Source organism: Allobosea eneae, from assembly GCF_042657265.1.
GTDB classification, from domain to species: domain Bacteria; phylum Pseudomonadota; class Alphaproteobacteria; order Rhizobiales; family Beijerinckiaceae; genus Allobosea; species Allobosea eneae.
This window is the reverse complement of sequence record NZ_JBHSLW010000004.1, coordinates 1-44,079: the sequence shown is the minus strand read 5'-3', so window position 1 is coordinate 44,079 and position 44,079 is coordinate 1. Positions and strand designations below refer to the sequence as shown.

The 44,079-nt window shown below is 65.4% G+C and carries 45 protein-coding genes and 2 pseudogenes; 23 read left to right on the top strand and 24 right to left on the bottom strand.

What is annotated here, in order from left to right; translation table 11 throughout:
• Positions 1–72: 72 nt before the first annotated feature.
• The 3 genes from ACFPOB_RS01395 to ACFPOB_RS01385 form a co-directional block, all read right to left on the bottom strand.
• Complete coding sequence (locus ACFPOB_RS01395) at positions 73–228, bottom strand: hypothetical protein (protein ID WP_377795310.1); 156 nt, start codon at positions 226–228, stop codon at positions 73–75.
• Between the two features lie 188 nt (positions 229–416).
• On the bottom strand, positions 417–1,847 hold the full coding sequence (locus ACFPOB_RS01390) for an MFS transporter (RefSeq protein WP_377795308.1): 1,431 nt from the start codon (positions 1,845–1,847) through the stop codon (positions 417–419).
• An 84-nt stretch (positions 1,848–1,931) separates the two neighbouring features.
• Complete coding sequence (locus ACFPOB_RS01385) at positions 1,932–2,234, bottom strand: hypothetical protein (protein ID WP_377795306.1); 303 nt, start codon at positions 2,232–2,234, stop codon at positions 1,932–1,934.
• Between the two features lie 243 nt (positions 2,235–2,477).
• Between ACFPOB_RS01385 and flhA the strand changes: the two genes are divergently transcribed.
• Entirely contained in the window at positions 2,478–4,604 is a 2,127-nt protein-coding gene (gene flhA / locus ACFPOB_RS01380; RefSeq protein ID WP_377795304.1) for a flagellar biosynthesis protein FlhA, read from the top strand.
• A 6-nt stretch (positions 4,605–4,610) separates the two neighbouring features.
• Here flhA and ACFPOB_RS01375 read toward each other — a convergent pair whose 3' ends face one another.
• On the bottom strand, positions 4,611–5,165 hold the full coding sequence (locus ACFPOB_RS01375; protein ID WP_465248445.1) for a helix-turn-helix domain-containing protein: 555 nt from the start codon (positions 5,163–5,165) through the stop codon (positions 4,611–4,613).
• Positions 5,166–5,304: 139 nt separating this feature from the next.
• Here ACFPOB_RS01375 and ACFPOB_RS01370 point away from each other — a divergent pair, with 139 nt between their 5' ends.
• Positions 5,305–6,192, top strand: a complete 888-nt coding sequence (locus tag ACFPOB_RS01370) for a DMT family transporter (RefSeq protein WP_377795300.1) — start codon at positions 5,305–5,307, stop codon at positions 6,190–6,192.
• 3 nt (positions 6,193–6,195) lie between these two features.
• Here the strand turns inward: ACFPOB_RS01370 and ACFPOB_RS01365 are convergent, their stop codons facing one another.
• The 3 genes from ACFPOB_RS01365 to ACFPOB_RS01355 all read right to left on the bottom strand — a co-directional run bounded on the left by ACFPOB_RS01365 (position 6,196) and on the right by ACFPOB_RS01355 (position 8,527).
• Positions 6,196–7,290, bottom strand: coding sequence for a lysylphosphatidylglycerol synthase transmembrane domain-containing protein (locus ACFPOB_RS01365; RefSeq protein ID WP_377795298.1), 1,095 nt, complete (start codon positions 7,288–7,290; stop codon positions 6,196–6,198).
• A 132-nt stretch (positions 7,291–7,422) separates the two neighbouring features.
• A complete protein-coding gene (gene copM / locus ACFPOB_RS01360; RefSeq protein WP_377795296.1) occupies positions 7,423–7,806 on the bottom strand; it encodes a CopM family metallochaperone in 384 nt (127 codons plus the stop codon).
• A gap of 103 nt (positions 7,807–7,909) precedes the next feature.
• The gene (locus tag ACFPOB_RS01355) at positions 7,910–8,527 is read right to left on the bottom strand and encodes a TetR/AcrR family transcriptional regulator (protein ID WP_377795294.1); all 618 of its coding nucleotides are present in this window, start codon (positions 8,525–8,527) and stop codon (positions 7,910–7,912) included.
• A gap of 109 nt (positions 8,528–8,636) precedes the next feature.
• Here ACFPOB_RS01355 and ACFPOB_RS01350 point away from each other — a divergent pair, with 109 nt between their 5' ends.
• From ACFPOB_RS01350 to ACFPOB_RS01305, 10 genes are all read left to right on the top strand, one after another.
• Entirely contained in the window at positions 8,637–9,329 is a 693-nt protein-coding gene (locus tag ACFPOB_RS01350; RefSeq protein ID WP_377795292.1) for a PspA/IM30 family protein, read from the top strand.
• Positions 9,330–9,368: 39 nt separating this feature from the next.
• Positions 9,369–9,647, top strand: a complete 279-nt coding sequence (locus ACFPOB_RS01345; protein WP_377795290.1) for a YiaA/YiaB family inner membrane protein — start codon at positions 9,369–9,371, stop codon at positions 9,645–9,647.
• Positions 9,648–9,763: 116 nt separating this feature from the next.
• The gene (locus ACFPOB_RS01340; RefSeq protein ID WP_377795288.1) at positions 9,764–13,171 is read left to right on the top strand and encodes an acyl-[ACP]--phospholipid O-acyltransferase; all 3,408 of its coding nucleotides are present in this window, start codon (positions 9,764–9,766) and stop codon (positions 13,169–13,171) included.
• Positions 13,171–14,133: a hypothetical protein gene (locus ACFPOB_RS01335; RefSeq protein WP_377795286.1), complete on the top strand. Its 963-nt coding sequence runs from the start codon at positions 13,171–13,173 to the stop codon at positions 14,131–14,133. Before ACFPOB_RS01340 ends, ACFPOB_RS01335 begins: the two co-directional genes overlap by 1 nt.
• Entirely contained in the window at positions 14,130–15,011 is an 882-nt protein-coding gene (locus ACFPOB_RS01330; protein ID WP_377795284.1) for a ThiF family adenylyltransferase, read from the top strand. Before ACFPOB_RS01335 ends, ACFPOB_RS01330 begins: the two co-directional genes overlap by 4 nt.
• The gene (locus ACFPOB_RS01325) at positions 15,008–16,228 is read left to right on the top strand and encodes a hypothetical protein (protein WP_377795282.1); all 1,221 of its coding nucleotides are present in this window, start codon (positions 15,008–15,010) and stop codon (positions 16,226–16,228) included. The genes ACFPOB_RS01330 and ACFPOB_RS01325 overlap by 4 nt, the downstream gene beginning before the upstream one ends.
• Complete coding sequence (locus ACFPOB_RS01320) at positions 16,225–17,340, top strand: GNAT family N-acetyltransferase (protein WP_377795279.1); 1,116 nt, start codon at positions 16,225–16,227, stop codon at positions 17,338–17,340. Before ACFPOB_RS01325 ends, ACFPOB_RS01320 begins: the two co-directional genes overlap by 4 nt.
• Positions 17,341–17,345: 5 nt before the next feature.
• Positions 17,346–18,338 carry a hypothetical protein gene (locus tag ACFPOB_RS01315; protein ID WP_377795277.1) on the top strand — a complete coding sequence of 331 codons (993 nt, stop codon included), beginning with the start codon at positions 17,346–17,348 and terminating at the stop codon, positions 18,336–18,338.
• A gap of 76 nt (positions 18,339–18,414) precedes the next feature.
• A complete protein-coding gene (locus ACFPOB_RS01310) occupies positions 18,415–19,305 on the top strand; it encodes a polyphosphate kinase 2 family protein (RefSeq protein ID WP_377795275.1) in 891 nt (296 codons plus the stop codon).
• A gap of 203 nt (positions 19,306–19,508) precedes the next feature.
• Complete coding sequence (locus ACFPOB_RS01305; RefSeq protein ID WP_377795273.1) at positions 19,509–20,438, top strand: glutaminase; 930 nt, start codon at positions 19,509–19,511, stop codon at positions 20,436–20,438.
• Between the two features lie 93 nt (positions 20,439–20,531).
• Here the strand turns inward: ACFPOB_RS01305 and ACFPOB_RS01300 are convergent, their stop codons facing one another.
• The gene (locus tag ACFPOB_RS01300; protein WP_377795271.1) at positions 20,532–21,317 is read right to left on the bottom strand and encodes a DeoR/GlpR family DNA-binding transcription regulator; all 786 of its coding nucleotides are present in this window, start codon (positions 21,315–21,317) and stop codon (positions 20,532–20,534) included.
• Between the two features lie 76 nt (positions 21,318–21,393).
• Here ACFPOB_RS01300 and ACFPOB_RS01295 point away from each other — a divergent pair, with 76 nt between their 5' ends.
• The 6 genes from ACFPOB_RS01295 (at position 21,394) to ACFPOB_RS01270 (ending at position 27,435) form a co-directional block, all read left to right on the top strand.
• Entirely contained in the window at positions 21,394–22,023 is a 630-nt protein-coding gene (locus ACFPOB_RS01295) for a TIGR00725 family protein (protein ID WP_377795269.1), read from the top strand.
• 82 nt (positions 22,024–22,105) lie between these two features.
• Positions 22,106–22,894 (top strand): ABC transporter permease, encoded by a 789-nt coding sequence (locus tag ACFPOB_RS01290; protein WP_377795267.1) that lies wholly within the window; start codon positions 22,106–22,108, stop codon positions 22,892–22,894.
• Positions 22,891–23,928: an ABC transporter ATP-binding protein gene (locus ACFPOB_RS01285; protein WP_377795265.1), complete on the top strand. Its 1,038-nt coding sequence runs from the start codon at positions 22,891–22,893 to the stop codon at positions 23,926–23,928. Before ACFPOB_RS01290 ends, ACFPOB_RS01285 begins: the two co-directional genes overlap by 4 nt.
• A gap of 29 nt (positions 23,929–23,957) precedes the next feature.
• Positions 23,958–25,034, top strand: a complete 1,077-nt coding sequence (locus ACFPOB_RS01280) for an extracellular solute-binding protein (protein ID WP_377795263.1) — start codon at positions 23,958–23,960, stop codon at positions 25,032–25,034.
• A 68-nt stretch (positions 25,035–25,102) separates the two neighbouring features.
• Positions 25,103–25,933, top strand: coding sequence for an ABC transporter permease (locus ACFPOB_RS01275; RefSeq protein ID WP_377795260.1), 831 nt, complete (start codon positions 25,103–25,105; stop codon positions 25,931–25,933).
• A 674-nt stretch (positions 25,934–26,607) separates the two neighbouring features.
• Entirely contained in the window at positions 26,608–27,435 is an 828-nt protein-coding gene (locus ACFPOB_RS01270) for a Crp/Fnr family transcriptional regulator (protein ID WP_377795258.1), read from the top strand.
• 139 nt (positions 27,436–27,574) lie between these two features.
• On the opposite strand, the gene ACFPOB_RS01265 is transcribed toward ACFPOB_RS01270, so the two are convergent.
• Positions 27,575–28,537 (bottom strand): adenylate/guanylate cyclase domain-containing protein, encoded by a 963-nt coding sequence (locus tag ACFPOB_RS01265; protein WP_377795256.1) that lies wholly within the window; start codon positions 28,535–28,537, stop codon positions 27,575–27,577.
• Between the two features lie 398 nt (positions 28,538–28,935).
• The gene (locus ACFPOB_RS01260; RefSeq protein WP_377795254.1) at positions 28,936–29,289 is read right to left on the bottom strand and encodes a DUF1127 domain-containing protein; all 354 of its coding nucleotides are present in this window, start codon (positions 29,287–29,289) and stop codon (positions 28,936–28,938) included.
• 243 nt (positions 29,290–29,532) lie between these two features.
• On the opposite strand from ACFPOB_RS01260, the gene ACFPOB_RS01255 reads away from it, so the two are divergent.
• A complete protein-coding gene (locus ACFPOB_RS01255) occupies positions 29,533–30,456 on the top strand; it encodes a helix-turn-helix domain-containing protein (protein ID WP_377795252.1) in 924 nt (307 codons plus the stop codon).
• A gap of 327 nt (positions 30,457–30,783) precedes the next feature.
• Complete coding sequence (locus tag ACFPOB_RS01250; RefSeq protein ID WP_377795250.1) at positions 30,784–31,680, top strand: beta/alpha barrel domain-containing protein; 897 nt, start codon at positions 30,784–30,786, stop codon at positions 31,678–31,680.
• A 534-nt stretch (positions 31,681–32,214) separates the two neighbouring features.
• Here the strand turns inward: ACFPOB_RS01250 and ACFPOB_RS01245 are convergent.
• From ACFPOB_RS01245 to ACFPOB_RS01210, 8 genes are all read right to left on the bottom strand, one after another.
• Positions 32,215–32,748, bottom strand: a complete 534-nt coding sequence (locus ACFPOB_RS01245) for a hypothetical protein (protein ID WP_377795248.1) — start codon at positions 32,746–32,748, stop codon at positions 32,215–32,217.
• Positions 32,749–32,783: 35 nt separating this feature from the next.
• On the bottom strand, positions 32,784–33,083 hold the full coding sequence (locus tag ACFPOB_RS01240; protein ID WP_377795246.1) for a hypothetical protein: 300 nt from the start codon (positions 33,081–33,083) through the stop codon (positions 32,784–32,786).
• A 153-nt stretch (positions 33,084–33,236) separates the two neighbouring features.
• Positions 33,237–33,464: a DUF6894 family protein gene (locus tag ACFPOB_RS01235; protein WP_377795244.1), complete on the bottom strand. Its 228-nt coding sequence runs from the start codon at positions 33,462–33,464 to the stop codon at positions 33,237–33,239.
• Between the two features lie 42 nt (positions 33,465–33,506).
• Positions 33,507–34,247, bottom strand: a complete 741-nt coding sequence (locus ACFPOB_RS01230) for a Crp/Fnr family transcriptional regulator (protein WP_377795242.1) — start codon at positions 34,245–34,247, stop codon at positions 33,507–33,509.
• Positions 34,248–34,259: 12 nt separating this feature from the next.
• Positions 34,260–34,556 carry a SemiSWEET family sugar transporter gene (locus tag ACFPOB_RS01225; RefSeq protein ID WP_377795240.1) on the bottom strand — a complete coding sequence of 99 codons (297 nt, stop codon included), beginning with the start codon at positions 34,554–34,556 and terminating at the stop codon, positions 34,260–34,262.
• 289 nt (positions 34,557–34,845) lie between these two features.
• Complete coding sequence (locus tag ACFPOB_RS01220; RefSeq protein ID WP_377795238.1) at positions 34,846–35,889, bottom strand: sensor histidine kinase; 1,044 nt, start codon at positions 35,887–35,889, stop codon at positions 34,846–34,848.
• A gap of 22 nt (positions 35,890–35,911) precedes the next feature.
• Positions 35,912–36,325: a response regulator gene (locus ACFPOB_RS01215; protein WP_091843740.1), complete on the bottom strand. Its 414-nt coding sequence runs from the start codon at positions 36,323–36,325 to the stop codon at positions 35,912–35,914.
• 26 nt (positions 36,326–36,351) lie between these two features.
• A complete protein-coding gene (locus tag ACFPOB_RS01210; protein WP_377795236.1) occupies positions 36,352–37,845 on the bottom strand; it encodes a sensor histidine kinase in 1,494 nt (497 codons plus the stop codon).
• 150 nt (positions 37,846–37,995) lie between these two features.
• Between ACFPOB_RS01210 and ACFPOB_RS01205 the strand changes: the two genes are divergently transcribed.
• Together ACFPOB_RS01205 and ACFPOB_RS01200 are read left to right on the top strand one after the other, a co-directional pair.
• Entirely contained in the window at positions 37,996–38,205 is a 210-nt protein-coding gene (locus ACFPOB_RS01205) for a cold-shock protein (protein ID WP_377795234.1), read from the top strand.
• 105 nt (positions 38,206–38,310) lie between these two features.
• Positions 38,311–38,547 (top strand): hypothetical protein, encoded by a 237-nt coding sequence (locus ACFPOB_RS01200; protein WP_377795232.1) that lies wholly within the window; start codon positions 38,311–38,313, stop codon positions 38,545–38,547.
• Between the two features lie 22 nt (positions 38,548–38,569).
• Here the strand turns inward: ACFPOB_RS01200 and ACFPOB_RS01195 are convergent, their stop codons facing one another.
• From ACFPOB_RS01195 to ACFPOB_RS01175, 5 genes are all read right to left on the bottom strand, one after another.
• On the bottom strand, positions 38,570–38,854 hold the full coding sequence (locus tag ACFPOB_RS01195) for a hypothetical protein (protein ID WP_377795230.1): 285 nt from the start codon (positions 38,852–38,854) through the stop codon (positions 38,570–38,572).
• Between the two features lie 41 nt (positions 38,855–38,895).
• The gene (locus ACFPOB_RS01190) at positions 38,896–39,387 is read right to left on the bottom strand and encodes a pyridoxamine 5'-phosphate oxidase family protein (RefSeq protein WP_377795228.1); all 492 of its coding nucleotides are present in this window, start codon (positions 39,385–39,387) and stop codon (positions 38,896–38,898) included.
• Positions 39,388–40,023: 636 nt separating this feature from the next.
• Positions 40,024–40,539: a cupin gene (locus ACFPOB_RS01185; RefSeq protein ID WP_377795226.1), complete on the bottom strand. Its 516-nt coding sequence runs from the start codon at positions 40,537–40,539 to the stop codon at positions 40,024–40,026.
• A gap of 14 nt (positions 40,540–40,553) precedes the next feature.
• Positions 40,554–40,781, bottom strand: coding sequence for a hypothetical protein (locus tag ACFPOB_RS01180; protein ID WP_377795224.1), 228 nt, complete (start codon positions 40,779–40,781; stop codon positions 40,554–40,556).
• A gap of 22 nt (positions 40,782–40,803) precedes the next feature.
• Entirely contained in the window at positions 40,804–41,682 is an 879-nt protein-coding gene (locus tag ACFPOB_RS01175; protein ID WP_377795223.1) for a hypothetical protein, read from the bottom strand.
• Between the two features lie 193 nt (positions 41,683–41,875).
• Between ACFPOB_RS01175 and ACFPOB_RS01170 the strand changes: the two are divergent.
• Positions 41,876–42,144 (top strand): annotated as a pseudogene (locus ACFPOB_RS01170) (IS3 family transposase); the annotation flags it as partial.
• Positions 42,145–42,177: 33 nt separating this feature from the next.
• Here ACFPOB_RS01170 and ACFPOB_RS01165 read toward each other — a convergent pair.
• Positions 42,178–43,977: pseudogene (locus tag ACFPOB_RS01165) on the bottom strand (catalase); the annotation flags it as partial.
• Positions 43,978–44,079 lie beyond the last annotated feature (102 nt).

The following is a 44,079-nucleotide window of genomic DNA, read 5'->3' as shown; positions in this document are numbered from 1 at the left end:
GTGGCTGGGGTCCACATCGCTCGCTCCAAGATGGCCTGAACAACCCCTTGGAATCACGAGTGCCCCAGTCGCTCAACCCTTTCGGGACGGGCTCTCAGGCAGCTCTTCCGGCTTCCTGGCCGGAAGGGGGGCGAGCTTGGGCTGCGCGGCTTCCGAAGCGGCGATGCCGCCGACGCTGGCCGCGGCGAGACCGCCGAAGAGCGCCATCACGAATGAACGTCGATCCATGTTCATGCCTCCAGTTGGTTCGATCCAGGCGCCGCGTTCCCACGAGCCTCACTCTATTCCCTTTGCTGACCTATCGTCACGTTCGCATTGCGACGATGGTTGACAAAGGGCCGACGGCGCGGGAGTCCGGCCGTTAGCTTGTTGTGACGGTTTGAGGCGCAATCGCTCCATCAAGGTCCGCCTCATTCTCAAACCGCTCCCAGCGGCTTGCTGATGTCCTCCAGCGAGCGGCGTTCCGCCTTCACCGCGAAGAACCAGGCGATCAGGCCGGCTGCGATCATCAGCACGGCGCCGAACAGATAGCCGCCGAACACGCTCATGCGCGAGCCGCTGTCGATCAGGATGCCGAACAGCCAGGGGCCGGCGACGCCGCCGAGCCCGGTGCCGAGCGAATAGAACACCGCGATCGCCAGCGCCCGAATCTCGAGCGGATAGGTTTCGCTCACGGTCAGATACGCCGAACTCGCCGCCGCGGATGCGAAGAAGAAGACGATGCTCCAGCAGATGGTGAGCTGGCTGGCGCTGACCATCTCGCGCGCGAACAGGAAGCCGGTCCCGGCGAGCAGGACGCCGGACAGGATATAGGTTCCCGCGATCATCGGGCGCCGGCCGAGCGTGTCGAAGAGCCGGCCGAGCAGCAGCGGTCCGAGGAAATTGCCGGCGGCGAAGGGCAGGATGAACCAGCCGATCAGATTGGACGGGACCGCGTAGAAGTCGGTCAGTACCAGGGCGTAGGTGAAGAAGATCGCGTTGTAGAAAAAGGCTTGCGAGGACATCAGCGCCAGCGCCACCAGCGTGCGTGGCCTATGCGTGACGAAGAGCGTATGGGCGACCTCGCTCATCGGCGTCGTCGGGCGCGGACGTATGGTGAGCGTCGGCAGCTTTGCGGCCGGCTGCGGCGGCGAGAAGGATTCGATGTGGGCGACGATGCGCTCGGCCTCGGCGATGCGGCCATGGCTCATCAGCCAGCGCGGGCTCTCCGGAATCCATTGCCTTAGGAACATGATGATCAGCCCGAGCACGGCGCCGATGAAGAAGGCGAGGCGCCAACCCATGTCCGGCGACACGAAAGCCGGATCGAGCACGATGATCGCGGCGACGCCACCAATCGCGGCACCGACCCAGAAAGAGCCGTTGATGACGAGATCGGTCCAGCCGCGCACGCGCGCCGGCACGAGCTCCTGGATGGCCGAGTTGATCGCTGTGTATTCGCCGCCGATGCCCATGCCGGTCAGGAAACGGAAGAGCAGGAAGCTCCACAGGTTCCAGGAAAAGGCGGTGGCGGCGGTAGCTGAGAGATAGACCAGCACGGTGATGGTGAAGAGCTTCTTGCGGCCGAGCCGGTCGGTGAGCCAGCCGAAGAAGACGGCGCCGATGACCGCGCCGGCGAGATAGGCGGCGCCGGCCATGCCGACCTCGGTATTGGTGAACCGCAGGACCGGGCTTTCCTTGAGCGCGCCGGAGACGGCTCCGGCGAGCGTCACTTCGAGCCCGTCGAGAATCCAAGTGATGCCGAGCGCGACGACGACGAGCGTGTGGAATCGCGACCAGGGCAACCGGTCCAGCCGGGCCGGAATGTCGGTGACGATCTCGCCTGGGCGTTCGCGTCCTTCGTTCAAAAGGCTTTCCCTTCGACAGACGGTCTTGGCGCCGCTTCAAAGGCAACAGGCGGCACGCAGGCCGCCTGTCGATTGTGCTTGTTCTCAGCGGTAGATCACGCGACGGCGCACGACGACGGGCCGGCGGTAAGGCCTGGGCCGGCGTACCACGACGGTGCGGCGAACGACGACCGGGCGGCGATAGGCACGGGGCCGGCGGACGACGACACGGTCGCGGACGACGACCTGGCTGAAATCGGCATCGGCCTTGTCGAGGCCAGCCTTCAGCTCCGGGGCGAGGTCGTCCGCGCTCGGCAGCGGGGCGGCCGCAGGAGCGGCCGTCGCGGCCTGCGCGATGCCCATGCCACCGACGCTGGCGGCGGCGAGACCGCCGAAAAGGCTCAGCATGAATGAACGTCTATCCAAGATTTCCTCCAGAATGCTTCGGCCAACTGCCGATGTCGTCGACCCCTCCGCAGTTGGGTGGCCGAATGCGGCCGCAAGGCGGCCATTCGATAACAGTCCGTTCAGGGAAAGGTTCCAGACGGGATTTTTTCCGCCTTCCTAACCACTCGTTAACCATGCGCTCGGCAAGAATTGCCGGGTACGGCAGCCGTCCGGCGACGGACGACGCGTGGGAGTTTTCGGTCGATGAGCGATGTGACGGCGGGCAGCAGCGGCGGCATGACGATGCCGACGCGCGGCCAGATGAGCACGCTGCTCAACCGGCCGGACCTGTTCCTCGCCATCGGCGTGATGGGCATCCTCGTGGTGCTGATCTTCCCGCTGCCGGCCGTCCTGCTCGACATGCTGCTGGCGCTCTCGATCATCCTCTCGGTGCTCGTCCTGATGACGGCGCTCTTCATCGAGGAGCCGCTGGAGTTCTCGGCCTTCCCGACCGTGCTGCTGATCGTGACGATGCTGCGCCTCGCGCTCAACCTCGCCTCGACGCGCCTCATCCTCGCCCATGGCCATGAGGGCACCGCCGCTGCCGGCCACGTCATCGAGGCCTTCGGCAATTTCGTGATGAGTGGCAATTTCGTGATCGGGGTGATCGTCTTCACCATCCTGATCATCGTCAACTTCGTCGTCATCACCAAGGGTTCGGGCCGTATCGCCGAAGTCGCGGCGCGCTTTGCCCTCGATGCCTTGCCCGGCAAGCAGATGGCGATCGACGCCGACCTCTCGGCCGGGCTGATCGACCAGGAGGTCGCCAAGGTCAGGCGCAAGGCGCTGGAGGACGAAGCCAACTTCTTCGGCTCGATGGACGGTGCCTCCAAGTTCGTGCGCGGCGACGCGATCGCCGGCCTCCTGATCACCTTCATCAACGTGATCGGCGGCATCATCATCGGCGTGGCGCAGCAAGGCATGAGCTTCGGCGCCGCGGCGCACAGCTACACCCTGCTCACCGTCGGCGACGGTCTCGTCAGCCAGATCCCGGCGCTGATCGTCTCGACCGCGGCCGGCCTGCTCGTCTCGAAATCGGGCGTGCGCGGCGCCGCCGACAAGGCGCTCGGCAAGCAGCTCTCGGGCTATCCCAAGGCGCTCGGCATGTCGGCGGCGGTGATGCTGCTGATCGCGATCCTGCCTGGCATCCCGATGCTGCCCTTCCTCGTCCTTGCCGCCGGCTCGGGCTGGCTGGCGCGGCATTTCGGCAAGCTCGCCAAGGCCCGCGAGGCGGAGGCGGCGGTGCAGGGCGCGCCGGGCGCTTCGCCGACGGCGGCCGACGGCACGGCGAAGGAAGAGACGCTGAACGACCTGCTCAAGCTCGACGAGCTCAAGATCGAGATCGGCTACGGCCTGCTGCCGCTCGTCAACGCGCCGGGCGGCGCCGACCGCTTGACCGACCAGGTTCGGGCGCTGCGGCGCCAGCTCGCGGCCGAGCTCGGCTTCGTCATGCCGGCGGTGCGCATCGTCGACAACGTCCAGCTCGAGGCCAACCACTACTTCATCAAGATCAAGGAGATCGATGCCGGTCACGGCATGGTCTATCCCGGCCAGTACATGGCGATGGACCCGATGGGCGGCAGCGTGACGCTGCCCGGTCACAATGTGCTGGAGCCGACTTTCGGCCTGCCTGCGACCTGGATCGACGGGGCGCTTCAGGACGAGGCGCAATTGCGCGGCTACACCGTGGTCGATGCGGCGACGGTGATCTCGACCCATCTCACCGAGGTGCTGAAGTCGCATATGCCGGAACTGCTCTCGCATGGCGAGGTGCAGAAGCTGCTGCGCGAACTGCCGAAGGACCACGCCGATCTCGTCAAGGAGATCGTGCCGCAACAGATCTCGACCACCGGCATCCAGCGCGTGCTGCAATTGCTGCTCTCCGAGCGCATCTCGATCCGCGACCTCGCCACCATCGTCGAGGGCATCGCCGAGGTCGCCGGCAGCATCCGTAATCCGCGCGACATCGCCGAGCATGTCCGCGTGCGCCTCGCCCGCCAAATCTGCGCGCAATTCTCCAACCAGCACGGCCAATTGCCGATCATCACCATGTCGCCGGCCTGGGAAAGCGTCTTCGCCGAATCGATCGTCGGCCAGGGCGAGGACCGGCACCTCGCCATGCAGCCCTCGCGGCTGCAGGACTTCGTCCATCAGGTGCGCGAGAAGTTCGAGGATGCGGCCCGGCTCGGCGAGATGCCGGCTTTGGTCACCTCAGGCATGGCGCGGCCGTTCGTGCGCCAGATCATCGAGCGCTTCCGCCGCGAGACGCCGGTGCTGTCGCAGAGCGAGATCCACCCTCGGGCGAAGCTCAGGACGGTCGGGAGCGTGTGACGGCGCTCAGCGCCGGCTCACCACCACGAGATAGCGCGCCGGCTCGGTGCCGGGATTGCTGAAGCGGCAATCGGCGGGCGGGCCGAGCTCCAGGCAGTCGCCCGCTTCGAGCCGGGTGACGATGCCGCCCTCGTCGAAGTCGAGCACGCCCGACTGCATCCAGATTTGCTGGCGGATGAAGGCGTAGGAGCTGGCAGGATAGGCAATCGCCGCGCCGGGCGGCAGCTCCCCGGCGACCAGTTCGAGATCGCCATTGCCGGCTGGCGAGATGGCGCGGCGGACGAAGCCGGTCTCCGGATCGCGCCAGAGCGGCTGGTCCTTGGCACGGCGCACGCGCTCACCGGCATTTTCAATCCGTGCCAGCAGGTTCGACAGGGTCAGGCCGAAGGCCCCGGAGAGCCGGCCGAGCAGCACTGCGGTCGGGCTTGCCTCGCCACGCTCGATCCGGCTGATCATGGCGCGCGAGACGCCTGAGCGCTCGGCGAGATCGTTCAGGCTCCAGCCGCGTGCCTCGCGCTCGCCGCGCAGCCGCTCAGCCAATCTTGACGCGAGATCGTCCATCATCATACCCTCGATTCTCTTATAATAGAGTGCGGCATCGGCGTTGGCCAGAGGATGAGGGAGGTGCCCTCCATCGACGCCAGGGCCGCATGCCGGGCCGGCATTGGTCCTTCCCGCCACCCGCGTTAAGCGCTGTCTCATGTCCCGCAATGCCGCCCTCTTCGCCCTTATGTGCCTTGTCTGGGGGCTGACATGGCTGCCGATCAAGGTCGGCGCGCAATATGTGCCACCGGTCTTCCTGGCGGCGTCACGCTTCGTCATCGCCGGCGCGCTGATGCTGGCCTGGGCCGGCAAGGATGTGTTGCGGGTGCCGGCTGCAGCCTGGCCGCGCGTCGTCATGACCGCGCTGCTGCTCAACACTGGCAACTACACCTTGCTGTTCTGGGGCACTGCGCAGGCGCCGACCGGGCTCGCGGCGATCGTCAACTTCGCGACCATACCGATCTTCACCATCATCGCCAGCTACCTGATCGAGGGCCATGCGGTCGGCGGGCGCAAGCTCGCGGCGATCGGGCTGGGGGCGATCGGGCTCGGCTTCCTGTTCTCGACGCGGGCGCTCGGCGGCCTCGCGACGGCCAAGGGCGGGCCGCTCGAGCTCTGGGGGCTGGCGGCGGTTGCCGGCGGCACGCTGCTCTACTGCTTCGGCGCGGTCTGGTCGCGGCCGGTGATGGGCCGCACCCCCACGCTGACGCTTGCCGGCTGGCAGACGCTGATCGGCGGCTTCGGGCTCTGCCTGATGTCGGGCCTGTTGGAAACCGTCACGCCGGCGCATTTCGGCGCGCTGCTCTCTTGGCCGGTGCTGCCGGCGCTGGCCGTGCTGGTGATCGGCGGCTCGCTGATCGGCTTCACCATCTATCTCAGGCTGGTGCGCGACTGGGGCGCCTTCCGGGCCGGCCTCTACGCGTTCATCAGCCCGGCGGTGGCCGTGGCGGCAGGCGTGATCGCGCTCGGCGAGCCGTTCGGACCGGCTGAGGCGATCGGCAGCCTTCTGATGTTCGGGGCGGCGGCGATCGCGCTCAAGCGCTGAGCGTCATTCCGGCTTGTCGATGTGCAGAGCGGCAGCCTTGGCTGCTGCCTGCTCCTGCGCCTTCATCTGCGTCTCGTGGGCCAGGGCCTTGCGCAACTGGTCGCGCTCGAAGGCCAGCACGATCGGCAGCGAGATCACCAGCGGGATGATCAGGTAGAACATCCGCCAGACCAGCAATGCTGCAAAGACCGCCGGGGCCGGCACGCCCGGCATCACCGCCAGGAACACCGCCTCCATCACGCCGACCCCGCCCGGCACCTGGCTGAGCAGGCCGGCCGAGAACGAGATCAGGAAGGCGCCGAGCACGATGAAGAAGCCGGGATTGCCTTGCTCTGGCAGGGCGAAATAGATGATGCCGGCGGCGCCCATCAGCTCAAGCGGTGCGGCGAGATATTGTCGGGCGACGATCGGCAGGCGCGGATAGACCAGCTCGAACGAGCCGATCTTGAGCGGCTTGAAGCGCAGCCAGGCGCCGATGGTGTAGAGCACGCAGAAGGCGAGCAAGCCGAAGCCGATCAGGCGGGCCTGCTTGTCGCCGATGCCGAACCAGTCGGAGAGCCGGTGCAGCGGTCGCAGGATCTGCGGCTCGCCGATCAGCACGAGGCCCATGAGCAGGATGGTGCCGAAGGCGAAGGTGAAGGAGCAGAGCGCCACCAGCACTGCGATCTCGGCGGCGGTCAATCCCTTCGCGTGATAGGCGCGGTAGCGCACCATGCCGCCGGAGAAGACCGAGGCGCCGATATTGTGCGAGAGCGCATAGGTGACGAAGGAGCAGAGCGAGATATAGGCCCAGGAGATGCCCTTCTCGCGGTGCAGGTGCAAAAGCGCGATCCGGTCGTACCAGGCGAGCGCGGCATAGGCGACGAGCGTCGCCAGGCCGGCATGGAAGAAGGCGGCGGGCGGGATCAGCGCGATCTTCTGGCCGATGCCGGTGGCGACGATCTTGACCGCATCCCAGAGGCCGGCCTGTTCGAGCTGGGCCGCGACGGCCTCGTTGGTCAGGGCCTCAGTCTTGAGCTTGTCCCAGAGCAGGTCGACCGACCAGATCACGGCGACGAGGCCGATCAGCGGCCAGAGATAGTCCAGATATTTCTTCATGGAATCCGCGAGCGGCCGGACGGCGAGAGAAGAAGCCTTCAAGCGCCTCTCTGCCAGCGCCTGCCCCGCAGGGCAAGCCACCGGCGCGAAACCCGCGCTGGGATCGCAGCTGATCCCGCGCGGGCTTGCAGACTACTTGCCGCGCTTCTTCAGCCAGTCACGCAGGAAGGCGATCTCCTTCTCCTGCTCGGCGATCACGCCTTCGGCGAGCTTGCGCAATTCGGGATCCTTGCCGTGGGCGAGCACGACCTTGGCCATGTCGACGGCGCCCTGATGATGCGGGATCATGCCGCGGGCGAAATCGACGTCGGCATCGCCGCTGAAGGCGATGGCCATCTCCTTGTGCATCCTGTCGTTGGCGGCCTTGTAGCCCTGCGTCGCGGCCATATTGGCGGCGGCAGGCGTCGTCGCGCCATGGCTGCCATGGCCCTGATGGCCCTGCGCGACCGCGAAGCCGGCGAGGCCGAACGTGGCGAAGAGGGCGGCGCCCGCCAGGAGGCTGCGGGTAGTGGTCATGCTGCTGTCCTTTCGGGAGGCCGGATCCGATATGCCCGAACCTTCAGTGCCGATCATGTCATCAGCGCGGCGGGCCTGGCGATCCGGCTGTCGCTCGCCAGCCTCAGGCCGGGGCAGTGAGCCCCCGGCAGACGAGGCGGACCAAGCCCTCGATCTGGCGGTCGAGATCGCGGCGGGGGACGGCGATCAGCTTCTCCTCCAGGCCGATCGCGACGACGCCGTGCACGGCCGAGAACAGGGTCCGGCCCATCAGCACGAGTTCCGCCTCGCCGCGCTCGGGCACCAGCAGGCCGAGCGGCTCGAGGATGTGGCGGAACAGCGTCATCTGATCGCTCACCGCCCAATCCGGCACGGTCGCGCCCTCGGCCATGCGGTGCTCGAACAGGACGCGCCAGAGCTGCAGATTGTCGCGGGCGAAAGCGCAATAGGCGAGGGCGACCGCGACCAGCCTGTCGGCGGCGGCATCCGCGGAGGCCGGCGTGTCCTCCCCCTCGGCCGCGTTCAGCGCCGCATCGAGCCGTGCCAGGGTGCGCGAGCCGACGCGCAGGACGAGTTCGTCCATATCCGCGACGAGGTTGTAGATCGCGCCGAGCGCGCAGCCGATTTCCTGCGCCAGCTCGCGGGCCTTCAGGCCGGCCAGGCCTTTCTCGGCGATCGCCTTCTCTGCCGCGTCGATCAACTGGGTGCGTTGCCGCTCGCGGCGCTCTGCCGTCGTGGTCATTTCCATCGGTCTCAAATTTCATGAACGATGTTCAAGATTTCTCTTGAACGCCGTTCAAGGGTTGGGTATACATCGCTTCGTGAACAACGTTCATAGCAAGGAAGCGTCAATGTTCAAGATGTTTCTTACCTTCGTTCGCGGCAGCGCCGCCATTGCCGAGGAGCGCTTCGCCGATCGCAACGCGCTCCTCATCCTCGACCAGCAGATGCGCGACGCCGCCGGCGCTTTCGAGCGCGCCAAGAAGGCGCTCGCGGTGGCGATCGCGCAGGACCGAAAGGAGAGCGAGCGGCTGGCCGCGAGCCATGCCCGCATCGCCGATCTGGAGAACCGCGTCACTGCCGCGCTCACTGCCGGCGACGACGCCCTAGCCCGCGAGGGCGCCGAGGCGATCGCCGCCCTGGAGGCCGACCGCGATGCGGCGGCGGGTGCACAGGCGCTGTTCGCCGCCGAGATTGTCCGCCTGCGCCGCCACGTCGGCCAGGCTCAGGCGCGCATCGCCGAACTCGACCGCGGCCGGCGCCTCGCCCGCGCCTCGGAGGCGGTTCGCCAGATGCGCCAGGGCCGGATCGAAACCGGCCCCGCCCATGACTCGACGCTTGCCGAAGCCGAGCAGACGCTGAGGCGCCTGCGCGAGCGCCAGGTTGAAGCGGAGGCCGCCGAGACCGCGCTCGACGAGCTCGACGGCGCGGCCGCGGCTTCCGTCACCGAAAAGCTCGCCGCCAAGGGCTTCGGCCCCAGGCTGCGGACCACCGCCGAAGACGTGCTGGAGCGGCTGCGCGGCCGCCAGCTCCAGGCGAATTGACCTCATTCCTCTGCAAACACACCCGAAGTGAGAATAACGATGAACCAGACTGCACAGCCCCATAGCGGCGCTTGGGTCAGCTTCACCTACGCCTCCTTCCTCGCCGCCGCGACCATGGTCGGCGCCGGCATCCTGTTCCTGCCGCTCGACTGGTGGGCGAAGGGCTATCTCGCCATGGGCTGCGTCATGCTCGTCCAGTCCTGCATCACCATGACCAAGACGGTGCGCGACATGCACGAGGCGTCGAAGCTGGTGAACCGGATCGAGGATGCCCGTACCGAGCGCCTGCTGATGGATGTCGGCAAGCCGGCTCTGTGAGGCTTGCCGCTCAGCCCGCAAGTCCCGCTTAACCGCAAATCGAGATCGGCCGGCGCAGGCAAGAGTTGCTAAAGCCCGGCCGATGCAACCTCACCATCCCTTCCCGTGAGATCGCCATGATCGACACACTGATGCTGAAGCGGCGCTTCGCCCCGCTATTCTGGGCGCAGTTCTTTTCCGCTTTCAACGACAACTTTCTCAAGAACGCGCTGGTCTTCATCATTCTCTACAAGCTCGCCGGCTCGCATGGCGAAGCGCTGGTGACGCTGGCGGGCGGGCTCTTCATCGCGCCCTTCTTCCTGCTCTCGGGCGTCGGCGGCCAGATGGCCGACCGCTTCGACAAGGCGGTGGTGGCGCAGCGGCTGAAGCTCGCGGAGATCGGCGCAGCCGCGGTCGCGGTCCTCGGCTTCACCTTGCATTCCGTGCCAGTGCTGTTCGTCGCGCTCGGCCTGTTCGGGGTGATCGCGGCGCTGTTCGGGCCGATCAAATACGGCATCCTGCCCGACCATCTGAAGCCCGAGGAGTTGCCTGCCGGCAACGCCCTGATCGAGGGCGCGACCTTCATCGCCATCCTGCTCGGCACCATTGCCGGCGGCTTGACGGCGCGTGAAGGGGGCGATGCCGCCCAGCTCAGCCTGCTGATCCTGGTCTTCGCGCTGGCCTGCTGGGTCGCGACGCTGTTCATCCCGAAGACCGGTCCGTCGGCGCCCGATCTCGTGATCGACCGCAACATCCTGCGCTCGACCCGCGACCTGCTCAGGGATCTGTGGGGCGAGGCAAGGCTGTGGCGCACCGGCGTCATGGTCTCGCTGTTCTGGCTGATCGGCGCGGTGGTGATGTCGCTCCTGCCGTCGCTGGTGAAGAACGGCATGGGCGGCACCGAGATGGTCGTCTCGACCTATCTCGGCATCTTCGCCATCGCGATCGCGGTCGGCTCCGGCATCGGCTCCTTCCTGTCGAGCGGGCGCATCGTGCTCTTGCCGGTGCCGGTCGCCGGCGTGGTAATGGGCCTGTTCGCGCTCGATCTCGGCTGGGCGGTCTCGGGCATCGTCGCGCATCAGCCGGCGCAGGATATCGGCGCCTTCTTCGCCGGCCCCTCCGCCTGGCGCGTCGGCATCGATCTCGCCGGCCTCGCCATCGCCGGCGGCGTCTTCGTCGTGCCGTCCTTCGCGGCGGCGCAAGCCTGGGCCCCGGCCGACAAACGCGCCCGCATCGTCGCCGCGGTCAACGTGCTCTCGGCCGCCTTCATGGTCGCCGGCGCCGTCGTCGTCGCGCTGCTGCAGGCGGCGGGCCTGACGCTCAGCCATCTCTTTCTGCTGATCGGCGTGCTCACCATCGCGGCGTCCTTCTGGATCCTGCGGACGCTGCCGACCAATCCGCTCAGCGACTTCCTGTCGATCCTGTTCCGCGCCTTCTACCGGGTCGAGGTCACCGGCCGCGAGAACATCGCCAAGGCCGGCGACAACGCCATCATCGCGCTGAACCACGTCTCCTTCCTCGATGCGGCGCTGGCGCTCTCGATCCTCGACAAGGAGCCGGTCTTCGCCATCGACCACGGCATCGCCCAGCGCTGGTGGGTGAAGCCCTTCCTGAAGCTGACGCGCGCCATGCCGCTCGATCCGTCGCGCCCATTGGCGACGCGCTCGCTGATCAACGCCGTGAAGAACGGCGAGAGCCTGGTGATCTTCCCCGAGGGGCGCCTCACCGTCACCGGCAGCCTGATGAAGGTCTATGACGGCGTCGGCATGATCGCCGAGAAGTCGGGCGCGCCGATCGTGCCGGTGCGGATCGAGGGGCTGGAGGCAACGATCTTCTCGCGGCTGACCCGCGAGCAGGTGCGCCGGCGCTGGTTCCCCAAGGTGCGCGTCACCGTGCTGGAGCCGGTCTCGCTGACCGTGCCGGAAGAACTGAAGGGCAAGCCGCGGCGCCAGGCGGCAGGTGCGGCACTCTACCAGATCATGTCCGACCTGATCTTCAAGACCACCGACATCGACCGCAGCGTCTTTTCGGCGGTGGCGGAAGCGGCTGTGGTCAACGGCAAGGGCCGCGTCGCGGTCGAGGACCCGATCACCGGAAGCCTGACCTATAAGCGCCTGCTGATCGGCGCCGAGGTGCTCGGCCGCAAGCTGATGCCGCTGGCCGGCAAGGGCGAGGCGATCGGCGTGATGCTGCCCAACGCCAATGGTGCGGCGGTGACGCTGCTCGGCCTGATGTCGGCGGCGCGCGTGCCGGCGATGATCAACTTCACCGCCGGCGCGAGCAATATCGCCGCGGCCTGCAAGGCGGCTGAAGTGAAGACCATCGTCACCTCGCGCGCCTTCGTCGAGAAGGGCCGGATGGGGCCATTGATCGAGGCGCTCTCGGGGGAGGTCGCGATCGTCTACCTTGAGGACATCCGCGCCACCGTCTCGACTGGCGACAAGCTCAAGGCGCTCTGGCGCCATGGCACGCCGATCGAAGAGGCCAAGGGTTCGGATCGCGCCGCGATCCTGTTCACCTCGGGCTCGGAAGGGGCGCCCAAGGGCGTGGTGCTCTCGCACCGAAACATGCTGGCCAATGCGGCGCAGGCCGCGGCCCGGATCGATTTCGGCCGGCGCGACAAGGTCTTCAACGTGCTGCCGGTCTTCCATTCCTTCGGCCTGACGGCGGGGCTCGTCCTGCCGCTGGTCTCGGGCGTGCCGGTCTATCTCTACCCGTCGCCGCTGCACTACCGGATGGTGCCGGAGCTGGTCTATGGCTGCAACGCCACCATCCTGTTCGGCACCGACACCTTCCTGACCGGTTATGCCCGCGCCGCGCACCCCTACGATCTGCGCTCGCTGCGCTACATCGTCGCCGGCGCCGAGCCGGTGAAGGACACGACGCGGCGGACCTATATGGAGAAGTTCGGCCTGCGCATCCTCGAAGGCTACGGCGTCACCGAGACCGCGCCGGTGCTGGCCCTGAACACGCCGATGTTCAACCGCTTCGGCACGGTCGGCCGGATCATGCCCGGCATGGAGGCCAGGCTCGAGCCGATGCCCGGCGTCGAGGAGGGCGGGCGGCTGCATGTGAGCGGGCCGAACATCATGCTGGGCTATCTCAAATCGGAGAACCCCGGCGTGCTCGAGCCGCCGCCCGAGGGCTGGCACGACACCGGCGACATCGTCGTGATCGACAAGGACGGCTTCGTCACGATCAAGGGCCGCGCCAAGCGCTTCGCCAAGATCGCCGGCGAGATGGTTTCGCTCGCCGCAGTCGAGGCGCTCGCCGCCGAATGCTGGCCGGGCGTGCTCTCCGGCGTCGCCAGCCTGCCCGATGCCCGCAAGGGCGAGCGGCTGGTGCTGGTGACGCAGCAGAAGGACGCGACGCGCGCCGCCTTCCAGGCCTTCGCCAAGAGCAAGGGCGCCGCCGACCTGATGATCCCGGCCGAGGTGATGGTGGTGCCGGCCGTGCCAGTGCTCGGCTCCGGCAAGCTCGACTTCGCCGGCATCTCCAGGCTGGTGAAGGAGCGTAGCCAGGCCCCCGCCCCGGCGGTGGCCTGATGCTCGGCTTCTGGCTGAAGGCGCTGCGGCGGCCGACGCTCGACCTTACGCTCGCGACTGCGCCCGGTCTGACGACGCGGATCATCGAGCGGCCGGGCATTGTGCTGGACGATGCCGAGCTCGCGGCGCTGGTCGAGCAGCTCCGCACCGTGGCAGGGCGAACGCTGGCGCAGGGCGCGCTGACCTATGGCGTTTTCTCCGGCGAGCGCGAGCGCCTGAGCCAGAGCATCGTCACCTTGATCAGCGAGACGGCGACCGGGCGCCCGGTCGCCTTCAACGCCCTGGCGCAGATGCAGCTCCAGCTGAACGGTGAGCCGGAGCAGGTCACGCATCTCGGCCTCGTCATGGTCGATCCCGAGGTGCGCGGGCGCGGGCTCTCCTGGGTGCTCTACGGCCTGACCGTGCTGGTGCTGTTCGTGCGCGGGGGCCTCAGGCCGCGCTGGATCTCGAACGTGACGCAGGTGCCGAGCGTGGTCGGCATGGTCTGCGAGACCTTCTCCGACGTCTATCCCTCGCCGGATGCCGGCAGCCGTCAAAGCTTCGCGCATCTGACCCTCGCCCGGCAGATCATGCGCGGGCACCGCCACGTCTTCGGCGTGGGCGAGGAAGCCGGCTTCGAGGAATCCCGTTCGGTGATCATCGACGCCTATACCGGCGGCTCCGACGATCTGAAGAAGAGTTTCGAGCAGGCCGCCCAGCATCGTGATGCTCGCTACAACGCGTTCTGCCGGGAGACGCTCGACTATGAGCGCGGCGACGACGTGCTGCAGCTCGGCCGCATGGATCTGGCGGCGGCGCGGCGCTACCTGCTTGGGCAGGTCCCCCGCTCGTCCTTGCCTGGCCTCATCGGGGCCTCGGCTTTTCTGCTGCTGCAGAGGCTGGTGCTGCCCTTGCTGCACTGGCTCGACGATGGCAGGCGTTTCGGCACATTGCGTCCACGCGCCGCGAGGACGAAGCCATGATTCCCGGATTCAGCTACGAGCTCTTCACCACCCGCAATATCGGCTTCGTCAGCGAGACTGAGCAGGCAAGGCTGCGGCAGGCGACGGTCTTCGTCTGCGGCGTCGGCGGCATGGGCGGGGCCGCCTTCATGGCGCTGGTCAGGGCCGGGGTCGGCCGTTTCGTCATCGCCGACATCGACGTCTTCGAGATCTCGAACCTGAACCGGCAGGTCTTCGCCAATGCCGGCACGGTCGGCCTGCCCAAGGCGGAAGCTGCCGCCGAGGCGGCGCGCGCGATCAATCCGGAGATCGAGATCGAGGTGCTCGGCGCGCAATGGGCGGAGTGCCTGCCGGAGATCGCGGGGCGCTGCAAGGTGATCGTCAACGGCATGGACGACATCGCCGCGGGCCTGCATCTCTACCGCACGGCCAAAGCGGCTGGCGCCAGCGTGATCGATGCCTATATGGCGCCGCTCCCCTCGGTGATCGTGGTCCGGCCGGAGGATCCGCGCCCGGAGGAACGGCTCGGCTTCCCGACGCTCGGCAAGGACTGGCGCACGCTCAGCGACGACGACAAGCGCGCGGCGATGCTGTGCGAGGTGACGCATGTCATGTTGCATTCGCGCTCGCGCCATCATGTCGACCTCGCTATTGCCGGCGAGGTCGCCGCCGGGCGGCGCAGCCGCATGTCCTTCGCGCCCATGGTGATCACCACCGGCATGATGATGGCCTATGAGGCGATCGCGCTCGTGCTGGGCAGGCGCACCGGCACCGATTGCCGCGGCTGGTTCTTCAACCCCTACCGGCCGGCGGTGGAACGGCCGCTGCCTGCGCCGGTTGCGGCACTTCTGAAGCCGTTCGTGGTGCGGGCGCTGGGCAAGATGGTGGCCGGGCCATGAATGGCGGCTTCGCCAACCCTGCCCTGGTCGCCGATTCCATCGTCGACATCTGCGGCGCGCTGGGGCTCGCCGTCGCCATGCTGACCTTGCGCCGGCGCGATCCGCGCGGGGCGTTGACGACGCGCTTCCTCGTGGCGATGGGGCTCGTCGCCGCGCTCTTCCTGCTGCGTGGCCTGAGCTGGTGGAGCGGCAGCGTCCTGCTGGAGCGGCTGGCGCTGTCCTGCGCCGCTTTGTTCCCGCTGGGCGCGTTGATCGTCACCGAGGGCATGCTGCGCCGGCATGCGCCGCGCGCCGGCAAGATCGCCGTCCTCGCCGGCTCCGGTCTGCTCGTGCTCGGCAGCCTCGTCGGCCTCGCCGATCACCCCTGGGCCTATGATCTGGCGCTGGCCGGTTTTCAGTTCCTGACGGTCGCCTTCTGCGGTGTACTGCTGTTCCGGCGCGACCCGGCCTCGCTGACCGAGGCGGAGAACACCAGCGTCTGGCGCCTGGGGCTCTGCGCCTTCCTGATACTGCCTTTCGCGCTCAGCGATTTCCGGGGGCTGATGCCCGACATGCCGGTACGGCTCGGTGGTGTCGGGGCATTGCTGCTGGTCTCGATCGTGCTCGTGACCGGTGGCGCGGCGCCGACGCGGCGGCAGGGCTTCTACCTGCTCGGCCTGCGCGTCTCTGCGGCACTGCTGCTCGGCGTCGCTGCGGCGCACGTCAACCCCGGCGCCGATCTCGCCCATGGCGTCAGGCTCTGCGCAGTGACGCTCGCGGGCGTGCTCGCGATCGCGCTTTCGGTCGATGCGCTGTCGAGCTCTTTCGATGCGGCTGCGCCGGGCGTGCTGGGCTCGCTCGCCCGCTCGCGCGCCGAGACACGCGAGGCGTTGATCGCCCAGCTCGCCGGGCATCCGCTGTTCAGCAACGCCCACCGCCTCAGTGAGGCCGAGCTCGCCGATTACGACCCGGCCATCCTGAAGCCGGCACTGCGCGAGATCGGCGTGCTCCACGCCTCCGGCCGGAACTGGCCCTGGCCGCCGGCCGACCCTGCGGCGGAGCGGCTCGCGGCCTTGATGGCGGCCCATTCCGCCAGCCATCTGCTCGTGCTCGGCGAGGAGCCGCTCGATCTGCTGCTGGTCACCGTTCCGGTGGTCTCGGCCGATCCCGCCACCGAGACGGCGCTGGTGCTGGTGCGCCGGCTGCTGGCGAGCGCACCGAGCAAGGTCCCGGCATGATCGAGATCACCAGCAACGACCGCAAGGCCGCCTTCGCCGTCACCGCGCAGGTTTATCCAGCGGACACTCCCTATGTGCCGCCGATGTGGTCCGATTTCGATCGCATGCTCGATCCCAAGCGCAATCCGCTGGTCAGGGACGGGCATGGCCGCTTCGAGCTGTTCACGGCGGTGCGCGACGGGCGGCCGCTCGGACGCATCGTCGCGACGATCCATGACGCTTCGAATGCGCGCCATGGCACGGCCCGGGCGCAGTTCGGCTATTTCGACTGCGCCGATGACCCCGAGATCGCTGCGGCCCTGCTCGGCGCTGCCGAGAATTGGGCGCGCGAGCGCGGCATGGCGGAGCTCGTCGGCAACTTCAACCTGACGGCGATGCAGCAGGTCGGCGTCGTCACCGGCGGCTTCGAAAACGCGCCCTTCACCGACATGCTCTACAGCCCGCCGCATATCGCGCGGCTGCTCGAAGCGAATGGCTACGCCCCCACCTTCCCGATGACGACCTTCCGGATCGCGCTGGCCGATGTCGATCCTGCCGGGCTGCTCGGCGACAAGCAAAAGGCGATCCTCGCCGATCCCGATTATCGCTGGATGCCGATCGACCGCCGGCATTTTGCGGAGCGACTGGAGGGATCGCGGCTCATCCTGAATGACGGCTTCGACGCCAACCCGATGTTCGTGCCGCCGACGGCGGAGGAATATCGCTTCCAGGCCGGCGACATGATGTGGGTGATCGACAAGCGCATCTCGACCGTGGTGCACCATAAGGGCGAGCCGGTCGGGGCGATCATCGCGATTCCCGATCTCAACCCGCTGGTGAAGGCGACCGGCGGACGGATCGGCCCGAGCTTCCCTTTTCGGTTCCTCTGGCATCGCTGGACCAACCGGCGCGCCGTCATCGTCTACCAGTCGGTCAGCCGCGCCTTCCATAATCGCGGGCTCAACGGCGCCATGCTCTACAAGGTGACGAGCGCGCTGAAAGCCGCCGGCTATGACGAACTCGGCGGCACCTGGATCGCCAACGTCAACGGGCCGAGCCTGCGGCAAGCCGAGAAGGCGGGGGCGAAGCCGCTGCACCGGCTGCACCTCTTCGCCAAAAGTCTGCGGGGCTGACGACCATGCTCGACCGCGCCTTGCTCGAAGAATTGCTCGCCGAGGTCCGGCTGGCGCCAAGCGTCCACAACATCCAGCCGACGCGCTGGCGGCTGGTCAACGAAGACACACTGCTCTTGGTGGAGGCCACCATGCGGCGCCTGCCAGCGGCCGATCCGTCCGGGCACGATGTACGGCTCTCGCATGGCGCGGCGATCGAGGGGCTTTCGCTGGCGCTCGGCCGGCGCGGACTGAGGATCGCGGAGGTCGAGCCCGTGGGTGAGCCGGGAGCTTCCGGTGGCTTGCAGCCGGTCGCGCGCATCGCGATCGCGGCGGGCGGCCAGGCTGATGGGCTGGCGGATTTCGTCTCGGCCCGGGCGAGCTGGCGTGGTGGCTTCCGGCCGTTCGATCAGCCCGGCGAGGCGGCGCTCTCCATGTTCTCCGCCCTGGCCGGCGATGTGCAGCTGGTCCGCGACACGGACAGCATCGACGCGATCGCGCGCCTCGCCGACGAGGCCGGTCTCCATTTCCTCTGCGACGACGCCCATCGCGCCGAACTGCTGCACTGGATGCGGTTGTCGCGCAGCGATCCGTCCTATGAACGCGACGGGCTCAGCGCCGAGGCCATGGCGATGTCGGGCGTCGTTGCCTTCGGGACCAGATTTGTGCTCGGCCCGTTGTTTCCCTTGCTACGCCGCCTCGGGCTCGCCGCGACGCTGGCGAGCGAGCGAGGCAAGTTCGCGAACTCTGCCCTCGCGCTCTTCCATCGACCTGAAGGCGAGGACCCGCTCGTGACCGGGCGCGCCTTCTACCGGGCCTGGCTGGCGATGACGGCGCAGGGGCTCGCCGCCTGTCCGGTCTCGGTGCTGGCCGATCGGCCGGCGAGCAATAGGCAACTTATTGAGCGACACGGCGTTCCCAAAGGTCGCCGCCTCGTCAACGTCTTCAGGCTCGGCCTCGCCGCGGGGGCACCCGCGGCAGTGCGAGCCCGGCTGCCGGTAGCGGAGCTGATTGTCTGAACGCAGCCGCAAGGCTGGACAATCGGCCACGGGGCGACAGATTGAACAGAGGTCTTTCTGCGAGAGGATGCCAGGCATGCTGCCGGACGAGATGGTCAAGCGCTTCAGGGTCACGGATGGCGATGACTTCAAGCTGAAGCATTTCGACCCCGGCGAGACCTGCGGCCTCGACCTCGACAAGAACGGCGCGAGCGAGCTGCTGCAGACCGGCGTCAAGCGCCTGCGCGATCTGCAGGAGCGGCTGTTCGCGGAAAAGCGCTGGTCGGTGCTGATCGTGCTGCAGGCGATCGACACCGCCGGCAAGGACGGGACGATCGAGCACGTGATGTCCGGTGTCAATCCGCAGGGCTGCGAGGTTACCTCCTTCAAGGCGCCGAGCTCGCTGGAGCTGCGCCACGACTTCCTCTGGCGGACCACCTGCGCGCTGCCGGAGCGCGGCGAGATCGGCATCTTCAACCGCTCCTATTACGAGGAAGTGCTGGTCGTGCGCGTGCATGAGGAGCTGCTGCGTAAGCAGGGCCTGCCGCCCAAGCTGATCGGCAAGAACGTCTGGCGCGACCGCTTCGAGAGCATCCGCGATTTCGAGAAGCATCTGGCCCGCAACGGCACGGTCGTCCTGAAGTTCTTCCTCAACCTGTCGAAGGACGAACAGCGCCGGCGCCTGCTGGCGCGGATCGACGAGCCCGATAAGCACTGGAAGTTCGATGCGGGCGATCTCGCCGAGCGCAAGCATTGGGACGACTATCAGGGCGCCTACCAGGACGCGATCGCCGAGACGGCGAGCAAGCACGCGCCCTGGCATGTCGTGCCCGCCGACAACAAATGGTTCACCCGGCTGATCGTCGCGGCGACGATCGTCGACCGGCTGGAAAGGCTCGATCCGCAGTTCCCCGTGGTCGACGACGAGGCGCGCAAGGTTATGGCCAAGGCCCGGAAGGAGCTGCTGGCCGAGGATCGCGTCATCTGACAGCCTGATCGGGATCGGTACAGGGGCGCCCGAGCTAAAACCAGGCGCCTCCTCTCTCGCAGCCGTCGCCCGCTCGAAGCGCCTTCGGTCATTGCGAGGCCGCGATGAGGGGGGGGCAAAGCGCTTTCGGGTGGTTCGGTGAGGCTTGACCCTCCGCTCGGCCTCTGGCTTGCCTGACAGGTGCAACAGCCGGGATCATGGGCGTGACGGATATCGGGCGGCTCGTCCGCGACATTGCCGACGAGATGCGCGGCGCCGAAGAGCGCGGCCAGGTCGCGACCTATATCCCGCCGCTCGCCCGCATCGATCCGCGCCGTTTCGGGCTCTGTGTCGTGACGTCGGATGGCGAAATCCATGCCGCCGGCGACAGCGAGGAAGCCTTCTCGATCCAGAGCGTCTCGAAGGTCTTCGCCCTGACCCAGGCGCTCGGCAAGGTCGGTGATACGCTCTGGCGCCGCGTCGGGCGCGAGCCCTCGGGCACGCCGTTCAACTCGATCGTGCAGCTCGAACGCGAGCACGGCGTGCCGCGCAATCCCTTCATCAATGCCGGCGCGCTCGTCGTCGCCGACATCAACCTCGCCGGCCATGAGCCGCGCGTTGCGATCGGCGAGCTGCTGCGCTTCATGCGCTACCTCGCCGATGACGACAGCATCATCATCGACGAAACCGTGGCACGGGCCGAACAGACGACCGGCTTCCGCAATATCGCGCTCGCCAACTACATGAAGGCCTTCGGCAACATCATTCATGCGCCGGAATTGACGCTCGGCGTCTATTTCCATCAATGCGCCATCGCCATGAATTGCCGGCAGCTCGCCATGGCCGGGCGCTTCCTGATGCATGGCGGGTTCTACGCGCCAGGCGGAGCGCGAGTGGTCTCGGCGCAGCGGGCTCGGCGCATCAACGCGCTGATGCTGACCTGCGGCCATTACGACGCCTCCGGCGACTTCGCCTTCCGGGTCGGGCTGCCCGGCAAGTCGGGCGTCGGCGGCGGCATCCTGGCGATTGCGCCTGGAAAGGCCGCAATTGCGGTCTGGTCGCCCGGCCTCAACGCCAACGGCAATTCCCTGCTCGGCACGCTGGCGCTGGAACGCCTGACCGAGGCGACGGGCTGGTCGGTCTTCGCGCGGTAGCGCTCAGCTGCTCAGCCTTGGCACATCCTGCCTGGCGCGGCGGGCGGCATCCTCTGTCGTTGTGGAGCCTGCGCTCCGGTGTCGATCGAAGCGTCAGTTGGCGACCAGCAGGTCGAGACCTGCAGCTGAGATCTGCTCGGAGAGCTCGGCCGGCGGCTGGGCATCGCTGACCAGCCTCGTCAGCTGACGCAAAGGCGCCACATGGGCAATGGCCCGGCGCTCGAACTTCGAGTGGTCGCCGACGGCGATCGCTGTGTCGGCCCGGCGTAGCGCAGCCTGTTTCACAGCGATCTTCTCAAGATCGAAATCCATGACGGTGCCGTCGTCGTCAAAGCCGGAATAGCCGAGAAAGGCGAGGTCGAAACGAACCGCCGAGATGCCGGCGATCGTCGCAGCGCCTGCAAGCGAGCCATCGGCGCCGCGGGCGGTGCCCGCGAAGACATGGAGCTGAAGTTCGCTTTCGCCCGCGAGGATGGTCGCTGCCGCAAGGCTCGAGGTGAAGACGCGCAAGCCGACCCGTCCGCGCAGGGCCCGCGCCACCGCCTCGACCGTCGTCCCGACATCGAGGAAGACCGAGGCGCCATCGGGGACGAGCGCTGCAGCCGCCTTGCCGATCCGTGCCTTCGCATCAGCGGCCCGGATGCTCTTCTCGAGATATCCCAGCCTGACGGTGGTCTCGCTCGGACCTGCGCCGCCATGGAAGCGCTGCAGCAGGCGCATGCGGTCGAGCTGGATGATGTCGCGGCGGATGGACTGCGCCGAGACCGTGAAGCGATGGGCGAGCGCATCGATCGTCGCATAGCCCTGCTCGCCAACGATGCGGACGATGTCCAGCTGGCGCTGCGTTAATTCCCCGGCCAGCTCCGCTTGAATGGTCATAAACCCGTCTCCGCTGTAAACTATCTTACGCCGGAGTTGTCAGTGCTGGCAACCGGGCAGCGAAAGGGGCGAGCGAATGTCGACAGGATTGCGGTGGCTGCCAGATATCCGAGCCCTGGTCGCAGACGGCAGGCGTTTCGATCCTTCGACGCTGAGCTGGCGAGCCGATGACACAGATCATGCCGGTGCAGCGGACGTCAGCGCGACCGCGGCGCTCCGGCATCTCGCGGCGACGCAAGCGCTGAGGCGTGTGCCGATCGGCATTATCGGGCCGCGGGAAGCAACCCAGCATCAATGCGCACTCGCCGAAGAGCTTGGCTTCGCCATGGCCCAGCATGGCCTGCAGCTGCTCTGCGGCGGCAAGAATGGCGTGATGGAAGCGGCCTGCAAGGGGCATGCGGCTGGTGGCGGCTTGCCGATCGGCCTCTTGCCTGACGAGGAATGGCAGGCGGCGAACCCCTATGTCGCGATCCCGATCGCGACCGGCATCGGGCCGGCCCGCAATGCGATCATCGCCCGCAGCTGCCTCGTCCTGGTGGCCGTCGGCGGCGGTGTGGGAACGCTGTCGGAAATGGCGCTGGGCCTGCAATTCAAGCGCCTTGTCCTCGCGCTCGCAGATGCGCCCGTGGTCGACGGCGTGGCGCGCCTGGACAGCCCCGAGGCCGCACTGGCGCGCATCGCGGGCCACATTCTCGGGAATTTGTAAGATTTCTTCCATATGTCATAAATCTATTACGTCAGGCTTCTAATGGATCGTCTAGCGCCGAAGTCCATGAAAGGTTGCGGCCTTGCCCTCGATCGCGATCGCCTATCTGATCTTCCTGGCGGCGCCGGTGCTGCTGCTCGCGCTCGGATCCTTCGGCGAGAACTGGAGCAACACGCTTCTCCCCAATGGCATGACCGGCCGCTGGTATGCCGAGGTCGCGAGCGATCCGAGCTTTCGCCGCGCTTTCGTTACCAGTCTCCAGGTCGTCGGCGCCACCTGCGCGCTCAATCTCCTGATCGGGCTGCCGCTCGCCTATGCCATTCAGGCAGGTGCTCGCGGCGGCGTCCGCATCGCGGCGCGGCTGCTCACGCTGATGCCGGTCGCCGTCCCGGAACTGGTCCTGGCCTTCGGCTTCATTCTCGTCTTCTCATCCGACGCGCTGCCCTGGCTCGGTAGTTTCTGGCTGCTGGCGGCCGGCCACCTCGTCCTGACCTTGCCCTACACCGTGACGGCGCTCGTCGCCGACATGGAGCAGTTGCGCCTCGACGAATACGAGCACGCCGCCGCGACGCTCGGCGCTTCCTTCGCCGCCCGGCTGCGCGATGTCACGCTGCCGCTGCTCGGCACCAGCATGATGTCAGCCATGCTGACGGTCGCGGCCCTGTCTATCGGCGAATTCCAGCTTTCGAACCTGGTATCGGGATTCCTGTCGCGCACCTATCCGGTGGTCTTGCTCCAGGCCTTCTACGGCGCGACCGGCTTTGCCTGCGCCGCCACCATCGTCCTCCTGAGCCTCGCGATCCTCGCCTCGCTCGCCAGCAGCCTGACCGTCCGGTTCGCCGGCTCCAGCAAGGCGGAACCCGTCGCATGACGCTGAGATACGAGAATGTGAGCTTCACCTATCCGGGTGCGAGCAGCGGCGTCTTCGACATTTCGCTTGAAATCGGCCGCGGCGAGCTGCTCGCCATCATCGGAGCTTCCGGCTCGGGAAAGTCGACGATCCTCAAATTGCTGGCCGGCTTCGTGAAGCCGGATCGCGGTCGCATCCTGATCGAGGGCGCGGAGGTCAGCGCGCTTCCACCCGAGGCGAGGCGCCTCGGCGTGGTGTTCCAGTCCTATGCGCTGTTTCCGCATATGCGGCTCTGGGAGAACGTCGCATACCCCCTGAAGGTGCGGGGCATGAAGAAGGAGGGGCGACGCGCCCAGGCCCTGGAGATGCTGCGCCGTGTCGGCATGGATATGCGCGCCGACGATCTGCCGGCTGCGCTTTCGGGTGGGCAGCAGCAGCGTGTCGCCCTGGCGCGCGCTTTGGTGTTCGAGCCGCGCGGACTGCTCCTCGACGAGCCGCTGTCGGCGCTCGATGCCGGCCTGCGCGTCGAGATGCGTGACGAGATCCTGCGGGTCCAGCGTTCCGCGGGCATCGCGACCCTCCTCGTCACCCACGACCAGGAAGAGGCGCTGTCGATCGCCGACAAGGTCGCGGTGATGCGCGAGGGCCGCCTCATCCAGCTCGGCACGCCGCGCGAACTCTACGAGACGCCGGTCAATGCCAGCGTCGCGTCCTTCGTCGGCCAGTCCAATCTCTGGCCGGGAAAGATCGCCGGGGCCGGCCTGGTCGAGACCGCGATCGGCCCGCTTGCCTGCGAGACCCATGCCCGCTCGCCGGGCGAATCGGTGATCGTCTTCGTTCGTCCGGAGCGGGTTGAGCCGGTCGACGCGGCCGGAATGGTAGAGGGGCCGGGGAGCTTCTCCGGCCAGGCTGCCGCGGATCGCTATCTCGGGCCGATCCGACGCATCGACCTCATGGTGGCAGGCGGGCTGATCCGCCTCGAAACCCATCAGCGCGAGCCAGTCACCGCCGTTTCCATTCCGCGCGATGCCGTGCGGCTCCTACCCGCCGACTAGACCCTTATTCCAACAGCGAGGACATTCCGATGAACAGACGACATTTGTTGCAGGTCGCCCTGCTGGCCGCAGCCGGGGCCATGGGCGGCCCGGCCTTCGCCTTCGAGGGCGCCGAACTCTATGCCGGCGAGAAGGCCCTCTATGACAGCGCCCGCAAGGAAGGCCTGGTCGTGTCGTTCGACACCGGGCCGACCTGGGCCAACTGGGCAGGCCAGTTCAAGGCCTTCCAGAAGCGCTATCCCGGCGTCGAGATGGTCTATAACGATCTCGGTTCGGCGGCGACGGTCGTCGCCCTCGACAAGGCGCGCAACCGGCCGCAGGCCGACACAGCGTATTATTTCGCGGCATCGGCGCTCGATGCAGCGAAAGCTGGCGTCGTCGAAGGCTTCAAGCCCGTCAATTTCGACCGGCTCGACAACGCCTTGCGTGACCCGGACGGCCGCTGGTTCTCGATCCACACACTGAACGTCGCCTTCCTGGTCAACACAAAGCTGGTGAAGACCGTGCCGCAGAGCTGGGCGGACCTGCTCAAGCCCGAATACAAGAGTGCGATCGTCTATCAGGATCCCCGCTCGACGGGGCAGGGACAGGTGGTGACCTTCGCCGCTGCCTTCGGCAATGGCGGCAGCATGGACGATGTCGCTCCCGGCATCGCCTATCTCGGCAAGCTGACCAAGGGCGGCAACGTGCTGCGCACCGTCGGCACCACGCCCTATGCCCAGTTCCTCAAGGGCGAGATCCCGATCTGGATCGGCTATGAGAACGACGGCCTGAAGGCGAAGTTCGTCGACGGCATGGGTGATGCGATCTCGGTGGTGATCCCGCAGGAGGCCTCGGCTGCCGCTCCCTACGCGATTTCCCTGGTCAAGAACGGGCCCAACCCCAATGCCGGCAAGCTCTGGCTGAATTTCATCATGAGCGATGAAGGCCAGAAGATTTTCGCCGAAGGCTTTGTGCGCCCGGCCGTCACCGGGGTTTCCATGCCCGCCAGCGTCGCCGACAAGATGCCGGCTGCACCGCAGGTGCGCGCGATGGACATCGCCAAGGCGACCGCCAAGAAGGCCGAGATCGACGCCGGCTGGGCCAAGGCCATCCTTGGCCAGTAACCGCTACGGCCAGGCTGTCCCAATGGGACAGCCTGGCGTTGCCCCTGCATCGAGGCGAAAGACGGTCGATGAGTGCACGTGCATCCACCCCTATCCTGGCCGCCTTTGCAGCGCCCGGCGCCATCGTCTTCGGGCTGTTTTTCCTGCTGCCGGTCTGCGCCGTGCTGGTCGGCGCTCTCGCCGATGGCGGCAGTGCCTTCGGCCGGCTCACGGCCGATCCCGTGTTCTGGAACGGGCTGCGCGGCACGCTCGTCCTCGGCACGGTCGCGCCGCTGTTTTCGCTGGTCGTCGGCTTCTGCGTCGCGCTGACCCTGTCTCGTCTCGCACCGGGATTGCGCACGGCGGCTCTAATCGCGATCTCGCTGCCGCTGACCTTCTCGGGCCTGATCGTCGCCTATGGCTTCATCCTGTTGCTGGGCCGTTCCGGCTTCGTCACCCTGCTTCTGGCCGAGCTCGGCTTCGACCCGGCGGTGACCGGGGCCTTCATCTTCTCGCCGCTCGGCCTCGGCCTGGCCTATTCCTACTATCTGGTGCCCCGCGTGGTGCTGATCGTGCTGCCGGCCATCAGCAATTTCGACCGCAACCAGTTGACCGCAGCGCGCTCGCTCGGGGCCAGCGGCGCGAGGGCGCTCGTCGACGTCATGCTGCCGCAGATCATGCCGAGCCTCGTCGCGGCCTTCTGCCTGACCTCGGCCGTCGCGTTCGGCGCCTATGGCACGGCGCTCGCGCTGGTCGGCACGCAGGTGAACATCCTACCGCTCGTTCTCTACAGCAAGGTCTCGGAGACTGGCACCGACCTGCCGGCGGCTTCGGCCGCATCGCTCGTCCTGGTCGCCATCTGCGCGTTGGTCGTCTCGATCGGCGAGATCGTGGGACGCGGGCGAAAGGCGCGGGGATGACGAGAGCAGGGGACGGCCCGGCGCCATTATGCGTGTTCCTTGCAGGTTCTCGAAGCCTGCGTGACGCATTCGAGCACCCGCTGCTCTCGGCAATCTCACCCAGTTTTCCGATCTGACCCAGTGGCGGCATCGGAGATGGACTCGGTCAGGTCCGATCGCCGACCCGGATCGCGCAGGCGATCTCCTTGACCGCAGTCGAGCCCGGTAGCGTATTCTTTGTGCTATCGCATTTTCTTCGCGCAAACCGGTGTCGACTTCGCTCGAAAATGCGTTAGAGCGCGCTTCTTTTACACGGAAGCGTGTCCTGCTTTTGCGATGTATTTGGCGCATTCGTCGGGCGAGACGAGCTGGATTGGGTCGCTGAGCTTTCGCCAGGTTGCCTCGACAGTTCTGCACTCCGCGTCGCGCTGGGCCTAAGCGAACCCAGTTGGCGATCGGCTGCGCGGTCGGCTCAAACTCCCGGGCAAGCTCTTCAGGCGTTCGTCCGGATCGGACCAGCTCCACCATCTGTCGCCGGAACTCCGGCGGATAGGCATTGCGAAAACGCGGCATCGGACACTCCAGAACATGACGTCAAGGGTGTTCACAAAAGCCGGCCAACTCCGATATCGTCTTGCGCCGCGGCTCGAAAGCGATAGCCGCAGAGTGTGTTGTGACAGATCAAGCCATTCGGCATGGTCTGTTCCGTTTGCGATCTGCCGCGCGTGGTCGCAACTCGATATGATGGCTTTTCGCCTTGGTTTCTGCGCCATGCCAGCCGGTCGATCTATGCGCTGCGGATGCATGTCGGCTGGGTCAACGTGCTCGGGGCCCTTCCGATGAGTGATGCCTCTCATCGTCTCGTGAGTATTCTGGGCGCGAACCGGTTCTTCGCGGGCTTCGAACGGGATGCGCTCGAGAAGATCGCGGCCGTCTGCAGGCAGCGGCACCTCGCCGCCCGGGAGATCCTGTTCCTCAAGGGCGATCCCGGTGATGGGTTATATGCCATCCGACGCGGCCTGATCCGCATCGGAACAGTGGACGACCTCGGTCAGCAGATGACGATGAATGTCCTTGGCGGCGGCGATGTCTTCGGTGAGATCACCTTGCTCGACGGCCAGTCGCGCACGGCCGACGCTGTAGCGATGGAGGACACCGACATGTTCTTCCTGCCGCGGCAGGACTTCTTGAGCCTGCTCAATCGCGAGCCGCCGATGGCGCTGCAGCTGATCGACCTTCTCTGCGCCCGGCTGCGCGATGTCATCGGCCGGCTGGAGGAGACGACATTCCTGCCGTCCGTGATCCGATTGGCACGACGCATCCTGGTGCTCGCCGCCGACTACGGCACGGATGTCCATGCCTCTCAGGAGGAACTGGCCTCCCTTACTGGGGTGACGCGCGAAACGGTCAACCGCCATCTCCAGTCCTGGAAGCGCACCGGCATCATTTCGTTGGGACGAGGGCGAGTCCTGATCCGTGATATCGACGAGCTGCGGCGCTTGGCGAAGGTCGATGCAGCCTAGTGGCAGTGGCCGGCGCCACGAAAGCCCGATTCGAGCACCTAGGGCAATTCCGCAATTCTCGGAATCGCGAGATTGCTCTATGTTTTGTTTTATCGCATTTTCTTCAGGCGAACCGGTGCCCACCTCGCTCGAAAATGCTCTAGCTCGCTGCCGCCTCGCCGGCAGCGAAAACCCGAACCGGCTTGTCGAAGCCCTTCAGGACGCGGGCATCGCGTTCGATCAAAGGCACGCGCCCGTCGACTGCGTCAGCGGCAGCCATGTCGATCAGCACCTCGGCATTGCGTGCGCTCGCGCACAAGCGCGCTGCGAGATTCACGACGCTTCCGACCGCCGTGTATTCGAGCCGACCTTCCGTGCCGATACGCCCCACCGTCGCTGGCCCCAGAGCGAGCCCGACCCCGAAACCGAGGCGATGATCCAGCGGCTCGCGATCGCGCAGCAGGGACTGGACGGTCTTCTGCATGTCCAGTGCCATACGGATGGCGCATAGAGCCGGGTCCGGGCGGGACACGGGGGCGTTGATCAGGACCATCATCCCATCGCCTGAAAAATGCGTCAGCGTCGCCCCGTGGTCGATCACCACTCTATCCAGGGCGTCGTAGTAATCGTTGAGGAAACTCATGACGACGTTTGGTTCGGCGCGTGCCGAAAAGGCGGTGAAGCCGCGCAGGTCACCGAAAACGACCACCACCTCGATGCGCCGACCGTCGAGCACACTGTCGTCGCCCGAGTGGTCGACCAGTTCGGCCACCTGGGGGGCGAGGAACCGCTTGAGACGACCGATCCGTTCCGAGCGTTCCTGCGATACCGCCAGATCGCCGGCCATCGCGTTGAAGCGCGTCGCCAGCCGCTCGAATTCGTCGCCGGTGGCGATGTCGATCCGGTGGTCGAACTGCCCGGCACCGATCCGCGCCACGCCGTCTTCCAGAATCCGGATCGGCTCGATCATGCGCTGGGTCAGCCAGTAGGCCAGCGCGGCAGCAAGCCCGGAGCCAATGATGAGGAAGGCACTTGTCCGCCACAGAGCCGTATAGCGCCAGCGATCGGCTGTACTGGCCCTCTGCCCAGCGAAAATCGATTGCGACGTTACGGCCGTCAACATAGCCGGCTTCGGCCAGGCCCTCGGTGAAGGCGGCGGGCCGACTGGCGTAAGCTTCGGGCGATTTCGAGCCGAGATAGCCGATGATCGGCGTGGCCTTTTGCTGCGCACGGGCCGAGATCGTCGACGCAATCATCGCGCCGAGCAGCGCGATGGTCTCGCGCCGCGTCGTTGGAACAGCCTGGCGCAAGGAGCAAGGCAGGAACCGCACGGCCGTTCCCCTTCCGACCGACATTGGCGCAGGTCAGGAAACGCCCAACTTGCCGCATCCCCCTGATATCATGCTGGATGAACCGTGTCGCGAAACCGGTTCGCCACCGGCCTACCTAAACGGGATTACGACGCTCTTGGTTCGTCCGAGGCGCTGCGCTTCGGGGGCGCTCGCGCCATTTTCTCAGCGGTCACGGCTGCCGATCGGCGAACTCGATCTCCGAACGGCTGATGCCGATATCCTTCAGCATCCTGTCGTCGAGACCCGACAATGCGTTTGCCGCGTCGCGGATCTGCACTCCGAGGGCGATCCTCCGCAGCCGTCCGGACAGCGCCTCGATCAACCTCGTCGTCAGCGAGCGTCGCGCCGGCTTCCGGTCAGGCCGGACGAATGGGCCGTGGACCTCATAGAGGAAATGCTCACTGAGGATCTGCCCGACCGCCATGCGTCCGGCGAGCCGATCGAGCACCGACTTGGTGCGAGGCCGGAGCATGTCGGCCAGGTTGTCAATGTCATGAAGAAAGTCGCTTCTCAGCGCATACATGGGTCGCTCCCTTGCATTGTCCGCCGCCTCCTCGTGCGGTGTTGCGGCGTTGTGGCGGTTGGGAGGGCATTGCGTCTGTGATGTGCCGCACATAGGCGTCTCAGCGCGGCGGCATTGTCGATGACGCGGGCGAGCCAGAGGCCGCACACGGAAGAGCCGCCTTCGCACTTCGCATCAGGCCTCGGATCGACTACGCTGTCTAAAATCTGAGATTCAGATAATGTGGCAGACGGGGTCGGCTCGATGGCAATCCGGTTCGAGGAAATCGGTGAGCGGTTGAAAGCCTACCGCCTGGGGCGCGGGCTGCTGGCCGAGGACGTCGCCGAGCGTCTCGGGATCTCGCGGGCAGCGGTCTACCGGATCGAAGCCGGAGGCGTGGTCAAGATCGAGACCCTGGAGCGGCTGGCGACGCTGCTCGACACGACCGTCGCCTCGCTGCTCGGGGCAGGGGTCGAGTATTACTCCAGTCCGCTCAGCTATTTCGAGCGCATGCGGCAGATCGAGGAGCAGGCGGATCAGGTCGTCGCGCATTTCCCGCCGCTGTCCTATCTGCTGACCTCGGACGGCTACTCCGCCCATTTGCGGCAGACCCTGGTGGAGGCGCTGCCGCCCCATATCGCGCGCGATCAGGCCGTGGCCGAGATCGATGCGATCATCGCGATCCTCGACGAGCGCAAGAATGCCCGCAATCGCCGACGGCTGAGCGTCGTCAACTTCGTCAATGTGCTCGAGATCGAGCGCTGGCTCAAACTCGGCGTCGTCGGCCGGTTCAACCTGCCGCCGGCCGAGCTGGCCCGCCGCCGCCTGGCTGCGCGCGCCGAGGTCGAGCATCTGATCGGGCTGATCGAGAGCGAGCCGATGGGCGTTCAGATCGGCCTAATCGAGGGGACGCTGCCGAACATCACATTCCAGCTTTTCCGCACCGCGGAGAAGACGCTGCTGGGGCTGAGCCCGTTCCGCCTGGGCGGCGAGTTGCCGAATCTCCGATCCGGCATCGCCATGCTGACCGCGGATGAGGAGCCGGTACGTCTCTATGAGGACATCGCCGACGGACTCTGGGGCCGTGCCCTCAAGGGCAGCGAAGCCGGGACCGTTCTGCGCGCCGCACTCGACCGCTCGGCGATCGCGCCGCCGCCCCAGAAGAAGGCATCCTCGGAGCTGGTCTGATGCGGCCCAAACTTTGTCGCAAAATTGAGATTTAGGCATTCATATAGGATGAAGACGCGACGGAATCGGGTTTGCCGTGCCGTTGCTGATTTCTCGCGGCCGGGATCGACACCTCGGCCGTCAAGCGGCCCTGGCAAGCGCCCTGGGAAAACGGGCGAGCGCCCCAACTCCATTCGTCTTGAGACCGTCTGACAGCGCGATGCCTTGTCCACCTGCGGTTCGAGCCGGCTGATGCGGGTGCAGCGCCTGGCGCGCGAGTTCGGGTTGCCCGGCCAGGTCGCGATGGAGCAGCAGATGACCTGCGGAATCGGGCTTTGCTAGAGCTGCGTGCGCGACTTCAACGTCGACCTCTCGGTCAGGATCGGCGAACTGACCCTGCGCAATCCGGTGATGCCGGCCTGGGGCGCCTTCGCCGAGGGGCTGCAGAAGGTGAAGGACTTCAACCAGCTCGGCGCCTTCGTCACCAAGACGATCACGCGCGAACTGCGCGCCGGCAATCCGCTGCCGCGGATGGTCGAGCGGCCGGGCGGGCTGATCAACGCCATCGGCATCCCCTCGAAGGGCGCGCCCTATTTCATCGCGACCACCATGCCGCATTATGCGGCCTATGACCCGCCGCTGGTCGCCTCGATCTTGGCGCCGACGGCGGAGGGCTTCGCCAGCCTCGCGGCCGAGCTCTCGATCCCTGGCATCGCCGCGATCGAGGCCAACGTCTCCTGTCCGAACATCGCGGAAGACGGCAAGGCCTTCGCGATGCGGGCCGAGTCGACAGAAACGGTGACGCGCGAACTACGCAAGGCGAGAAAGCTGCCGCTCTGGGTCAAGCTGACGCCGAATACCGGCGGCGTGCGGGAGGTTGCGCGCGCTGCCGAGACGGCCGGCGCCGACGCGGTCGTCGTCGCCAACACCATCCTGTCGCTGGCGATCGACCTAGAGAGCTTCAAAGCCGGCCTCGGCAACCGACCGCTCAAACTGCCTCGGCAGCGAGGGCAAGCACGCGACCGTGCACGGCCAGATGCCTGTCGCTGCGGTTCATGGCCACGAGCAAGACGGACAAGCCATCGTCGCAGTCGAGCGTCAGCCTGTGGCAAAACAGGCTGTCATCGCATTCTGTTGTGTCGAAGAGCAGATAACCGACTCTTCGGTCATCATAGTCGCCCGCGAACTGATACAGAACATCGATCGCGCGTCCGTTGCGCAGATTCAGGCTGCCTTTTCCGGTGACCATAGCTTGTCTCCGCTTGGCGGCGTCAATGGGCGCCGCTCGCGGTCATGTCCAAAAGCAAGGAGACAACTGCCCGGTCACTACGACCCGCTTTCCAGCCCTTGTCCATGTCAAAAGACGGAACTGCGAAACCCAGGCGAGCCGGAGGACCATCTTCATCCCAGTCGCGCACGCTCTTCAACAGCATGGTAAGCAGCGATTCTCGTGGGCTTGCGCATTGCCGACTTCGACGCGCTTTGTTTCACAAAGATGCGCAGCACCGTATGCGTCATGGGAAGAGGCGTCGCAGGCAAATAGCGGCGACGCAACACGTGGTGGCAAAGCCGGAGGCCAAACAGATTGGCCCGGCCTCCATTGGAAGGCCGGGCCTTGGTGACCGAGCGACCGGTGCATCTGCAGTGAGCTCGATCTTGGCGACAGACCTGCATTCAGGCTGTCGCGCGTGTAGCCAGACAACTTGCCCTAGTCAGTGGCGACTATATGGCGGCCTGGCTTTTTCGGGCGTCAGACCAGCACGGGATCAGGCTAGATTCTCAAACGATCGGTCCGCGATAGGGATCCGCCTTCTCGTCGAACCGACTCCAACCCTGGTTCCGATAGTCGGTAAGCCGAGTATCGCGATCGATCGGAATGGCGCTGTCCATGATCGCCTCCGCCGCGGGCGCCTGTTCCTCGGATGCCCTGACCGATACCACGGTGCCGCCGCGCCGCACGGTCTCGGCGTAATAGTTGGCGCTCTCCTCATCCTCACCGGCGCTCGTGAAGGCGCCAATGATGCCGCCAGTCACGCCGCCCGCTGCAGCGCCCGCAGCGGTCGATGCAAGCCAGCCAGCCGCGACGACCGGGCCAATGCCGGGGATCGCGATCAAGCCGAGCCCCGCCAGGAGGCCTGCCGCACCTCCAAGCGCAGCGCCGATACCTGCGCCCTCGCCGGCGTTGCTGTTGTCGGCGCTCTCATGACGGCCGATCAGACTGATGTCCGCCGCTGGAAACCCGGCCGATTGCAATTCTTCGACGACCCGCCGGGCGATGTCGTAGCTCTCATATGAACGGGTGACTGTACGCATGAGAATTCTCCTCCTCGTGACTCGACAGGCGAAAGTCAGTTGCGGGTGATGTTGCCGCGATAGTCGACCGAGACGGTCACCTGGGCACCGGAATGTGTCGCAGTCCCCTTCCAAACGCCGTTGTCGTCCTTCTTGAGTTCACTGACGTTCGTGTAGCCATTCGCCTCGAGGCGGCTCTTGGCCTGGCCTTCGGTGAAACTGTTGGCGCCGGGAAGCGGTGCGTTGGCGTCGGCCGGGGCGTTGGGTGATGGTGTCGGCGCTGTCGTCGACGTTTGGGCGGTGGCGGCTGCCGACAAGCAGGCGCACAAAAGGGACGCGAGAACCATGTTTCGCATCGAAATCTCCTTATCTGGCAGTTAGTTAGCTAATTGCCCTGAATAACGGCAGCAGGCAGGAGAAGTTCCATCTGCGCCCGGGAAACCGGTCGCTAGAAATGATCGAGCACGACCGTCGACCATCGCGGCGAGATGAAAGAACAGCGCAAGCGATCAGTGCCCATCAAGATGCAAGGTCACCGTATAAATTTTTACGCCGGCCGAATCTTTCACGACGACCGCAAGCTCCATGTGATCGCCATTAGGGAGCTTCTCGCGGTTCAGGCCGGAAAGTAGCTCCTTCGCAGCGTTCTTGGCGGCTCGATCATCGGGCAGCTCGGTGCCCTCGTCGTCCAATTCGATGTGGTCGCCATCGCGCGTGTGAAAGAAGTACCGGGGCATGCCTGTCAAATGCGGCTCGCCGTCCGGTGTTCCAGCCGCGCCTCACTTTTTGGAGCTGGCTTCCCGCAGATGCAGATAATCCGGGTCGAATTCAGCCAGTTGGCACAGGCCTTTCCAGTCCAGGATGGTCAGCTTATTTGAGCGTAGGCGCACAAGCCCGGCCTGCCGAATCTCGCGCAGCTTCTTGTTCATGTGAACGGTTGAGAGCCCGAGTGCGTCGGCGATTTCCGGCTGCGTCAGAGGCAGCTCGCAGGTCTTGCCATCAGATAGGCCGATCGCGGTCATCTTGGTGATGAACTCGCAGAACAGATGGGCGATCCTGCTTGGCGCTGAACGCCGGCCAATTCCAACCATCCATTCCCGGTAAATGGCGGCTTCCACAAGTGTCTCGCGCCAGAACGCTTCAGCAATCCGGTAGTAAGACCGGGTTAGGATGCGGACGGCCTCATGAGGAATGATGCCAACGGTCGCGGCGGTGAGGGTTCCCAGATTGTGGTCCATCTGCTCGATGAGGAGCGAATGGATATCGGGAATATCGCCCGGGAGATGCAGGGAGAGGATCTGGCGCTGCCCGTCGCCCACGATCTTATACCGGCAAACCAGGCCTTCGGCGACTAGGCAGCAGTTCTTGGTCCGCTCCCCTTCGCTGACGATGTCATGGCCGGCTTCGAACTGCTTGAGGACCAGCGGCAGTCGAAGCAGTTGGTCTCGCTCCTCGGACTGCAAGGGTGAGTTCGTTTCGAGCTTCCGAACGAGCCTCTCCAGATAGTGGTCCTTGTCCATAGGCCCTCGATCTCACGCGTCAGGATCCACCGTATCAGCCATCGCGTCCTTTTTCGCCTGCGGCAAGAGAGTCATCAGCAGGATGAAGGACGCCAGCAGAAGGCAGACACTATTGGTCACGATCAGCGGCCATTCGCCCAGCCCGATCCCGTAGAGCGTCCAAAGCGCGAAACCAGCCACTGTGAAGCTGTACATCACCGGAGAGATCGAGCCAGTGTCGCGGCTTTTGATGATGCGCCAGGCTTGCGGCATGAAGCTGACCATCGAGCAAAGCGCGGCAACCGAACCCGCGATCGTTATCCAGTTCATCTTTCGCCCGCCTGTCCCGTGCACAGCGACACGGGTTCAAGCATTCTGGCCGGTCTGGTCGCGGGTAATGGCAACAAAACGTTCACCAACATTCTCGGCATTTTCATCAAATCCCGGTGGACGCGGAACGATCGGATCGATGCAGAATTTCTTCGCGACCAGTGAGGGACGATCCGATGCGGTTTGGCGTTTCGTTGGAGTTCTGGATCTATCTGGCCTTGGCGCTCAACTTGGCGCTGGCGCTCGCGATCAATCTCTAGAGCAATGCTGCCGGTCATTTGTTCGCCGTTTATCCCAGCTTTTCGTCGAACGTGATGGATGCCAGCGTGCCGATCGGCTGGCTGCGATATTCGAGAGTCGAGCCGAGGCTTTTCGACATCGCGGCGATGATCTTGGCACCGAGCCCGCTGCCCTTTGCTGCCCCATCGCCCGTCCAGCCGATCCCGTCATCCGCGACGCTGAGCGTGATCTGATTGGTGGGGGTCCGCGAAACGCTGACGCGCACCTCGCCCTCTCCAACCGGATAGGCGTATTTCAGGGCGTTGGTGACCAGTTCCGTCGCGATCATGCCGACTGAGACGGCCCGGTCCGTCTTGATCGACACGGGCTCGGCGTCGAGCTTGACGATCGGCGTCCTGCCTGAGGCCGTGATCGAGTTGCCCAATTCGCCGACGAGTGTGTCTAGGTAGGCCGCCAGATCGACCTGCTGGACGTCCGTGGAGGTGTAAAGGCTGCGATGCAGGTTCGCGATGGCGGTGATGCGCGCCTGCGTTTCGGCCAGCGCTGCCTTGGCTCCAGGCTCCTTCACGGCGCCGGCCTGCATCCGGACCAGCGAGCCGACCAGCGCCAAGCTGTTGGCCACGCGATGATTGACCTCAGCCAGCAGCATCTCGGCCCGGTCCTTGGCCTGGCGAACCTGGAGCTCGGCCTCTTCCTTTGCCCGCATCAGCCGGGCGCGGTCGACAGCCTGCTCCAGCGCAGCCACCAGCAGCACTTCAAAGTCGTCGCCGATCGCCTTCACGACATAGTCGACGGCGCCAGCCTTGAGCGCCTGGACCGCGATGGAAAGCTCGGTCGAGGCCGTGACGTAGACCACAGGAGGCGCCTGCTCGCGTGCTCTCAGATCCTCGAGGACGGCGAGGCCCGAGGTCGTGCCGAGATCATGGTCGAGAATGACAACGTCGATGTCGCCATCTGCCAGACGCACAAGCCCAGTTTCCGCGTTTGTGACGTGATCGACCTGATAGCCGCGGCGGCCAAGAATGCGTTGCACGAGCCGCCCCAGGGCAGCGTCGTCGTCGATATAGAGAGCCTTGATGATGCGGTTGGGCATTACCGCGTCGCCACTGACTGGATCATTCGGTTTCCGGAACCTGCATCACCGAGAAGAACAACCCCAACTGCTTGATGGCGTTGGCGAAGCCTTCGTAGTCGACCGGCTTGGTGATGTAGACGTTCGCACCCAGATCGTAGCAGCGCTGGATCTCGCGGCTGTCATCGGTCGTGGTCAGAACGATGACCGGCGAGCGGCGCGTATGCTGGTTCGCCTTGACCTTCTCCAGGATGTCGACGCCGGCCATGTCCGGCAGGTTCAGATCGAGCAGGATGAGCAACTGCCGGCGCGAGCTGGCTTCGCCGGTGCCATCCGCTCCGAACAGGAACGCCAGGGCGTCCGTGCCGTTCTGGAATGGGATGATCTCATTGTTCACACCCGCACGGCGGATGTTTTTCTCGATGAGGCGGGCATGGCCTTCATCATCCTCGATCATCACGATCGAAACCGGCTTTCCATTGCTCACGTGGCGGTACTCCGCTGAACCGCGCTGAGATCAGGCGGCAACAAGATCGAGAAGGTTGTGCCAGCGTCCAGTTTGGAGCTGACGGTGATGTCGCCACCGAGGTTGCGGACAATGGTGCGGACATGCGCCAGGCCGATGCCTTCGCCCGGCTTGTCCTGTGTGCCCGACCGGCGAAAAAGCTCAAAAATCCGTTCGTGATCGGTCGGTGCGATGCCGCGGCCATTGTCTTCGACCTCGATGACGACCCAGCCCGATTTCTCCCGCTTCGCGCGCATGACCACTTTGAGCTCGCGCTTCGGTGACCGGTACTTTATCGCATTGTCGAGGAGGTTACCGAAGATCTGTTCGATCGACAGCCGATCGCTGCGAATCTTCAGCGGCGGACATTCGACGGTGATGCCGTCGCCATTCTCGCTCGCCTGATGGTGCACGGCTGCCGCAGCGGCCTGCAGCGCGGCAGGAAGGTCGATCGCTTCGGCGCGCAGGACGCGCTTGCCCTCGCGCGAGATCTTCAGGATGGCATTGATCAGCCCATCCATCTTTCGCGTCGAGGAGCGGATGAAGCTGATCGCTTCCGGCAGGTCCGCATCGACTGCGATGCGGGCTTCCTCAAGCGCTGCCGGGGTCGCCGCTTCGCCGGCATCAAAATAGGCCTTGATCGGCGCCGCAGTCGCTTCGAGCTCGCTCGTGAAACCCATGATGTTGACGAGCGGCGCCCGCAGATCGTGCGTCACGATATAGGCGAAGCGCTGGATTTCCTCATTGGCCCGGGTGAGCGCTTCGGTACGCTGCTGCACGCGCTGTTCGAGCCCGATGTTGAGGGCCGTGACCTCGGATCGAGCGGCGATGATCTCCCGCGTATAGCGCACGATAGTCCAGAATGCAGCGGCCGCGAACAAAATGATGACGAGCGCGCCGAGCGCGATGGTCCAGCGCAGCCGCGTCGATGCCGTTTCCTGGCCGGCGATCGCCCGTTGAAGCCGTTGCTCGGATTGCGCGATAATGCTGCCAAGTCCGACACGAACGTCATCCATCAGGTTGCGGCCGAAGCCCTGCCTGACCGTGGCGAGCGCTTCGTCCCAGGCGCCACGCTCCGCTACGGCGATTGTTTGCGCAAGTTCCGCCAGCTTGCCACGCAGCGCGCCCTCCAGCCGGGTGACCTCGGCCTGCGCCAGCTCGGCCGCTCCAGCCGATGCCTTGAGGCGCTGCAGTGTCGGCTCGAACCGGGCAATGGCATCGGTGTAAGGGCGAAGATAAGCAGCGTCGCGCGACAGCAGATAGCCGCGCTGGCCGGTTTCGGCGTCCTGCGCAAGCGAGAGAAGGTCAGCCGTTGCGCTGCGCGTCTCGCGGAAGGCGACCACCTCGTCAAACTGGCGTTCCGAAGCCCGGGTCAGCCAGAAGGCTGCGATGACGATAATCAGCAGCGCAATCGCCGCACCGGCGAGCAGAATGAGGTTAGATCTGAGAAACTGCGCTTGGGAAATAGGCATCAACACGTCTCTGCGGGCCGGCCTCCATGGCCGGGATGCGTGATGCGCGCAATAGCAAATGACAGAGTTTTAAGAACATAAAGCGGTGGCCGGGCGATTGCCCTTCGCGACCATGGCGGTCATGCTGGCGCTCCCGATGAGGAGGCAGGAATGGCGACCGGCACGGTAAAATGGTTCAACACGACGAAGGGTTTCGGCTTCATTCAGCCCGATGGTGGTGGCCAGGACGTATTTGTTCATATCAGCGCGGTGCAGCGCGCCGGCCTTCGCGAGCTGCTCGAAGGCCAGAAGATTTCCTTTGAGGTCGTTGCCGATAAGCGATCCGGCAAGTCATCTGCAGAGAATCTCAAGGCCGAATAGGCCGCCTCTACCGCTTGTATGCCCCAGCCGACGGGTTGGTGGCCGTCCCAAGACGAGGAACAACCAGCCTGCCCTCCGGTTGCAGTCACAATCGGAGGAAATGCCATGGCCAAGCAACCGGAAGCCCTCGCCACCTTTGCCGCCAGCGCCAAGAATGCTGGCAAAAAGCCCAAGGACATCGGCCTTGAGGCGACGCCTGAGACAAAAGGCATCCCGACCGACTCCAGGAAGAAGGACGAGGCTGCCCGAAAGGTCCTTCGTGAAGGCGTGCTCCACGAGGATCAGGCTGCTGACGAAGCTATTGACGCTTTGCCCGATCGGACGCGAACGAAGAAGACCTGACGCGGAATTGCTCTTGCGCCGATCAGCTCCGAGCCTTGCCGCTGTTGCCTCGGCGATTTGGGCTTGAAGATGTTTTCCGCGGTGCGGCGCGCCGACGTTTCGGCGTGACATCTTTGGCCCGGCGCGCTCGCGTCTCCATGTTCAGGCGATAAAGTCCGTAGCCAATCGCTCCAACAACGAGGATCGGCGCTGGCAGCCTCGCCGCGAGCAGCGTCAATGGAGCCGACATTCCCTCAGGGATATCGCCGCGCTCCGCATCGCGCGCAATCCATGCCGTCGCGACGCTGTTGAGTATGGTCTTGATCATATTTCGCGCTCAGCATTGCAACGGTGAGTGCACATGGCTGGTCAGTCAAGCCGCACACTGGCAGTCTTTTCGGCGTAGTCCTGCTTGGGATCGGAGCCGAACAAGAGCTTGATGCCCGCGATCAAGCTCCATTCGTTCTCCCAGATCTCCGCCTGGTGCGGATCGAATCGTAATAGCGCGAGCTTGGGATCGTCCTTCCCGTGCTCATACCAGGCCGCAACGAAGCGATTCCACAGCCGATCGATGACTGCGCGATCATTGTCGAGCGCCAGCGTACCTGTGATCTTGGCGAAGAGGTCATGCCCTTTGCCGGCAAATGACATGAACGCGTTGTCGCCTCCCGCCAGCGCCTTCACCAGTCCGGTATCGTTCGCAGAGAAGATCCAAAGCGGCCCGTGATCGGCATCGCCGTCGATCTGCACCGTCATCGGTCGCATCAGATTGTCGCCTGCTCTCTCGAGCCCGAGCATGACGGTCATGTCGGAACGGAGAGCCTTCCAGAGTTTGGCTTCGAGGTCGTTTGGTGTCGGCATGACGGCTCCCGCGGTGGCGTTTCGCGGACAACACTTGAGCCGCGCGCGAAGTTCCGCAGCCGCGATCGCTATTCGCTGACGCTCCTATTCGCGTCTGAAGGCCTCTATGGCGATGTAATGGACGTCTGGCAGCCATGGGCGCCTGATCGTCGAGGGCACGCGACAGCCTGCGGCCACCACATGGCGGAAGAGGCACCGGAGGCGGTCGCGCAGGCGCTTCGGGATTTTTTCAGCGAGCGCTGAAAAGCCGTTGCTGAACAGAGAATTGGTCGGCTCCTGCCGCGTTGTCCACTTGCGGCCAGGAGGACACGACGAGCCATCATTCTCCAGAACTGGTCAATCAGGTTCTGCCGCCAAGTTACGTGCTCCTCCGAGCAGCAAAGCGGTGAGGGCACGCTTCCTCCTGCAGATGAACGGAGCGACATGCTGAATGCGCTCTCGATCCTGTCGGGCCGCACTGTCGATTCCGTTGCATGGTTGCTCCTGCAGAACATGATCGTGCCTGGCGGCTTGCTCCGGGCCGGGATCGCGCTAGACCGACTAAACCAAGGGGAGCTTCGTCTGAAGCCGGGTATCCCATTCGCAACCGATCGGCTTTTTGGCCCTGTTCGGACCTGAGTCCGTGTGACGTGGCTCTTAGAGCCCGTCGCTCCAGTGTTCGACCATCGGCCCTTCGCGACCGGATACAGGATCGTTCGGCGGTCTTGTCAGCCGGCTGATCGCAGTCCGGACCTCCATCGTCGGCGCATCACGGAGAATGTCCCCGCTCTGTCCCGGAGGATAGGCACCAACGACGAGGAAATCGCTGCTTGCACTGAGCCGACGATGGCCAGTACCGGCGGGTAGGAGAACGACATCGCCCGCGCTGACGTTAAGCTCCCGGCCGCCTTCTCCGCCCAAGACCAGCCCGGCTGAGCCTCTCGCAATGCCGAGGACCTCATGGCCTCTCGAGTGATAGTGATGGAAGTCGTAGATGCCGTTGCGCCAGGCCGGAGGCCAGCCATTTGCCTCAAAGCGCTGTTCCATCGTAGCGGCGAGGTCGGTCTGATCAGGCCGGAAAGCCTGCTGGTAGACGAGAGCCGGGAAGCGCGGATTGTTCGGGATTGCCCCGCGCTCCTCGAAGGGTAGGACGATGATCGTCGGTACCGCCATCGATCGCTTGCCGATTAACTTGAGCGCGGTTCGCTCTGGTCCCGATCACGGCCATGACCGTTTCCGGGCGTCGCGTCGCCATCCCCGGAGAGGACGACCGGGTTGGCGCTGACCAGCCCATCTGGATTGGGTTTCGCCTGGGAGGGCGCAAACTGACCCTTCGCATCCTGCTGTGCCGGTTGGCGAGATTTCACCGCCGCTTCCTGCTCGGGGCTGAGTGGATTGCCGTGTCCATCACGCATGATGAGCTCCTTTGGTTCTGCGTCAGCGCGGCCCCCAGAGGGCGGTGAGATCGAGTTCTTCGTCGCGGTGCTTGCCGCCGAGCTGGGCCGCCATCCAGGCTGCCGCTGCACCCACCAGCAAAGCCGCCGCTGTCAGGAACGCGGAGAGAACGCCGATTTTGCGGGCGCGCTCGGCAGCCTGCTTGGCGGTCTCCTTCGCCTGATTGAGGCGAGAAAAGGCGTCGTCGATGCGCTTTTCAGCCTCGGGCTGGGCGATGTTCATCCGGGCCGCCATCCGGCTCGCAATATAGGAGCGATCCGCTTGATCGAGCTGGCCACTCGCGAGACTGCGCACCAGAATGCGCGAGGCTTCCTCGCGCTCTGCCTGTGATACGGGCTCGGTGCCTGTCGAACGGGTCAACATATCGGCCGCGGTTGCAAGGGGATCCGGCTGTTGGCTGAGCGCCGCGCCAGCGGCCGTCGTAGCGGCAGCTGCTCCGCTGGCGGCCGTCCTCGCTAGACCGGCCACGGATGACGCCGCAAGGCCCGCGATGAGCAACGCTCCGACCGCCCAGACGACCAGACCGTGCGACCCGTCACGCACATGCCGCTCGTGCAGGCTGGCATCGGCGGCTGGACGCCGCATGCGGCCGGCGAGATAGCCACCGGCTGCAGAGGCTGTGACGCTCACCCAAAGCGCCCATAAGGCTCCGGCAATGGCCAGCGCGGTGATGCCAGTCGACCGCGAAGGTTCGAACGAGACGAGCGAGAGGCCGATCGCCGAGCCGAATGTCGTGAAAAGGGTGGTGATGGCCGCAGCAAGGGCTGCGCCACCGAAGATCGCGCTCCATTCAAGATAGGAGCCGGAGGGCGAGGCAGATTGGGTCGGAGCAACGACGACGACATCGGTTTCGCTTGCCATGGCACGCTCCTATCGCAGGCCAAAAAAGGAGAGGATCGCCATGACCACGACCACGAGGCCGACCAGATAGATGACGTCGTCCATAGCTGCTCTCCGGGTGTCGCGACTGGCGGGACTGCCGGGACAACTGCGGAGAGGTCAGTCAGTTCCTCTTTGAGGCGGAGAGAGTTGCGCAGCGTTCTCATTGGCTCATCTAATGCGCGCGATTGACACGCTGCATCTGGAATACCCCTTCGCCGGCAGCGGCATGCTGCAAAGCCTGCTGCTGGCTGAGGGGCATGTCACCGGGCGCCTGCATGCGCCACGCTAACGAAGCGCATGGGATAGAGGCACTCTACCGCCGCCCGACACCTCGAAGCCGGCGCCGGGGCACAAGATCGTCCCCGATTTGCTGCGCAAGCTGGCGGTGACTCCGCTCCATCAGGTCGGGGCGATGGATATCCCTACGCGCCGATGGCGCGGAGCTAGCTCTCTCGATGCGCGCCTTCAAGGTCGTCAGGCCAGCATGCGGACCTTTGGTTCGCGAGACCATTGCCGTGTGCGCGCCGGCAGAAGGAATGCATCGGCCGTCTTGCCTAGAGCAACGACGCCGTCGTCCGGTTCGACGCCAGCCTTGTCGAGAAGGGGCTTGGCTTCCGCGCTGTAGCCGATCGCCTTGAGGTGTCCAAAGGCGTCTTTGGCGAAATCGATCGCCGCTCCCTCCTTCATCAATGCGGAGCAGCCGGCATCGGAGAGGATAAGCGCGACAGCGTCGAAGAAGACAGAGGGCGAACCTGCGAGCTGGCCATCGGCTTTAAGCAGCTTGCCGTCCTTCAGGTTCACGCCCCCAATCTTCGGGGCGATAATCTTGACCGAACCGCCGTCGCCTTCGACGACGGCTTTGACTGCCGCCACCATGGCTCCGTCTGCCCCATCCGATACCAGGACTCCGACGGTCCGTCCCTTCAAGGTTTCGGGATACTTGCCCACGATGCGCAGGGCGGGCGATGGCTCCATATGGACCGGCGCGACCGCTGGCCTGGACGGTTGCGGTAATGGCATCGCAAGCCCGTCCGCCACGCGCTGTGCCAACGTCTTGTCGACGTTGAGGAGATTCGACATGACCCGGTCGCGCACATGTTCCAGGGAGACTTTAGAGAGCTCGAAAACGAGTGCGCTCGCCAGATGCGCCTGCTCAATCTCGCTCTGGGAGCGGTAGAACAATCGCGCATGGCTGAAATGATCAGCGAAGCTCTCTGCGCGCAGGCGAACCTTGTGCTTCTCGAGCGGAACGGCAGCGCTCCGAAACCCGCCGACCGGATCCTCGCGCGGACCGCCATCCTCTCCGGCTTCGCTGAGACTGTTGGGCTCATAATTGGCCCGGCCGACGAAGACCTGCGTCTGCATCTGCCCGTCGCGCTGCAGGTTCTGGAAGGGGCAGCCCTTCGCCCGATTGATCGGAATCTGGTGGAAGTTCACCGTCCCTAGGCGCGACAACTGGGTATCTTGGTACGAAAACAGCCGCCCTTGCAAAAGCGGATCTTCGGAGACGTCAATGCCGGGTGGCAGGTTGGTTGGCAGGAATGCGGCCTGCTCCGTCTCTGCGAAGAAATTGTCCGGATTGCGGTTCAGTACCATGCGGCCGATCACGCGGATCGGGACCAATTCCTCCGGGATCACCTTCGTCGCGTCCAATATATCGAATGGTAGTGCATCCGCCTCGTCCTGGCTAAGGAGCTGCACGCCGAACTCCCATTCCGGACAATCGCCCTTGGCGATGGCTTCGTAAAGATCTCGTCGATGATAGTCGGGATCGGCGCCGGCGATCTTGACAGCTTCGTCCCAACAGGTGGACTGAGCCCCCAGCTTGGGGCGCCAATGGAATTTCACGAAGGTTGGCTCACCCCGGTCATTCAGCAAGCGAAACGTGTTCACTCCGAAACCTTCGATCATCCGAAGCGATCGTGGTATGGCCCGGTCGGACATCGCCCACATGATCATATGGGTTGATTCAGGCATCAGGCCGACGAAATCCCAGAATGTGTCGTGCGCGCTCGCAGCCTGCGGATAGCCGCGATCGGCCTCCATCTTCACAGCATGGATCAGATCGGGGAACTTGATTGCGTCCTGGATGAAGAAGACGGGAATATTGTTACCGACGAGGTCCCAATTGCCTTCTTTGGTATAGAATTTTACAGCAAAGCCGCGGACATCGCGGGGCGTGTCGACTGATCCTGCCCCGCCGGCAACTGTTGAAAAGCGCGTGAACACATCGGTCTTGACGCCGACCTCAGTCAGGATCTTCGCTCGGGTGAATTCGCTGAGAGTCCGTCCCGGAACTCATGACGCTCGCGCGATGCGGCGGATAAGAACCATGGCGGCGGCTGCGTAGAGGAAGGCCGTCGCGGAGGCGATGGT

Excerpts from the sequence above, each read along its gene's own strand:
- ACFPOB_RS01230 (WP_377795242.1), bottom strand. The coding sequence starts at position 34,247 with ATGGACAAGGACCACTATCTGGAGAGGCTCGTTCGGAAGCTCGAAACG.
- ACFPOB_RS01180 (WP_377795224.1), bottom strand. The coding sequence starts at position 40,781 with ATGCGTGATGGACACGGCAATCCACTCAGCCCCGAGCAGGAAGCGGCG.
- ACFPOB_RS01185 (WP_377795226.1), bottom strand. The coding sequence starts at position 40,539 with ATGGCGGTACCGACGATCATCGTCCTACCCTTCGAGGAGCGCGGGGCA.
- ACFPOB_RS01365 (WP_377795298.1), bottom strand. The coding sequence starts at position 7,290 with ATGAAGAAATATCTGGACTATCTCTGGCCGCTGATCGGCCTCGTCGCC.
- ACFPOB_RS01195 (WP_377795230.1), bottom strand. The coding sequence starts at position 38,854 with ATGATCAAGACCATACTCAACAGCGTCGCGACGGCATGGATTGCGCGC.
- ACFPOB_RS01295 (WP_377795269.1), top strand. The coding sequence starts at position 21,394 with ATGTCGACAGGATTGCGGTGGCTGCCAGATATCCGAGCCCTGGTCGCA.
- ACFPOB_RS01235 (WP_377795244.1), bottom strand. The coding sequence starts at position 33,464 with ATGCCCCGGTACTTCTTTCACACGCGCGATGGCGACCACATCGAATTG.
- copM (WP_377795296.1), bottom strand. The coding sequence starts at position 7,806 with ATGACCACTACCCGCAGCCTCCTGGCGGGCGCCGCCCTCTTCGCCACG.
- ACFPOB_RS01225 (WP_377795240.1), bottom strand. The coding sequence starts at position 34,556 with ATGAACTGGATAACGATCGCGGGTTCGGTTGCCGCGCTTTGCTCGATG.
- ACFPOB_RS01395 (WP_377795310.1), bottom strand. The coding sequence starts at position 228 with ATGGATCGACGTTCATTCGTGATGGCGCTCTTCGGCGGTCTCGCCGCG.
- ACFPOB_RS01220 (WP_377795238.1), bottom strand. The coding sequence starts at position 35,889 with ATGCCCAACCGCATCATCAAGGCTCTCTATATCGACGACGACGCTGCC.
- ACFPOB_RS01200 (WP_377795232.1), top strand. The coding sequence starts at position 38,311 with ATGGCCAAGCAACCGGAAGCCCTCGCCACCTTTGCCGCCAGCGCCAAG.
- flhA (WP_377795304.1), top strand. The coding sequence starts at position 2,478 with ATGAGCGATGTGACGGCGGGCAGCAGCGGCGGCATGACGATGCCGACG.
- ACFPOB_RS01190 (WP_377795228.1), bottom strand. The coding sequence starts at position 39,387 with ATGCCGACACCAAACGACCTCGAAGCCAAACTCTGGAAGGCTCTCCGT.
- ACFPOB_RS01355 (WP_377795294.1), bottom strand. The coding sequence starts at position 8,527 with ATGACCACGACGGCAGAGCGCCGCGAGCGGCAACGCACCCAGTTGATC.
- ACFPOB_RS01335 (WP_377795286.1), top strand. The coding sequence starts at position 13,171 with ATGCTCGGCTTCTGGCTGAAGGCGCTGCGGCGGCCGACGCTCGACCTT.
- ACFPOB_RS01325 (WP_377795282.1), top strand. The coding sequence starts at position 15,008 with ATGAATGGCGGCTTCGCCAACCCTGCCCTGGTCGCCGATTCCATCGTC.
- ACFPOB_RS01330 (WP_377795284.1), top strand. The coding sequence starts at position 14,130 with ATGATTCCCGGATTCAGCTACGAGCTCTTCACCACCCGCAATATCGGC.
- ACFPOB_RS01265 (WP_377795256.1), bottom strand. The coding sequence starts at position 28,537 with ATGTTGACGGCCGTAACGTCGCAATCGATTTTCGCTGGGCAGAGGGCC.
- ACFPOB_RS01210 (WP_377795236.1), bottom strand. The coding sequence starts at position 37,845 with ATGCCTATTTCCCAAGCGCAGTTTCTCAGATCTAACCTCATTCTGCTC.
- ACFPOB_RS01310 (WP_377795275.1), top strand. The coding sequence starts at position 18,415 with ATGCTGCCGGACGAGATGGTCAAGCGCTTCAGGGTCACGGATGGCGAT.
- ACFPOB_RS01270 (WP_377795258.1), top strand. The coding sequence starts at position 26,608 with ATGGTCTGTTCCGTTTGCGATCTGCCGCGCGTGGTCGCAACTCGATAT.
- ACFPOB_RS01345 (WP_377795290.1), top strand. The coding sequence starts at position 9,369 with ATGAACCAGACTGCACAGCCCCATAGCGGCGCTTGGGTCAGCTTCACC.
- ACFPOB_RS01275 (WP_377795260.1), top strand. The coding sequence starts at position 25,103 with ATGAGTGCACGTGCATCCACCCCTATCCTGGCCGCCTTTGCAGCGCCC.
- ACFPOB_RS01385 (WP_377795306.1), bottom strand. The coding sequence starts at position 2,234 with ATGCTGAGCCTTTTCGGCGGTCTCGCCGCCGCCAGCGTCGGTGGCATG.
- ACFPOB_RS01245 (WP_377795248.1), bottom strand. The coding sequence starts at position 32,748 with ATGCGTACAGTCACCCGTTCATATGAGAGCTACGACATCGCCCGGCGG.
- ACFPOB_RS01300 (WP_377795271.1), bottom strand. The coding sequence starts at position 21,317 with ATGACCATTCAAGCGGAGCTGGCCGGGGAATTAACGCAGCGCCAGCTG.
- ACFPOB_RS01350 (WP_377795292.1), top strand. The coding sequence starts at position 8,637 with ATGTTCAAGATGTTTCTTACCTTCGTTCGCGGCAGCGCCGCCATTGCC.
- ACFPOB_RS01370 (WP_377795300.1), top strand. The coding sequence starts at position 5,305 with ATGTCCCGCAATGCCGCCCTCTTCGCCCTTATGTGCCTTGTCTGGGGG.
- ACFPOB_RS01175 (WP_377795223.1), bottom strand. The coding sequence starts at position 41,682 with ATGGCAAGCGAAACCGATGTCGTCGTCGTTGCTCCGACCCAATCTGCC.
- ACFPOB_RS01260 (WP_377795254.1), bottom strand. The coding sequence starts at position 29,289 with ATGTATGCGCTGAGAAGCGACTTTCTTCATGACATTGACAACCTGGCC.
- ACFPOB_RS01375 (WP_465248445.1), bottom strand. The coding sequence starts at position 5,165 with ATGGACGATCTCGCGTCAAGATTGGCTGAGCGGCTGCGCGGCGAGCGC.
- ACFPOB_RS01285 (WP_377795265.1), top strand. The coding sequence starts at position 22,891 with ATGACGCTGAGATACGAGAATGTGAGCTTCACCTATCCGGGTGCGAGC.
- ACFPOB_RS01315 (WP_377795277.1), top strand. The coding sequence starts at position 17,346 with ATGCTCGACCGCGCCTTGCTCGAAGAATTGCTCGCCGAGGTCCGGCTG.
- ACFPOB_RS01205 (WP_377795234.1), top strand. The coding sequence starts at position 37,996 with ATGGCGACCGGCACGGTAAAATGGTTCAACACGACGAAGGGTTTCGGC.
- ACFPOB_RS01215 (WP_091843740.1), bottom strand. The coding sequence starts at position 36,325 with ATGATCGAGGATGATGAAGGCCATGCCCGCCTCATCGAGAAAAACATC.
- ACFPOB_RS01280 (WP_377795263.1), top strand. The coding sequence starts at position 23,958 with ATGAACAGACGACATTTGTTGCAGGTCGCCCTGCTGGCCGCAGCCGGG.
- ACFPOB_RS01340 (WP_377795288.1), top strand. The coding sequence starts at position 9,764 with ATGATCGACACACTGATGCTGAAGCGGCGCTTCGCCCCGCTATTCTGG.
- ACFPOB_RS01320 (WP_377795279.1), top strand. The coding sequence starts at position 16,225 with ATGATCGAGATCACCAGCAACGACCGCAAGGCCGCCTTCGCCGTCACC.
- ACFPOB_RS01240 (WP_377795246.1), bottom strand. The coding sequence starts at position 33,083 with ATGCGAAACATGGTTCTCGCGTCCCTTTTGTGCGCCTGCTTGTCGGCA.
- ACFPOB_RS01255 (WP_377795252.1), top strand. The coding sequence starts at position 29,533 with ATGGCAATCCGGTTCGAGGAAATCGGTGAGCGGTTGAAAGCCTACCGC.